58 protein-coding genes and 1 tRNA gene (2 of these 59 cut by a window edge) are annotated in these 56,076 nt (G+C 66.7%); 24 read left to right on the top strand and 35 right to left on the bottom strand.

Annotated elements, in window-relative coordinates:
- The 8 genes from ASF79_RS04350 to ASF79_RS04315 all read right to left on the bottom strand — a co-directional run.
- Positions 1-98, bottom strand: partial view of an aspartate aminotransferase family protein gene (locus ASF79_RS04350; protein WP_442853850.1) — the 5' end (the start) only. 1,231 nt of this gene lie to the left of the window's left edge; only the first 98 of its 1,329 coding nucleotides appear in the window; the start codon lies at positions 96-98; its stop codon lies beyond the left edge, outside the window.
- 113 nt (positions 99-211) lie between these two features.
- Positions 212-1,360 carry an ABC transporter substrate-binding protein gene (locus tag ASF79_RS04345; RefSeq protein WP_055852258.1) on the bottom strand — a complete coding sequence of 383 codons (1,149 nt, stop codon included), beginning with the start codon at positions 1,358-1,360 and terminating at the stop codon, positions 212-214.
- A 58-nt stretch (positions 1,361-1,418) separates the two neighbouring features.
- On the bottom strand, positions 1,419-2,198 hold the full coding sequence (locus tag ASF79_RS04340) for an ABC transporter permease (RefSeq protein WP_055852254.1): 780 nt from the start codon (positions 2,196-2,198) through the stop codon (positions 1,419-1,421).
- On the bottom strand, positions 2,195-3,052 hold the full coding sequence (locus tag ASF79_RS04335) for an ABC transporter ATP-binding protein (RefSeq protein WP_055852251.1): 858 nt from the start codon (positions 3,050-3,052) through the stop codon (positions 2,195-2,197). Before ASF79_RS04335 ends, ASF79_RS04340 begins: the two co-directional genes overlap by 4 nt.
- The gene (locus ASF79_RS04330; protein ID WP_055774999.1) at positions 3,049-3,933 is read right to left on the bottom strand and encodes an ABC transporter permease; all 885 of its coding nucleotides are present in this window, start codon (positions 3,931-3,933) and stop codon (positions 3,049-3,051) included. The genes ASF79_RS04335 and ASF79_RS04330 overlap by 4 nt, the downstream gene beginning before the upstream one ends.
- On the bottom strand, positions 3,930-4,946 hold the full coding sequence (locus tag ASF79_RS04325) for a TIGR03842 family LLM class F420-dependent oxidoreductase (protein WP_055852249.1): 1,017 nt from the start codon (positions 4,944-4,946) through the stop codon (positions 3,930-3,932). Before ASF79_RS04325 ends, ASF79_RS04330 begins: the two co-directional genes overlap by 4 nt.
- Positions 4,947-4,954: 8 nt before the next feature.
- Positions 4,955-6,376, bottom strand: a complete 1,422-nt coding sequence (gene hydA / locus ASF79_RS04320) for a dihydropyrimidinase (protein WP_055852247.1) — start codon at positions 6,374-6,376, stop codon at positions 4,955-4,957.
- A gap of 17 nt (positions 6,377-6,393) precedes the next feature.
- Positions 6,394-7,242 carry a nitrilase-related carbon-nitrogen hydrolase gene (locus ASF79_RS04315; protein WP_055775009.1) on the bottom strand — a complete coding sequence of 283 codons (849 nt, stop codon included), beginning with the start codon at positions 7,240-7,242 and terminating at the stop codon, positions 6,394-6,396.
- Positions 7,243-7,381: 139 nt separating this feature from the next.
- On the opposite strand from ASF79_RS04315, the gene ASF79_RS04310 reads away from it, so the two are divergent.
- Entirely contained in the window at positions 7,382-8,719 is a 1,338-nt protein-coding gene (locus ASF79_RS04310) for an aminotransferase-like domain-containing protein (protein WP_055852243.1), read from the top strand.
- Positions 8,720-8,731: 12 nt separating this feature from the next.
- Here ASF79_RS04310 and ASF79_RS04305 read toward each other — a convergent pair whose 3' ends face one another.
- A complete protein-coding gene (locus ASF79_RS04305; protein ID WP_055852240.1) occupies positions 8,732-9,376 on the bottom strand; it encodes an MOSC domain-containing protein in 645 nt (214 codons plus the stop codon).
- Positions 9,377-9,455: 79 nt separating this feature from the next.
- On the opposite strand from ASF79_RS04305, the gene cofD reads away from it, so the two are divergent.
- Positions 9,456-10,457: a 2-phospho-L-lactate transferase gene (cofD, locus tag ASF79_RS04300; protein WP_055852236.1), complete on the top strand. Its 1,002-nt coding sequence runs from the start codon at positions 9,456-9,458 to the stop codon at positions 10,455-10,457.
- Between the two features lie 33 nt (positions 10,458-10,490).
- Here cofD and ASF79_RS04295 read toward each other — a convergent pair whose 3' ends face one another.
- The 8 genes from ASF79_RS04295 to ASF79_RS04260 form a co-directional block, all read right to left on the bottom strand.
- Complete coding sequence (locus ASF79_RS04295; RefSeq protein WP_055852233.1) at positions 10,491-10,934, bottom strand: hypothetical protein; 444 nt, start codon at positions 10,932-10,934, stop codon at positions 10,491-10,493.
- Entirely contained in the window at positions 10,931-11,245 is a 315-nt protein-coding gene (locus ASF79_RS04290) for a hypothetical protein (protein ID WP_156366157.1), read from the bottom strand. The genes ASF79_RS04295 and ASF79_RS04290 overlap by 4 nt, the downstream gene beginning before the upstream one ends.
- A 44-nt stretch (positions 11,246-11,289) precedes the next feature.
- Complete coding sequence (gene cofC / locus ASF79_RS04285) at positions 11,290-11,931, bottom strand: 2-phospho-L-lactate guanylyltransferase (protein ID WP_055852228.1); 642 nt, start codon at positions 11,929-11,931, stop codon at positions 11,290-11,292.
- Positions 11,928-12,794, bottom strand: a complete 867-nt coding sequence (locus ASF79_RS04280) for a coenzyme F420-0:L-glutamate ligase (RefSeq protein WP_156366156.1) — start codon at positions 12,792-12,794, stop codon at positions 11,928-11,930. The genes cofC and ASF79_RS04280 overlap by 4 nt, the downstream gene beginning before the upstream one ends.
- A complete protein-coding gene (locus ASF79_RS04275; protein ID WP_044442178.1) occupies positions 12,794-13,795 on the bottom strand; it encodes a TIGR03557 family F420-dependent LLM class oxidoreductase in 1,002 nt (333 codons plus the stop codon). Before ASF79_RS04275 ends, ASF79_RS04280 begins: the two co-directional genes overlap by 1 nt.
- Positions 13,796-13,877: 82 nt before the next feature.
- Positions 13,878-14,360, bottom strand: a complete 483-nt coding sequence (gene coaD, locus ASF79_RS04270) for a pantetheine-phosphate adenylyltransferase (protein WP_055775033.1) — start codon at positions 14,358-14,360, stop codon at positions 13,878-13,880.
- A 9-nt stretch (positions 14,361-14,369) separates the two neighbouring features.
- The gene (locus tag ASF79_RS04265; protein WP_055852225.1) at positions 14,370-16,025 is read right to left on the bottom strand and encodes an ABC-F family ATP-binding cassette domain-containing protein; all 1,656 of its coding nucleotides are present in this window, start codon (positions 16,023-16,025) and stop codon (positions 14,370-14,372) included.
- Positions 16,026-16,125: 100 nt separating this feature from the next.
- Positions 16,126-16,689 (bottom strand): TetR/AcrR family transcriptional regulator, encoded by a 564-nt coding sequence (locus tag ASF79_RS04260; RefSeq protein ID WP_055852223.1) that lies wholly within the window; start codon positions 16,687-16,689, stop codon positions 16,126-16,128.
- A gap of 88 nt (positions 16,690-16,777) precedes the next feature.
- Between ASF79_RS04260 and ASF79_RS04255 the strand changes: the two genes are divergently transcribed.
- The 4 genes from ASF79_RS04255 (at position 16,778) to ASF79_RS04245 (ending at position 19,557) form a co-directional block, all read left to right on the top strand.
- Positions 16,778-18,013 (top strand): MFS transporter, encoded by a 1,236-nt coding sequence (locus ASF79_RS04255; protein ID WP_055852220.1) that lies wholly within the window; start codon positions 16,778-16,780, stop codon positions 18,011-18,013.
- Between the two features lie 38 nt (positions 18,014-18,051).
- Positions 18,052-18,189, top strand: a complete 138-nt coding sequence (locus tag ASF79_RS17290; RefSeq protein ID WP_156366155.1) for a hypothetical protein — start codon at positions 18,052-18,054, stop codon at positions 18,187-18,189.
- A 285-nt stretch (positions 18,190-18,474) separates the two neighbouring features.
- Positions 18,475-18,765, top strand: coding sequence for a hypothetical protein (locus ASF79_RS04250; RefSeq protein ID WP_162239063.1), 291 nt, complete (start codon positions 18,475-18,477; stop codon positions 18,763-18,765).
- A gap of 411 nt (positions 18,766-19,176) precedes the next feature.
- Positions 19,177-19,557: a nuclear transport factor 2 family protein gene (locus ASF79_RS04245; protein ID WP_055775054.1), complete on the top strand. Its 381-nt coding sequence runs from the start codon at positions 19,177-19,179 to the stop codon at positions 19,555-19,557.
- A 599-nt stretch (positions 19,558-20,156) separates the two neighbouring features.
- On the opposite strand, the gene ASF79_RS04235 is transcribed toward ASF79_RS04245, so the two are convergent.
- The gene (locus tag ASF79_RS04235) at positions 20,157-21,050 is read right to left on the bottom strand and encodes a helix-turn-helix domain-containing protein (protein WP_055853138.1); all 894 of its coding nucleotides are present in this window, start codon (positions 21,048-21,050) and stop codon (positions 20,157-20,159) included.
- 111 nt (positions 21,051-21,161) lie between these two features.
- A complete protein-coding gene (locus ASF79_RS04230; RefSeq protein ID WP_055852210.1) occupies positions 21,162-23,372 on the bottom strand; it encodes an ATP-dependent DNA helicase RecG in 2,211 nt (736 codons plus the stop codon).
- An 88-nt stretch (positions 23,373-23,460) separates the two neighbouring features.
- On the opposite strand from ASF79_RS04230, the gene rsmD reads away from it, so the two are divergent.
- Positions 23,461-24,030 (top strand): 16S rRNA (guanine(966)-N(2))-methyltransferase RsmD, encoded by a 570-nt coding sequence (gene rsmD, locus ASF79_RS04225; RefSeq protein ID WP_055852207.1) that lies wholly within the window; start codon positions 23,461-23,463, stop codon positions 24,028-24,030.
- Positions 24,031-24,034: 4 nt separating this feature from the next.
- On the opposite strand, the gene ASF79_RS04220 is transcribed toward rsmD, so the two are convergent.
- Positions 24,035-25,135, bottom strand: coding sequence for a thiamine-phosphate kinase (locus tag ASF79_RS04220; protein ID WP_442853848.1), 1,101 nt, complete (start codon positions 25,133-25,135; stop codon positions 24,035-24,037).
- A 23-nt stretch (positions 25,136-25,158) separates the two neighbouring features.
- On the opposite strand from ASF79_RS04220, the gene ASF79_RS04215 reads away from it, so the two are divergent.
- From ASF79_RS04215 to ASF79_RS04160, 12 genes are all read left to right on the top strand, one after another.
- Positions 25,159-25,707, top strand: a complete 549-nt coding sequence (locus ASF79_RS04215) for a DUF3515 family protein (protein WP_082495670.1) — start codon at positions 25,159-25,161, stop codon at positions 25,705-25,707.
- Between the two features lie 22 nt (positions 25,708-25,729).
- The gene (gene corA / locus ASF79_RS04210; protein WP_055852200.1) at positions 25,730-26,707 is read left to right on the top strand and encodes a magnesium/cobalt transporter CorA; all 978 of its coding nucleotides are present in this window, start codon (positions 25,730-25,732) and stop codon (positions 26,705-26,707) included.
- An 87-nt stretch (positions 26,708-26,794) separates the two neighbouring features.
- Positions 26,795-28,006, top strand: a complete 1,212-nt coding sequence (locus tag ASF79_RS04205; protein ID WP_055777276.1) for a toxic anion resistance protein — start codon at positions 26,795-26,797, stop codon at positions 28,004-28,006.
- Positions 28,007-28,031: 25 nt separating this feature from the next.
- On the top strand, positions 28,032-28,550 hold the full coding sequence (locus tag ASF79_RS04200; RefSeq protein ID WP_055852197.1) for a hypothetical protein: 519 nt from the start codon (positions 28,032-28,034) through the stop codon (positions 28,548-28,550).
- Between the two features lie 11 nt (positions 28,551-28,561).
- Complete coding sequence (locus ASF79_RS04195; RefSeq protein WP_055852194.1) at positions 28,562-30,202, top strand: AAA family ATPase; 1,641 nt, start codon at positions 28,562-28,564, stop codon at positions 30,200-30,202.
- Entirely contained in the window at positions 30,199-31,530 is a 1,332-nt protein-coding gene (locus ASF79_RS04190) for a hypothetical protein (RefSeq protein WP_055775087.1), read from the top strand. Before ASF79_RS04195 ends, ASF79_RS04190 begins: the two co-directional genes overlap by 4 nt.
- Positions 31,527-32,519: a glutamate ABC transporter substrate-binding protein gene (locus ASF79_RS04185; protein ID WP_055852191.1), complete on the top strand. Its 993-nt coding sequence runs from the start codon at positions 31,527-31,529 to the stop codon at positions 32,517-32,519. The genes ASF79_RS04190 and ASF79_RS04185 overlap by 4 nt, the downstream gene beginning before the upstream one ends.
- A 76-nt stretch (positions 32,520-32,595) precedes the next feature.
- Entirely contained in the window at positions 32,596-33,735 is a 1,140-nt protein-coding gene (locus ASF79_RS04180; RefSeq protein ID WP_055852188.1) for a hypothetical protein, read from the top strand.
- The gene (locus ASF79_RS04175; RefSeq protein WP_055852185.1) at positions 33,732-36,053 is read left to right on the top strand and encodes a serine/threonine-protein kinase; all 2,322 of its coding nucleotides are present in this window, start codon (positions 33,732-33,734) and stop codon (positions 36,051-36,053) included. The genes ASF79_RS04180 and ASF79_RS04175 overlap by 4 nt, the downstream gene beginning before the upstream one ends.
- On the top strand, positions 36,050-37,312 hold the full coding sequence (locus ASF79_RS04170) for a PP2C family serine/threonine-protein phosphatase (RefSeq protein ID WP_235500622.1): 1,263 nt from the start codon (positions 36,050-36,052) through the stop codon (positions 37,310-37,312). The genes ASF79_RS04175 and ASF79_RS04170 overlap by 4 nt, the downstream gene beginning before the upstream one ends.
- Positions 37,313-37,337: 25 nt before the next feature.
- On the top strand, positions 37,338-38,618 hold the full coding sequence (locus tag ASF79_RS04165; RefSeq protein WP_055775100.1) for a vWA domain-containing protein: 1,281 nt from the start codon (positions 37,338-37,340) through the stop codon (positions 38,616-38,618).
- Positions 38,615-39,544 carry an FHA domain-containing protein gene (locus ASF79_RS04160; protein WP_055852182.1) on the top strand — a complete coding sequence of 310 codons (930 nt, stop codon included), beginning with the start codon at positions 38,615-38,617 and terminating at the stop codon, positions 39,542-39,544. The genes ASF79_RS04165 and ASF79_RS04160 overlap by 4 nt, the downstream gene beginning before the upstream one ends.
- A 58-nt stretch (positions 39,545-39,602) precedes the next feature.
- Here ASF79_RS04160 and ASF79_RS04155 read toward each other — a convergent pair whose 3' ends face one another.
- The 7 genes from ASF79_RS04155 to ASF79_RS04125 form a co-directional block, all read right to left on the bottom strand.
- Positions 39,603-40,694, bottom strand: a complete 1,092-nt coding sequence (locus ASF79_RS04155) for a D-alanine--D-alanine ligase family protein (RefSeq protein ID WP_055852178.1) — start codon at positions 40,692-40,694, stop codon at positions 39,603-39,605.
- Positions 40,597-41,739 (bottom strand): NAD(P)H-dependent glycerol-3-phosphate dehydrogenase, encoded by a 1,143-nt coding sequence (locus ASF79_RS04150; protein ID WP_055852175.1) that lies wholly within the window; start codon positions 41,737-41,739, stop codon positions 40,597-40,599. The genes ASF79_RS04155 and ASF79_RS04150 overlap by 98 nt, the downstream gene beginning before the upstream one ends.
- On the bottom strand, positions 41,732-42,472 hold the full coding sequence (locus ASF79_RS04145) for a lysophospholipid acyltransferase family protein (protein WP_055852171.1): 741 nt from the start codon (positions 42,470-42,472) through the stop codon (positions 41,732-41,734). The genes ASF79_RS04150 and ASF79_RS04145 overlap by 8 nt, the downstream gene beginning before the upstream one ends.
- Before the next feature lie 2 nt (positions 42,473-42,474).
- The gene (gene murA, locus ASF79_RS04140; RefSeq protein WP_055775114.1) at positions 42,475-43,845 is read right to left on the bottom strand and encodes a UDP-N-acetylglucosamine 1-carboxyvinyltransferase; all 1,371 of its coding nucleotides are present in this window, start codon (positions 43,843-43,845) and stop codon (positions 42,475-42,477) included.
- A 24-nt stretch (positions 43,846-43,869) separates the two neighbouring features.
- On the bottom strand, positions 43,870-44,466 hold the full coding sequence (gene leuD, locus ASF79_RS04135; RefSeq protein WP_055775117.1) for a 3-isopropylmalate dehydratase small subunit: 597 nt from the start codon (positions 44,464-44,466) through the stop codon (positions 43,870-43,872).
- Positions 44,466-45,932 (bottom strand): 3-isopropylmalate dehydratase large subunit, encoded by a 1,467-nt coding sequence (leuC, locus tag ASF79_RS04130; RefSeq protein ID WP_055852168.1) that lies wholly within the window; start codon positions 45,930-45,932, stop codon positions 44,466-44,468. The genes leuD and leuC overlap by 1 nt, the downstream gene beginning before the upstream one ends.
- A gap of 196 nt (positions 45,933-46,128) precedes the next feature.
- On the bottom strand, positions 46,129-47,157 hold the full coding sequence (locus tag ASF79_RS04125; RefSeq protein WP_055775123.1) for a TerC/Alx family metal homeostasis membrane protein: 1,029 nt from the start codon (positions 47,155-47,157) through the stop codon (positions 46,129-46,131).
- A gap of 215 nt (positions 47,158-47,372) precedes the next feature.
- Between ASF79_RS04125 and ASF79_RS04120 the strand changes: the two genes are divergently transcribed.
- The gene (locus ASF79_RS04120) at positions 47,373-48,122 is read left to right on the top strand and encodes a TIGR00645 family protein (protein ID WP_082495669.1); all 750 of its coding nucleotides are present in this window, start codon (positions 47,373-47,375) and stop codon (positions 48,120-48,122) included.
- A 39-nt stretch (positions 48,123-48,161) separates the two neighbouring features.
- On the opposite strand, the gene ASF79_RS04115 is transcribed toward ASF79_RS04120, so the two are convergent.
- The 6 genes from ASF79_RS04115 to ASF79_RS04090 form a co-directional block, all read right to left on the bottom strand.
- Positions 48,162-48,881 carry a PadR family transcriptional regulator gene (locus ASF79_RS04115; RefSeq protein WP_055852167.1) on the bottom strand — a complete coding sequence of 240 codons (720 nt, stop codon included), beginning with the start codon at positions 48,879-48,881 and terminating at the stop codon, positions 48,162-48,164.
- Entirely contained in the window at positions 48,878-49,768 is an 891-nt protein-coding gene (locus tag ASF79_RS04110) for a DUF4097 family beta strand repeat-containing protein (protein ID WP_082495668.1), read from the bottom strand. The genes ASF79_RS04115 and ASF79_RS04110 overlap by 4 nt, the downstream gene beginning before the upstream one ends.
- Before the next feature lie 170 nt (positions 49,769-49,938).
- Complete coding sequence (locus ASF79_RS04105; protein WP_055775129.1) at positions 49,939-50,211, bottom strand: GlsB/YeaQ/YmgE family stress response membrane protein; 273 nt, start codon at positions 50,209-50,211, stop codon at positions 49,939-49,941.
- 118 nt (positions 50,212-50,329) lie between these two features.
- Positions 50,330-51,352, bottom strand: a complete 1,023-nt coding sequence (locus ASF79_RS04100; protein ID WP_055852164.1) for an LLM class flavin-dependent oxidoreductase — start codon at positions 51,350-51,352, stop codon at positions 50,330-50,332.
- 82 nt (positions 51,353-51,434) lie between these two features.
- Positions 51,435-51,507 (bottom strand) — tRNA-Glu (locus ASF79_RS04095).
- A 51-nt stretch (positions 51,508-51,558) separates the two neighbouring features.
- Positions 51,559-52,473 carry a diacylglycerol/lipid kinase family protein gene (locus tag ASF79_RS04090; RefSeq protein ID WP_055852161.1) on the bottom strand — a complete coding sequence of 305 codons (915 nt, stop codon included), beginning with the start codon at positions 52,471-52,473 and terminating at the stop codon, positions 51,559-51,561.
- A 67-nt stretch (positions 52,474-52,540) separates the two neighbouring features.
- Here ASF79_RS04090 and ASF79_RS04085 point away from each other — a divergent pair, with 67 nt between their 5' ends.
- A complete protein-coding gene (locus ASF79_RS04085) occupies positions 52,541-53,179 on the top strand; it encodes an MBL fold metallo-hydrolase (RefSeq protein WP_055852156.1) in 639 nt (212 codons plus the stop codon).
- An 11-nt stretch (positions 53,180-53,190) separates the two neighbouring features.
- Here the strand turns inward: ASF79_RS04085 and ASF79_RS04080 are convergent, their stop codons facing one another.
- Positions 53,191-53,514 carry a hypothetical protein gene (locus ASF79_RS04080; protein ID WP_055852153.1) on the bottom strand — a complete coding sequence of 108 codons (324 nt, stop codon included), beginning with the start codon at positions 53,512-53,514 and terminating at the stop codon, positions 53,191-53,193.
- A gap of 141 nt (positions 53,515-53,655) precedes the next feature.
- Here ASF79_RS04080 and ASF79_RS04075 point away from each other — a divergent pair, with 141 nt between their 5' ends.
- Positions 53,656-54,078 (top strand): DapH/DapD/GlmU-related protein, encoded by a 423-nt coding sequence (locus ASF79_RS04075; protein WP_181035759.1) that lies wholly within the window; start codon positions 53,656-53,658, stop codon positions 54,076-54,078.
- A 36-nt stretch (positions 54,079-54,114) separates the two neighbouring features.
- On the opposite strand, the gene ASF79_RS17015 is transcribed toward ASF79_RS04075, so the two are convergent.
- Entirely contained in the window at positions 54,115-54,726 is a 612-nt protein-coding gene (locus ASF79_RS17015) for an NAD(P)H-dependent oxidoreductase (protein ID WP_156366153.1), read from the bottom strand.
- 118 nt (positions 54,727-54,844) lie between these two features.
- Here ASF79_RS17015 and ASF79_RS04070 point away from each other — a divergent pair, with 118 nt between their 5' ends.
- Both ASF79_RS04070 and ASF79_RS04065 read left to right on the top strand, forming a co-directional pair.
- Positions 54,845-55,435, top strand: a complete 591-nt coding sequence (locus tag ASF79_RS04070) for a TetR/AcrR family transcriptional regulator (RefSeq protein WP_055853128.1) — start codon at positions 54,845-54,847, stop codon at positions 55,433-55,435.
- A gap of 10 nt (positions 55,436-55,445) precedes the next feature.
- On the top strand, positions 55,446-56,076 hold the 5' portion of the coding sequence (locus ASF79_RS04065) for an LLM class flavin-dependent oxidoreductase (RefSeq protein ID WP_200920076.1). The gene runs 320 nt beyond the window's last position; only the first 631 of its 951 coding nucleotides appear in the window; the start codon lies at positions 55,446-55,448; its stop codon lies off the right edge, out of view.

Here is a 56,076-nt window from a genome sequence, read left to right as displayed (position 1 = left end):
ATGACCATGGGGTCGAGGGCGGCCTGCGCCGACCAGGAGTGGAAGACGTAGGCCCGGTCGAGGTCGTACGCGCGCTTGCCGTCGTCAGAGGTGGGGATCACGGTGGTGCCTGTTCTTTCTGTGTTGTGTTCCCTGAGCCTGTCGAAGGGAAGCTCTTCGACAGGCCCCCTTCGACAGGCTCAGGGAACGATGGTGATGGTGAAACTGCGTGTTACTCGCCGCCGGCCTTCAGTGTGACGTCGATGGGTATGAAGTCGGCACCTTCGGTGTCGACTCCTTCGTCTTTCAACTCGGCCAGCGCCTTCTCGACGTACTCATTGGTGTGAGCGGATGCCGGTGGCTCGGCCGAGATCACGGTCGCGCCAGTCTCGTTCTTGGTTCCCATGGCGATGTCGACCGTCTGCTTCCAGGCGTCCTCGTCGATCATGCCGATACCGCCGGAGGTCGACGGCCAGATCAGCTTGTTGACCTCATTGGTCATCCACAGCTGGTGGCTCTCACCGAGTGTCGAGCCCGCGGCGGTCACGATGGCCGCGGCCTCCTCGGGGTTGTCCTTCGCGTAGATCCATCCCTTGATCGAGGCCTTGATGAATTTGACGGTCTGGTCGGCGTAGGCGTCATCGTCGGCGAGCTTGGCCGAATCGGCCCAGATCGCGTCCTGAAGCATGGCCGTGCCCTCCTTGTTCCAGTCGATCACGTTGAGGTCGTCGGGGGTGAACAACTCGCCCGTCGCCGGGTTCACCGACTCGAGTACCTGTGCGTATTCGTTGTAGGTCATGGCCTGGGCCGCATCGATGTCGCCGGCGAGGAAGCCGTTCATATCGAAAGCCTGCTGCACCAGGTCGATCTTCGAGGCGTCGACTCCGGCCTTCTGCATACCGGCGAAGAGTTCCCACTCGTTGCCGTAGCCCCAGCTGCCGACCTTCTTGCCCTCGAGATCGGCGGCGGTCGTGATGTTCTTGTCTTTCATCGAGATCTGCGTGGTGGCGCTGCGTTCGAAGATCTGCGCCACGTCGGTGATCTCGGCGCCCTGCTCGATCGAGCCGAGCACCTTGGGAACCCAGGAGATCGCATAGTCGGCGTCTCCGCCAGACAGCACGTCCTGCGGAACGATGTCGGCGCCGCCCTCGAGGATCGTCACGTCGAGGCCCTCGTCTTCGTAGTACCCCTGATCGAGCGCTGCGTAGTAGCCCGCGAACTGCGCCTGTGCGAACCATTGCAACTGAAGAGTCACGGGGGTGAGCTCGCCGCTCGCGGAATCCGTGGAATCGTCGGAGCCGCTCGTACTGCAGCCCGCGAGCGCGAGAGCCGAGACAGCCGCGATGGCGCCGGTGACAATGAGGCGTTTGCTGTGTTTCATTGTTCCTCCTGTGATGGTGCGGTGAATGGTGCAGGGCCGCCAGAAAGAGGCGGACGTTCTAGGGGGTCGAGACAGAGGCGCGGTGCGGGGAGACGAGCTTCTCGAGACCCAGCGTCACGACGTAGAAGACGAGTCCGAGAAGAATGGCGCCGAGCACGTAGGCATAGGCGAGCGAGTAGTTGCTCGATGCAGCGGCTGAGGTGATCGACTTGCCGAGTCCACCAATCGGGCCTCCGAAGTACTCTCCGATGAGAGCGGAGATCACGGCCAGGCTCGACGCGATGCGCAGCCCGATGAACAGGAACGGAACCGCACCGGGCAGCGTCACGGCACGCGTCGACTGCCATGCCGACGCACCGTAGGCCTTCATGAGATCGCGGTGCACGGGCCTGGCCTGGCGCAGGCCGCGCAGAGTGTTGAGGTAGACCGGAATGAAGACGGCGAGCGCCGCGACGAGTTGCCTCGCCGTCTCTTTGTCGGCACCGAACATCGTGTAGAACACCGGGGCCAGGGCGACGATCGGAATCACCGACGCGGCTGCCACCAGGGGCGCGCTCAGCTCGTCGGTGAGAGGCAGCACGGTGGCGATGATCGCCGCGATGATGCCGACGATCGCGCCGATCAGGAGACCGATGAGAGCGTTCGCGCCGGTCACCAGGCTCGCCGTCCACACGCTCGAGACGCTCGACGAGAACTCCGTCGCGATCGACACGGGCGAGGGCAGAACGAACGGCTTGATCTCGAGCACCACCACGGCGAGCTGCCAGAGCGCGACCGCGAGCACGCCGAGAAGGATCGGCGCGAGGATCGTGCGCGGCATCGACGCGGACTGTTTCATCGTTGGTCGACCCCTCGCACCGCGGACGCCCCGGCCGATTCTCCGTGCAGGCTCTCGCGCACGGCCACCACGGCCTCGAAGAAGCTGTCGGCCTCGCGCAGACCCTCGTCGCGCCCTTCCGCGCGCCCGAGGTCGACGGCGATCACGTCTCGGATGCGACCCGGGCGCGGTGACATCACGACGACCCTGTTCGAGAGAAAGACCGCCTCGGGGATCGAGTGTGTGACGAAGACCACCGCTGCCCCTGTCTCAGCGCAGATGCGCACGAGTTCGGTCTGCATGCGCTCGCGCGTCATCTCGTCGAGGGCGCCGAACGGTTCGTCCATCAGCAGAAGACCGGGGCTCTCGGCGAGCGAGCGGGCGATCGCGACGCGCTGCTGCATTCCACCGGAGAGCTGGTCGGGGTATTTCTCGGCGAAGTCGGAGAGCCCGACGAGCGCGAGCAGCTCGAAGGAGCGCGCGGCCCGATCGGCCTTGCCGACCTTGTGCAGCTCGAGCGGAAGCTCGATGTTCGCGCGCACCGTTCGCCAGGGCAGCAGGCCCGCCTGTTGAAACGCGATGCCGTAGGCCTGATCGATACGAGCCTGCCTGGCCGTCTTGCCGAAGACCTCGATCGATCCGCTCGTGGGCGAGTCGAGGTCGGCGATGAGTCGCAGCAGCGTCGACTTCCCGCATCCCGACGGCCCGATGAGCGAGACGAACTCGCCCGGCGCGATCGTGAGGTCGACGGCCTCGAGCGCCGTCACATCCGCGCCCTTGCGAGCGGCGAACACCTTGCTCACGCCGGCCACAGAGACGGCCGCGGGGTGGGTGGATGCGATGGGCTGGCCCTGTGCAGACGTTTCGGTGCTCATGCGGGGGTCTCTCCTCGACGGTAACGGGTGAGGGCGAGGCCGATCAGGGCGACGACGCCCGCGGCCAGGAGGCCGACGACGACGGCTCCGAAAATCGGTGCCCACGGTTTGGCGGGGTCTCCCCCGGCTGCGGCGGCGTACTCCACGATCATGCGCCCGATGCCGCCGCGCAGTCCGATCGAGACTTCGGCCACCACGGTGCCGATCACGGCGTTGGCTGCGGCGAGGCGCAGGGCGGGAAGGAGATAGGGCACACTCGCCGGCAGACGGAGCCTGATGAGGGTCGCCCACCATCCGACCGAGTAGGTGCGCATCAATTCGACGTGGTTCACATCGGGAGACTCGAGTCCGCGAAGCGCTCCGATCGAGACGGGGAAGAACGCGAGGTACGACGCGATCAGGGCCACCGACATCCAGTTTTCCCAGCTGAACGAACCGATCTCGATCTGCGATCCCCATCGCTTGACCAGCGGAGCGATGGCGATGAGCGGCACGGTCTGGCTGAGCACGATCCAGGGAAGCAGCGCAGACTCCGCCGTGCGGAACCGCTGCATGACGACGGCGAGGAGCATGCCCACCACGACGCCCACGAGCCAGCCCACCGCGGCCACACCGAGGCTGAAGAACGACGCCTGCAGCACGGCCTGCCACATCATCTCGTCGTCACCGGCCGAGCGAACAGGGCGGAACAGCCGGGCGACCATGTCCCACACGTGGGGCATCGCCAAGTCGCTCGTGCGCGGAAGCACGGTCAGGTCGCCGAGCACCACGCCGGTGGCAGGGCCGAGCGCCTTGTACAGCTCCCACACGGCGGCCAGCACCACGACTCCGAGCACTCCGAGGAGTACGCGGCGCACGAGCGGGGAGCCGGTTCGGGTCATGCCTTGGCCGTGATGTGCTCTTTGAGCGCGGGGATGACCGTCTCGCCGTAAACGCGCAGGGTCTCCTCTTTGTTGTCGTGCTGGAGGTAACCCGCGAACTGGGTCACGCCGATGTCCTTCAACTTCTTGAGCTTCTCGATGTGCTCGTCTGCGGTTCCGAGCAGACAGAAGCGGTCGACGATCTCATCGGGCACGAATGCCGTGTGGCTGTTGCCCGCACGGCCGTGCTCGTTGTAGTCGTAGCCCTCCCGATCTTTGATGTAGTCGGTCAGAGCCGTGGGAACAGAGGAGTCGGCGCCGTACTTCGAGACGATGTCGGCCACGTGATTGCCGACCATGCCGCCGAACCAGCGGCACTGGTCGCGCATGTGCTGCCAGTCATCGCCGATGTACATCGGAGCCGCGACGCAGAAGGCGATCTCGTCGGGATCGCGGCCGACGTTCTCCGCGGCCGCACGAACCGTCTTGATCATCCACTCGGCGATGTCGAGGTCGGCCAGCTGCAGGATGAAGCCGTCGCCGACCTCGCCCGTGAGCTTCAAGGCGAGCGGACCGTAGGCGGCGACCCAGACATCCAGCTCGCTGCCGACGCTCCACGGAAAGCGCAGCTCGGCGCCGTTGTACTCGACCGGTCGGGAGTTGGCCAGTTCACGGATGACGTGAATGGACTCGCGCAACGCCTTCAGAGTGGTCGGAGCGCCGTTGGTGACGCGCACCGCCGAGTCACCCCGGCCGATGCCCATGATGGTGCGGTTGCCGTACATCTCGTTGAGCGTGGCGTAGAGCGATGCCGTGACGGTCCAGTCGCGCGTGGCCGGATTCGTGACCATCGGACCGACCTTCACGCGGTGGGTCTCGTTCAAGATCTGGCTGTAGATCACGTAGGGCTCCTGCCAGAGCAGGTGCGAGTCGAACGTCCACACGTACTCGAAGCCGTGCTGCTCCGCGAGCTTGGCGAGATGCACCGTGCGGGAGGCGGGCGGATTGGTCTGAAGTACTGCGCCGAATTCCATGGGGTCCCTTAGATGAGGTACTGCGAGAGGCCGCGCTTGATGAACCTGCCGTCGCCCTTGGCGCCCAGGTAGGTGTTGTCGTCGACCACGACCTTTCCGCGCGAGAGGACGGTATCGACGTGACCGTCGATCTCGTAGCCCTCGTAGGCGGAGTAGTCGAGGTTCATGTGGTGCGTCTTCTCGTAGCCGATCGACGTGTGGCCGTTCGGGTCGTAGACGAGGATGTCGGCATCGGCACCGGGCTGGATGACGCCCTTCTTTCCGTACATGCCGAACATGCGAGCCGGAGTCGTCGAGGTGATCTCGACCCAACGCTCGAGCGAGATGTGACCGTTGACGACACCCTGGTAGAGCAGATCCATGCGATGCTCGACAGAGCCGATGCCATTGGGGATCTTGGTGAAATTGCCCACACCGAGCTCCTTCTGGCCCTTCATGCAGAAGGGGCAGTGGTCGGTCGAGACCATCTGGATGTCATTGGTGCGCAGCGCCTGCCAGAGCTGATCCTGGTGGTGCTCGTGCTTCGAGCGCAGCGGCGTGGAGCACACCCACTTGGCACCTTCGAATCCATCAGCACCCAGGTTGTCCTCGAGCGAGAGATAGAGGTACTGCGGGCAGGTCTCGCCGTAGACGTTCTGGCCGTTGTCGCGTGCCGTGGCGATCTGGCCCACCGCCTGCTTCGCCGAGACGTGCACGACGTAGAGCGGCGCACCCGTGAGATTCGCCAGCATGATCGCGCGGTGAGTGGCCTCCTCCTCCATCTGCCACGGACGCGAGACGCCGTGATAGTAGGGCTCGGTGTAGCCATCTTTCACCAGCTGCTGGGCGAAGACGTCGATGGCCGAACCGTTCTCGGCGTGCATCATGGTCATCAGGCCCGTGGCGGCCGACTTCTGCATGGCCTGCAGGATCTGACCGTCGTTGCTCAGGAACACTCCGGGGTAGGCCATGAAGAGCTTGAAGCTCGAGACGCCCTCGTCGAGGAGTCCGTCCATGGCGCGCAGCGACTCCTCGTTCACGTCGCCGATGATCTGGTGGAATCCGTAGTCGATGGCGCAGTTTCCCGCCGCCTTCTCGTGCCACGCCGCCAGGCCATCCTGCACTTTCTCGCCGTACGACTGGATCGCGAAGTCGACGATCGTGGTCGTGCCGCCCCAGGCCGCTGCCCGGGTTCCGGTCTCGAACGTGTCGGATGCCTCGGTTCCGCCGAACGGCATCTGCATATGGGTGTGCGCATCGATTCCGCCCGGAATCACGTACTTGCCGGTCGCGTCGATGACCGTGTCGACGGCCGAGGTGAGGTCGGTGCCGAGAAGCACGGAGCCGGGCTCGAGAACCGCGGCGATCGTCTCGCCGTCGATGAGCACATCTGCTCGGGCGCGACCGGTCGAAGACACGACCGTCCCCCCGGTGATCAGCGTCGTTGCCATGTCAGTCGCCCTCCCCGTTACGGCGCGACCGTGGCCACGTAGGAGTCGGGGCGGCGATCGCGGTAGAACTGCCACGAGTTGCGCACCTCGCGCAGAACCTCGAGGTCGAGGTCGCGCACGACGATCTCCTCGGTGTCCGTCGAGGCGACGTCTCCGACGTAGTTGCCACGCGGATCGACGAAGTAGGAGCTGCCGTAGAAGGTGACGGCGTCGTCGCCGAACTCCTCGGTCTCTGTGCCGATGCGGTTGTTCGCGCCGATGTAGTACTGGTTCGCCGCCGCGGCCGCGGGCTGCTCGAGCTCCCAGAGGCGGTTCGACAGGCCGGGCTTCGTGGCCGACGGGTTGAAGACGATCTGTGCGCCGTTCAGGCCGAGCTCGCGCCATCCCTCGGGGAAGTGGCGGTCGTAGCAGATGTAGACGCCGACCTTGCCGACGGCGGTGTCGAAGACCGGGTAGCCCAGGTTGCCGGGGCGGAAGTAGAACTTCTCCCAGAACTGCTGCAGGTTGGGGATGTGGTGCTTGCGGTACTTACCGAGCACGGTGCCGTCGGCATCGACGACCACCGCGGTGTTGTAGAGAACGCCCGGCTGCTCCTCTTCATAGATCGGCAGCACGATGACCATGGAGAGTTCTTTGGCCAGCGCCTGGAAGCGCTGCACCGTGGGACCGTCCGCGGCCTCGGCGTAGTCGTAGTACTTCGCGTCTTGGATGATGCCGAAGTACGGCCCGTAGAACAGTTCCTGAAAACAGATGATCTGCACGCCCTGAGCCGCCGCGTCGCGGGCGAACTGCTCGTGCTTGGCGATCATGGACTCTTTGTCGCCCGTCCATGTCGCCTGGGTGAGTGCTGCGCGTACTACCGTCATTGCATCGTCCTCTCGCTGAGCATTTCCGCTCGAACCCCGTTTTGTTATTGTCGGGGTTGAACATTTCTCTTAGATTTCAGATTGTGACGTCGGCGTAAATAAGTCAAGAGTCGCTAGCCCCCACGAAAGGACGGCAGGAGTGCTCGACACCATCACCGGCGCCGTCGAGAGCAAGACGCCCGAGGGCATCGCCGCCGCCATCTCCCGCCTGATTCGAGGAGGCGCGCTGCGATCGGGAGAACGGCTGCCGACGGTGCGCAACGTCGCATCGGCCCTGGGCGTGAGCCCGGCAACGGTGAGCAACGCGTGGCAGGCGCTTTCGAAAGTGGGGCTCATCACCTCGCGGGGCCGGGCCGGCAGTTACGTGCTCGAGGCCTCGACGGCCTGGATGCCGCCGCACTTCGGCGAGCTGGCCGGCTCGCACGTGGTGGCCCGGCTCGATCTGTCGACGGGAACGCCCGACCCTCTGCTGCTGCCCGACCTCGCCCTCGCGCTCGCGCACGTTCCGACCCGAGCCGACACGGCGAGTTATCTCGACATGCGCGTGCTGCCCGATCTCGAGCGGCAACTGCGCGCATCCTGGCCCTTCGTGCCGGCGAGCCTCACGATTCTCGACGGGGCCCTGGATGCGATCAGCCGGTCACTCGAGGCGATCGTGCGTTACGGAGACAGGGTCGTCGTCGAGAGCCCTGGATTCCCCCCATTCTTCGATCTGCTCGAACAGCTCGGGGTCGAGGCGATCCCCGTGGCCATCGACTCCGAGGGCATGAGGCCCGAGCTGCTCTCCGCAGCACTCGATCTCAATCCGGCCGCCATCATCATCCAGCCCCGGGCACAGAACCCGACCGGAGTGTCTCTCACCGCCGAACGCACGCGCGAACTGGCGCGCGTCATCCGGGCCAAGTCGCACGTCTCCGACCCCGTGATCATCGAGGACGATCACTCCGGGGAGATCACGACGGGCACGGCGTTCAGTCTCGGCCAGTGGTTTCCGCACCGCACGCTGCACGTGCGCAGCTTCGCGAAGTCGCACGGCCCCGATCTGCGCATCGGAGCCCTGGGCGGTCCGACCGTGATCATCGACCGGGTGATCGCCCGGCGTATGGTCGGCCCCGGTTGGACGTCGCGAATGCTCCAGACGATCCTCTACCAGCTGCTCACCGCGTCGCCGAGCGTCACCCAGATCTCCGAGGCCCGGAGGGTCTACCACGCCCGACAGCGGGCGCTCTCCGAGGCCCTTGTTCGCTCCGGCGTCGAGCACTCCCCCTCCGACGGCATCAACACGTGGCTCCGCGTGCACGACGAGAAGGCCGCGATCCTGTCGCTCGCCGCTTCGGGCATCAAGGTGGCCGCCGGAAGCTCGTTCTATGCGGCACCCCTCGAGAGCGAGCAGTTCATCCGCATCACGGCGGGCCGCATCCGCGACGACTTCGACCAGATCGGCGCGCTGCTCGCGGCAGCGGCACTCGCGCGATAGCGCGCCGCGCACCTACCTGTTCGACGCGAGAGCGACCGCGAGCGAGTCGAGCATCTCTGGCACGAGCGGATGCCGCCCGCTCTCGTGGGCGGCGAGCAGGGCGGCGGCGTCGGCTGAGCGCCGAAGTGCGAACCACGACGCGACGCTGACCCCATGGTCGGGGCGATCGATGACGCGCACAGCGTCTCCGGCGCTGACTTCTCCGGCTGTCACGACGCGGAGATAAGCACCGGGTCGCCCCTCCGCGGCAAATCTCCTGACCCACCCGCGCTCGCCCATGCGGCGGCCGAATGTGGCGCAGGGGGTGCGGGGGCACGTCACTTCGAGCACGACCTGCGCGCCGAGCATCCACCGCTCCCCGATGACCGCGCCCGAGACATCCACTCCACGCGTGCGAACATTCTCGCCGAAGAGGCCGTAGCCGATCTCTCGGCCGAGAAGGCCCGCCCAGTGCTCGGCATCCTCCGAGGCGTAGGCGTAGACGGCTTTCGACAGTCCGCCGTGATACTTGCGGTCGGCCTGCACATCGGCGTAGAGCCCGTACTCGCCGAACCTCACCGGGCCCTCGACCGGCCGCTTGTCTATGCCCGTCACGCCCACCGACCCGGGGTCGGGAAGCAGGCTGTGTACGCGGCAAAGTGATTCGACCAGAGACATGCCGACGATTATGGCACCGCGGGCACTGGCATTCCGGCCCCCGGCGAGGTCGGACCGAGAGCCGGGATAAACTCGGCTCGTGAAGATCGCCGTACTCGCGGGAGGTGTCGGCGGGGCCAAGTTCCTGCGGGGACTCCGCCACCACCTGTCCATCGTCCATCCCGACGGCGACGGCGGCCACACCGACGAGGTGAGCGCCATCGTCAACACCGGTGACGACGTCTGGCTCACGGGCCTCAAGGTGTGCCCCGACCTCGACTCGATCATGTACTCGCTCGCCGGCGCGAACGACGAGGTGCGCGGCTGGGGACGGGCGGGCGAGTCGGAGCGAGTGAGCGCCGAACTCACCGCGTTCGGTGTGGGCTGGCCCTGGTTCACCCTGGGCGATCTCGACCTGGGCACGCACATCGCCCGGTCGCACTTGCTGCGCGAGGGGCTTCGGCTGACCGAGGCGACCGAACGCATCCAGGCCCGCTGGCCGTCGATCGGGGTGCGTCTGCTGCCCGTGACCGACTCCGATGTGCCCACCTTCGTCTCTGTCACCGACGACGGCGTCGATACTCAGATCCACTTCGAGGAGTGGTGGGTGAAGCACCGTGCCAACCTGCCCACGCGGGGCTTCGTGCAGCGGGGTATCGAGGACTCTCACATCACGCCCGAGGCGCGCGACGCCATCCTCGAGGCCGATGTCGTGCTGATCGCACCCTCGAACCCGGTCGTCTCGATCGGCACGACGCTCGACATCCCCGGGGTTCGCGAGGCTCTCGCCGAGACTCGGGCGCCCGTCGTCGGTGTCTCGCCCATCATCGACGGTGCGGCGGTGCGGGGCATGGCCGCCGCCTGCCTGACAGCGATCGGCGTCGGAGTCACCGCCGAGGCCGTGGGGCTGCACTACGGATCCCGCGCCAGCGGCGGCATCCTCGACGCGTGGCTCGTCGACTCCACCGACGCGGCGGCCGTTCCCGCCCTGCACGGAGCGGGAATCCGCTCGCGGCCGGTTCCGCTCTGGATGAACGACGACGAGGTCAGTGGAGTGCTCGCGGCCGCGACTCTGAAGACGGCTCGAGAGCTCGGGGTCTAGTCGAGTCCGAGCCGCCGGTATCGGGCAAGCCGGCTAGTCGCCGGCCGGCCTCTTGAAAGCCGAATGGTCGACCGCCCGCTGGCGCTGCCGGAACCTCTGCGGTTCGAAGGGCAGCGGGTCGGGCTGCTGCGCACCGCTCGCGGGCGACGGGATCTCAGACACCTCTGAGCTGGTGGGCGCCTCGGAAGCCGCAGCCCGGCGAGCCTCGGTGGCGAGCGAAGCAACGTGCCGGGCGGCGAGGACTGTCGCCGCGCGAAGGGCCAGTGCCACGGCAGCGGCGATCAGGCCCGCGGTCACGACGGCCGGTCCGAGCGTATAGATCACTTGAACGGCGACGAAGCCCTCGCTCGACGGCCCTCCCCCGAGACCGAGGCGGCTGACGGACCAGACCTGAGCAGCCACTCCGCCGATGGTCAGCACGGCGGCTACCGCCCAGAGCGCGATCTCGAACGGATTGATACGGGTTCCGCGGTTCATGCACTCACTCTCCCATGTTCCGGGCGCGCGACCAGCCACGCCCGCAGAGCAAGGGCCACGATGATCGCGATGAAGCCCGACGTCAGCACAGATGGCGCCAGGGCGAGAACGGTGTGAACGAGCGCGTAGTCGTAGAGCTCCTTGCAGTTGCCCGCATCGTCGCAGTAGTAGCCTCCGTTGGCGATCGAGAGGGTGCCGTTCGCCCACTGGGTACTCCACACCGCGGCGGCGACGGCGACCAGACCGACGATCCACAATGCGACCTCGAACGGGTTTATCCGGCTGCCTGGTGCATCTTCGGAAGGCTCCATTCCCCGACCATGCCAGCTGCGCGCGTCAGCGGGAAGCCATTGCGCTACTGGCCGAGCACGGCTCTGGCTCGCAGACCGAGGCCGAGGGCTCGCGCGGTCGCCAGATCGTCGGCCGTGTCGATGTCGAGGCGCATCCGGTCGCCCCGGGCGATCTCGAGTTCGAGGTGGCCCGCCTCACGGTGTCGCCGTGCCGAACCCAGGCCGAATCTCGGCACGAGGTCGCGCGGCGACAGCGCGGTCAGCAGCGTGGTTCCTGTTCCGTCTTTGTCGGTGAGCATGCCGAGTGGCGTCTCTGAAGCGAGGTCGAGAGCGGCGGTCACATCGCGCGGCCTGATCGAGGCGAGGTCGCTCATCAGCGCTGCGACGGGCCGGCCCGGGTTGAGTTCCATGGCCGATCGGATGCCCCGGGTGAAGGCGGCGTTGAGGCCGGTTCCCGGATCGCGCCGCACAAGCGCGCCGAGCGCTTCGAAGCGCTCGGAGACCTCGGCGCTCGTGACCACGATGACCCGCACGACGGGCAGCGCAGTGCGCACAGCATCGACGGCGTCGAGCGCGAGAGCCAGCGCGAACTCGGCGCGACGATCCTCGGGGATCTCGGAATCGGCGAGGCCGCCGAGCAGGCGGCTCTTCGCGCCCGCCGTGCCCTTGACGGGCATCACGACGACCCAGTCGCCGGTGGCACTCATCGGGCGTTCCACCGCGAGCGAGCACGCAGCCGAACCCTCGACGGACGAGCGCCCGCAGGATGGCCGCGTCGCGCGTCGGCCAGCCCTTGGCCGTAGCCCTCGGCGAAGCCCTGCGCGTGCGCCTCGTCTGTGCCGAGCCGGAACATGTCGCCCTCGGGCCGTCGCACGAGCGCGCGAGCGGGAGTATCGAGCGAGTCGACCACGAGGCGGGGCAGGCCGCGCACAAGAGCGACCGGCATGCCCGTGGCCTTGCCCTTTACCAGATCTGTGGCCGACGCCAGCTCGTCGCCCGTTGCGGCCTGGGTCACCGACAGCGTCTGCCCGAAGGTGTCGGTGCTGCCGCGCAGGTCGTCGATGACGATCACACCGGCCGCGCCGATAGCCGCATCGATCTGGCCCTCGCGCCACGCCCTGCCGAGCGTGTCGGAGATGACGATGCCGATACGAGCACCGGATGCCTGACGCAGGCCCGCGCAGAGAGCCCGCGCCGACGCATCCGGGTCTTCGGGCAGCAGGAGGACGGTGCCGTCGGGCGTGTTGCTGGCGTCGACCCCCGCCGCAGCCTGAACGATGCCCTGGCGGTTCTCGACGATGCGGGTGACGCCGCCGGGGTACGCGCGCGACGCCACGAGGCGAACCGTCTCGCGGGTGATCGCCTCCTCGCGGTCGGTCGCCGCGATGACCCGGCCCTCTGCCTTCGAGACGATCTTCGACGTGACCACGAGAATATCGCCGTCTTCGAGCGACAACTCCTGAGCATCGAGCGCCGACGCGATCACCGCCACAAGGTCGTCGCCCGGAGAGATCTCGGGAATGCCCTCGACTCCGATCAGCCGGATCTCCGCGGCGTGGGATCGGGCCACTAGCGGTGCAGCTTAGGCAGCACGTCGCGACCGAAGACCTCGATCCACTCCTTCTGATTGCGACCGACGTTGTGCAGGTAGACGCGGTCGAAGCCCAGGTCGATGAAGCTCTGGATGTAGGCGCGGTGCACGTCGGGGTCGCTCGAGATCACGAGGCGGCCCTCGAAGTCTTCGGGGCGCACGAGCTTGGCCATCTGCTCAAGTTCGAACGGCGAGCGGATGTCGCCCTTCGGGAACTTCATGCCACCGTTCGGCCACTCGGTCATGGCGTTGACGAGGGCGATCTCGTCGGTCTCGGCCCACGACATGTGCAGCTGCAGCACACGCGGCATCGTCGATGGGTCTTTGCCTGCCTCGCGCGCGCCCTCCTCGAACTTGGCGAAGAGGCCCTCGATCTTGGCCAGAGGAGCTCCGACGGTGATGAGGCCGTCGACGTGGCGGCCCGCCCGCTTCGCGGTCACCGGGCCTGCCGTGGCGACGAGAATCTCGGGAGCCACGGGCGGCATCGTCCACAGGCGCGTCGACTCGAGCTTGTAGAACTGGCCCGAGTGCTTCACGTCTTTTCCGGCGATCGATGCCGTGAAGAGCTTGTTGATGATCTCGATGGCCTCGAACATGCGGTTGATGCGCTCGGGCGCCTCGGGCCAGTAGCCGCCCACGATGTGCTCGTTCAGGGCCTCACCCGAGCCCAGTCCGAGCCAGTGCCGGCCCGGGTACATGGCACCGAGGGTTGCGGATGCCTGGGCCACCATCGCGGGATGCCAGCGGAACGTCGGGGCGGTGACACCCGGACCGAAGTCGCCGGTGGTTCGCTCGCCGAGGGCCGCGAGGACCTCCCAGACGAAGGCGCTCTGACCCTGCTGCGGAACCCAGGGTTGGAAGTGGTCCGCCGCCATCACGCCTGTGAAGCCGTGCTGTTCGGCGAGCGCCGACAGAGCGACGGCCTCGGTGGGGTGGAACTGCTCGAGCATGGCGGCATAGCCGATGGAGAGATCAGACATGCTTCCATCCTCCCACTCGCGTGTGAAGAACAGGTTTCGAAGATGGCCCTATTGCGTGTTCACGCCTTCTGACTGTTGAGCGCTATTGACTGTTCAGGAAGTCGGCGACGGCGGCCGGCACATATGGCGCGACGTCGCCGCCCAGCGACGACACCTGGCGCACCAGCGAACTCGAGACGTGCGCGTGAGCGGGATCGGGAAGCAGGAAGACCGTTTCGACGCCGGCCAGATTGCGATTCACGATGGCCATCGGCGTCTCGTAGGCCACGTCGACCTGCGAGCGGATTCCCTTGACGAGTGCCCGCGCTCCGACATCGGTGCAGTAGTCGACAAGCAGGCCGACGCTCCACGAGTTGACGACGATGTTCGACGGCAGACCCTCATCGAGAATGGCCTGCTCGATCAGGCGCACCCGCTGCGAGATGGGCAGAAGGGCGGTCTTGGCGGGATTGTGCACCACGAGAACGTGCACCTCGTCGAAGAGGCCCGCGGCTCGCGAGATGACATCGAGATGCCCGAGGGTGACGGGGTCGAAAGACCCGGGAACGACGGCGACACTGCTCATTGTTCGACCCTATCGTTCGATCACTGTGCCGTCAGTGACCTGCCACTGACGGTTGAGACGCACTGTCTCGAGCATGCGGCGGTCGTGGGTGACCAGCAGGAGCGTGCCGTCGTACGACTCGATGGCCTGCTCGAGCTGCTCGATCGCCACGAGATCGAGGTGGTTCGTGGGTTCATCGAGAACGAGAAGGTTGACGCCCGTGGCCTGCAGCAGCGCGAGGCCCGCCCGGGTGCGCTCGCCCGGTGACAGCTCGTCGACCGGGCGCGAGACGTGGTCGGCCTTCAAGCCGAACTTCGCCAGCAGCGTGCGAATCTCGGCGACCGGCCACTCGGGCACCTGCGCTTCGAAACTCGACGCCAGGGTAGCCGAGCCCGCGAGCACGGCCCTGGCCTGGTCGATCTCGCCGATCGCCACGCTCGCGCCGAGACTGGCCATGCCCTCACTCGGTTCTGTGCGACCGAGAAGCAGCCTGAGCAGAGTCGATTTGCCGGCTCCATTCGGGCCCGTGATTCCGATGCGATCACCGGCGTCGACCTGCAGAGAGACGGGTCCGAGCGTGAAGTCTCCCTGGCGCACGACGGCCGCCGAGAGCGTCGACACCACGGAGCTCGACCGGGGTGCCGACCCGATGGTGAACTGCAGCTGCCATTCCTTGCGCGGCTCCTCGACCTCGTCGAGACGGGCGATGCGGCTCTCCATCTGGCGAACCTTCTGGGCCTGCTTCTCGCTCGATTCCACCGAGGCCTTGCGGCGGATCTTGTCGTTGTCGGGCGACTTCTTCATGGCGTTGCGCACGCCCTGACTCGACCATTCGCGTTGGGTGCGGGCTCGTCCGACGAGGTCGGCCTTCTTCTCGGCGAACTCGTCGTATTCTTCGCGGGCGTGCCGCTTCGCCGTCTCGCGCTCGTCGAGGAACGAGTCGTATCCACCGCCGTACACGCGGTTCGTGCCCTGCGCGAGGTCGAGCTCGACGACCCGGGTGACGCTCGACGCCAGAAAAGCCCGGTCGTGGCTCACGAGAACGACTCCCCCGCGCAACCCGCGGATGAAGCCCTCAAGGCGCTCGAGGCCGTCGAGGTCGAGGTCGTTGGTGGGCTCGTCGAGCAGCACGATGTCGAAGCGCGAGAGCAGCAGCGCGGCGAGACCCACCCGAGCGGCCTGCCCTCCCGACAGAGAGGTCATCAGCGCATCGGAGGACAGGGCCAGCCCGAGCTCGGCCAGAACGACGGGCAGGCGGTCGTCGAGGTCGGCGGCTCCGCTGGCCAGCCAGCGTTCCAGCGCGGCTGAGTACACGTCGGCCGGATCGGGTTCGCCCGGCGCGACGCCCGCGGCGTCTCCGAGAGCTGCGGCCGCGGCATCCATCTCGCTCGTCGCAACGGTCGTGCCGGTGCGCCGCCCGACGTACTCGGCGACCGTCTCGCCGGCGACCCGCTCGTGCTCCTGCGGCAGCCAACCGACGAAGGCGTCGCCGGGCGCCAGCGTGACCGTGCCCTCGAGCGGCGCGTCGAGCCCCGCGAGGATGCGCAGCAGCGTGGACTTGCCGGCGCCGTTGGCGCCCACGACACCCACGATGTCGCCAGGCGCGACCGTGAGGTCGAGAGAAGAGAAGAGTGTGCGGTGGCCGTGGCCGCCGGCCAGGCCCTTGGCCACGAGTGTTGCGGTCATAAGTCCATGGTGTCAGGAGCGCGGGCCGCAGGCGAGTTGGGCGGTCAGGGCGGCGTGGTGGCCATGGCTCCGCGCCGCTGGGTGCGGCTTCGACTCGGACTCAGCGCACCATCAAGAGCACATCGCGAACGAGTAGCCGCGCATAATCCTCGTCGACAGGAAGGGCGAAGACGACATGGTGATAGAGCGGTGCGACGATGTGGTCAAGGATCTGCTCGACGGTCGGCGCTTCTTGTCCGCGCCCTGATGCCCGACGCACCATCTCCGCCGCCTGGTCGCGCCGCCGCTCCATCACAGAGCAACTCGAGACGATCTCATCGCGCGCTGCCACCATCGCTCGCAGATACCGTGTGCGGTGTGGCCGCGCGATGTCCTGGGTGATGATGAGTGCCCACTCCGTGAGATCCGTCTCGAGGGCGCCTGTGTCGGGAATCGTGTCGCCCTCTCGCGTCAGCGCCGCGACGGCGACCTCTTCGAGCAGAGCGTCGACGTCGTCCCATCGGCGATAAAGCGTGGTCGGGTTGACTCCTGCGCGCTCGGCGATGAGCGAAAAGGTGACCCTCTCTGTTCCTTCACCGACGAGCTCGCCGACGGCGGTGTAGATCGCATTCAGAACTCTTGCACTCCGACCACCGGGCCGAGTCGACGCTGCAACAGATGACATGATCAAATTATCGCAACAAAATTTGCTTTAACCAATACCGACGCTTATGTTTCTAAAGCAAAGATATTTGCTTTACGACGGAGGTATCGTGCTCTCTCGCCCCATTTCATTCGCGCTCACTGGCCTCGCCGGTGCAGCGACGCTGATCGCCGCATCCGCTCCGTCTCCGCTCTACCCCGTCTACCAACGGCTCTGGGGCTTCTCATCGTTCACATTGACGGTCATCTTCGCGGCCTACGTCGTCGCGTTGCTCGTCGCTTTGCTCACGGTCGGTTCGCTGAGCGACCGGATCGGGCGCCGCCCCGTGGCGTCGGCCTCTCTTGTACTACTGACCCTCGGCATGGTTCTCTTCGCAACGGCCGACAGTACGGGCGCTCTGATAGCGGCGCGACTCGTGCAGGGCTTCGCGGTCGGCGCCGCCACCGGCACCTTCACGGCGATGATCATCGACAAAGCGCCGAGCGCCCGCTCCGGTTCGCTTGTCAGCAGCGCGGTCCCGTCATTGGGAATCGCGTTCGGAGCCGTGCTTGCGGGCGCGCTGGTCGAGTTCGCGCCCTTCCCTCGGCAGCTGGTGTTCTGGATCCTGGCTGTCAGCTATCTGGTCATCGCCGCTCTCATCTGGCTGGTTCCAGAACGCGTCCGGCCAGACAGCCCCACAGCCCGCGCGATCTGGCGGTCTCTCCTGCCGAGCATCGGGCTTCCTCCCGCCACAAGAAGTATCTTCTTCGCCCTTGTCCCGTCGATCGCCGCGACATGGGCCCTAGGCGGCCTATACCTGTCGCTCGGGTCGTCGATCCTCGGCACCGTACTCGGCGTGCAGAGCCACTTCACCATCGGCCTCGTGCTCGGGGTCTTCTTCATCGCCGGTACGGTCGGCACAGCTATCTCGGCATTCCTTCCCCCGCGCCTGGGCACGCTGTTCGGCTACGGAACGCTGATTCTCGGGGTGCTCATCACGATCGCGGCACTCGTCATTGCCGGTACGCCGCTGTATATCGTCGGTTCAGCGATCGCGGGTCTCGGTTTCGGCGCGACCTTCCGCCTCGCCGTCGGCGCGCTGGGTGAGGCAGCTCCGGATGCCGAGCGTGGACAAGTCTTCGCGACGATGTACATTGTCAGCTATATCGCTTTCAGCGTCCCGGCGCTGGTGGCGGGCCTCGCCGTCGAGCGCTTCGGTCTAGAACCCACCGCGGTCGTGTACGGGGCGCTGGATGTCGCTCTGGTTGTGATCGCGATCGTGGCTGGTCTCGTCAGGGCCCGTCGTCAGACTGCGGGGGTTCCGGATGGCGCCAGCGCCTCCTCGCCACAGCCCGTTTCGCGCTAACCGATCAGTGGTTCACCAAACCACGCCACACGACGCACATGCCCGCAAGACGCTCGGACAAGAACGCCTCGACCGCTGCCGCGTCGCAGCGCCTGCACAGTTATTGGGATGCCCGCCAGGTGCCTCTCTGCGACACGACCAAGCGTCTCGTATCCCATGTGTTCCGAGACGGTTAGGTTACGAGACACCGGAACGCTCAGCCAGTAGCCCGTAGGTGCCCGTTAGACGATCGTCTAACGTGCACCTTGGACGGGCGACGCACGTTCGTACCTGAGGGGCCTAAATGGTGTGACTAGAGCAACTTGGCACTCTCGAAAGCATGGACGGCGTGCAAGCACACTTTGGGTGCGGGAGCAATGCTTCGATCGGTATCTCGGAGTCGTCTCACACTGAAGGAGGGGAACGGCGGTCGTCTAGATTTCGCCGATCGCGCAGGACGAACCGGGGGCCAGAAAATGCACGTGGACGTCGAAAGTACAGAAGCTAATTTGCGGGTCGCTTTCAAGCACGTGGCCGCCGGTGACACGCAAGCATTCAGCCGTCTCTACGACCAGCTGGCGAACGCCAGCTACTCCGTGTGCACGGAAATAGACGCCGCGGGCAGAGACAGAATCATGCTTGCGACCTGGATGTTCGTCTGGGTGAACGCCGCATCTCTCTACGCCATGAACAAGCCCGTTGAGGCTCTCGTTCTTTCCGTCGCGCGCGACGTCGGCGCGGCCGGATTGAACAGCCGAGACCGGAATCTCTAGCAGTCAAACTAGGCCCCATGGGGTGACGCAAAACGTGTCAGCAGGACGGCGGTTCTACGGGCAATAGTGGATGTCTCGGAGATTAGATGCCCGTTGAGGGGTGATCTTACGGGCACTCACTCGTCGGCGCGGAGTGAAGGGCGCGCTGAGGGATCCCTCAGCGAGCACCTGGGCTGGTAGCACGGATTGATGGTTGAAGGCCGGCTGCCTTTCCGTGCTTGGCCTTCGAATCGTGTGCGAGCTCGACGAGCTTTCACGATAGTTACTACGCCAGCTGCGGCAATGAATGTCGAACACAGAAAAGCGAGCCAGGCCAACACGTTCGCTGGGTCTGAAACACTCAAGCCAGGGCGTAGTGCCCGCTGCGGGATCGGCTAACGGGCGCCTTGCCTTCAACGGTACGGTCGTGAAATGACTTCTCCCGATGATGCTAGCCAGACTCTAGATGCTGCCGAAGACGAGCTGTTGGCTGCCATGCGTTCGAGCGACCTTGTCGCGTTGGACAAGTTGATCTCTGATGACCTGATTTTTGTTGGGCCTCAAGGGCACGCCATCACCAAAGAGGCCGACCTGGAGTCACATCGCACGGGAACGACCAACTTTGAACGGATCGATGAACTGGAACGGCGCTCTGTCACGACGGGTGGACGCGGCACTACTGATACGGAAGCCACCGCAGTGCTACGTGTAGATGGTGCACCGATTCAGATGCGCTTGCTCTGGCACCGCGAATGGCAAACCGTCGATGGGCAATGGAAAGTTGTCGGAGGTTCCGTTGTGGGGATTGAATAGCGCCCTGACATCCATCTATCCGTTGATATGCCGTTGCCCGTTAACGGATCCCTCAGCGGGCGCAACTCTGCCATTCGAAGCTCACCTTCGCGGCAGGCGTCAGCTCAGCAGCAAGCGCAACGCTGAGGTCCCTTCCCTGAGCTGTCCATCGCTCTTCATCGGCCGAGCTGCTCCAGCCTCGCTCGGGCGAGAACCTTGTCCGCCAAAGCTCCATCCACGTCTTTAAGTCGGAGGTGAGTGAACTGGAGAGATTCAGGTCAGTTGGCGTGAGTGCGTAATTTTGGCCGCCGTCTTCCCACAAGGGCCAGTTATGGCCCCAGTCGGGAAACATTCGGATCAATCTGATCGGCATTGATCGAGTTTACGTCTGCACGAATTAACGTCATAGTGCCCGTAAGACGGTCCCTCAACGGGCACTTCACATTCAATCGCGATGCCGCGCCCGCGTGGTTGTTGGGATGCCCGTTTACCCCGCCCGACTTAGTTGCCCGGAAGGGTGCCCTATCTGCAACACGATTTAGCATCTCGAAACCCTTGGGATAGGAGACGTGACCTTCTCTGGTGTGCAGCGATGACGACCCATATCCGTTCAGTGCAGCCTATGTCGCCGACGCCTCCGAGGCGCCGAGTTGCACCGCCAGCTCCATGGAGCGCAGACGTGCCGGAGAGAAGTCATAGGGCATGCTCCGGATGATCTCCGCCGCGTTCTTCGCACGAGAGCCTCCTGTCACGTCGGACGCCGGCTCGGCGTTCTCAATCGGGTGCAGTTCGTCCCAGGTGTCGAAGAGAGCATCGTCCTCCTCCGCCTGGCCGGACTCCTCGATGACGCGCATCAGCGAGGTCTCGAACGCGTGCCGCTCGGCTGCCGCCTCTGCCACCTGGGGACTGTCGACGGCGACCGTGTCGTCCAAGGCTTCCTCGGTTGCATCGACGCGGTCGGACTCCGCTCGCAGTGCCGGATCGCGGGCGAGGGCGAGGAAGCGGCCGGCCTGAACGGCAGCGCCGAGTGGACCGAAGATCCGCTCTGTGACCAGCAGCGCGTCAAGGTCGTCTTGGCGCAGCGAGTCCTCAGGTGCGTCCTCGAGGCGGCCGGAAACGAGATCGTCGAGCAACCCAAGGCGACTACCTAGTGCTCGCATCCGTTGTACCGAAGCGCGCTTGCGCTGCAGCTCGGCTTCCTGCTCGGCGAGAGCGTCCTCCAATCGCTCAAGGACGCCCGCGACCTCGTCCTCGTCGTCAGCAGCCCTCGGCGCGGCGCCGTCGAAGGCGTCGCGGATGTCGTCGAGCGCGATCCCGGCGTCGGCCATGCGGCGGATCCAGAGCAGGCGGATGATCTCCTCGTATCCGTAGCGACGGCGGCCATCGCCGCCCCGCTCCCGCTCGGGCAACAGCCCGACCTGGTGGTAGTGGCGGATCGTGCGCGGAGTGACGCCGACGAACGCCGCGGCGTCGCCGATGAGAACCTGTAGAGGTGGGGTCGGGAAAGCGTGCATGGAGGACCTCTCGGAGTGGGACGGGGACATGCTTCCAGCAGATCACATGACGCTGCGGCAGGTGCAAGCTGGCGGCGCCCGGGCATCCCGGCTTTGCTCTCCGGCGCGCACTCAGCTCTTGACGAGGAACTCCGCCTCGACCTCGCGCAGCCGCCTGTCGAGCGCCTCGCGAATGGCCGGGTGCTGCACGAATCCGGGATCGTCGTCGATGATCAGCGACGCCGCCATGCGCGCGTCGACAATGAGGTCGCCGTCGGTGGTGACTCGAAGCAGGCGCAGGCTGGACTTGCCGCCCGACTGGTTGCGGCCCAGCACATTGCCCTCGCGGCGCAGCTCGAGGTCGACCTGGGCGAGCTCGAAGCCGTCGAGCGTGGATGCGACGGCGTCGACCCGTTGTCGGGCGACGCTCTCGAGCTCGGCGTTCGTGACCAGCAGGCACAGGCCGGGCACTCCCCCGCGCCCGACGCGGCCCCGCAGCTGATGCAGTTGCGAGACGCCGAACCGCTCGGCATCCATCACGACCATCGTCGAGGCGTTCGGCACGTCGACGCCGACCTCGATAACCGTGGTCGCGACAATGATGTCGAGCGAGCCATCGGCGAAGGCGCGCATCACCGCCTCTTTCTCGTCGCTCGGCATGCGGCCGTGCAGCGGCGCCACTCGAGCGCCGGCGAGCGCCGGGTTCGCCTTGACGAGTGCCGTGATGGCCTCGACGGATGCGACGGGCCGGGCCGGGCCCGTCGCCTCGGCCGGTTCGTCGACCGGCTCATCGCCTGCCGGATCTTCGCTCGCTGCCGCGTCGATGGCCGGACACACGACGAACGCCTGACGCCCGAGTGCGAGCTCTTCGGCCATGCGGGTCCAGATGCGGGCGCTCCATGTGGGCTTCTCGGCGAGAGGAACGACGAACGTCTCGATGCCCTGGCGCCCGGCGGGGAGCTCGGCGATGGTCGAGACGTCGAGGTCGCCGAAGACGGTCATGGCCACGGTGCGGGGAATGGGCGTGGCCGTCAACACCAGCACATGTGGCGGGGTTGCGCCCTTGCGGCGCAGGTCGTCGCGTTGGTCGACGCCGAAGCGGTGCTGCTCGTCGACGACGACCAGTCCGAGGTCGTAGAACGTGACCTTGTCGCCGAGCAGCGCGTGCGTGCCCACGACGATGCGCGCCTGACCCGAGACCATGCGCAGCAGCGCCTTTCGCCGATCGGCGGTGGGCATCTGACCGGTGTGCAGCGTGGGAATGAGCTCTGCGGCGAGGTCGGGGCCGAGAGCACGCACGATGGAGCGCAGGTGCTGCGACGCAAGGACCTCGGTCGGCGCGAGCAGGGCCGACTGCCCGCCCGAGTCGGCGGTGGCCAGCATGGCCCTGAGCGCCACGATGGTCTTACCCGAGCCGACCTCGCCCTGCACCAGCCTGTTCATAGGCTCGTTGCGTGCCATGTCGTCGGCGATCTCGCGGCCCACCAGCTGCTGGTCGCCCGTGAGGGTGAAGGCCAGCTGCTTGTCGAAGCGTTCGAGGAAGCCGCCCGGCTTCGGCACGCGGGGCACAGCCTCGTGCTGGTGGGCGAGGCGGCGCTGCTCGAGCAGGGCCGCCTGAAGAACGAAGGCCTCGTGAAAGCGCAGGGCGTCGCGCGCCCGCTGCCAGTCGGAGGTCTTGGTGGGCCGATGGACGAGCTCGAGCGCCTGCCGGTAAGAGAGGAGGCCGCGTTCGTCGGCGACGTCGGCCGGAACGGGGTCGGGAACATCGCCGAGCCCGTCGAGGATGAGCGCCACCGTGCTGGCGATCTGCCAACTGGCGATGCTGCCACTCGCGGGGTAGATGGGAATGGGCTGCTCGAGCCACTTCGAGGTGGCGGCCGCGCCGTCTTTGAGTTGGATGTCGTCGAACATCTCGTAGTCGGGGTGCGCGAGCTGCAGGGCGCCCCGATAGTCGGACACCTTGCCGGTGAAGATGCCGCGAGCGCCGACGGGCAGCTGAGCCTCGCGCCATGCCTGGTTGAAGAAGGTGAGGGTCAAGAAGCCCTGGCCGTCGGAGATGCTCACCTCGAGGATCGAGCCGTGGCGCGACTTCATCGTGCGCTTCTTGACGGTGCGCACCTCGGCCACGATCGTGACGTTCTCGCCGAGCGGCAACTGGTCGAGCGCAGTGAGCTCTCCGCGCTTCACGTAACGGCGGGGGTAGTGGCTCAGCAGATCGCCGACGGTGACGATGCCGAGCGTCTTGGCGAGTGGAGTAGCCGTCTTGCCGCCCAGGCTGCCGGAGGTGAGCTTGGCATCGAGGATGCTGCCGCCGTGCGGCGAGACAGTATCCGGCGCGGTCATACGGCGATTCTAGGTGCGACCGCCGACACGGATAACATGCAGGCATGATCCGTTCGTGCGTCTCCGCTCGCTGTCAGGGAGTGTTCGCATGACCCGCATCATCGCCGGATACGCCGGGTCGAGGCGCATCGCCGTTCCCCGCTCGGGCACCCGACCGACCAGCGACCGCGTGCGCGAGGCCGTCTTCTCCGCGCTCGAGGCCCGCGATGTTCTCCCCGGCTCGACAGTGCTCGACCTCTACGCCGGGTCAGGCGCGCTGGGGCTCGAGGCGGCCAGTCGCGGCGCCGCCACGGTCATTCTCGTGGAGAAGAACCCGGCAGCGGCCAAGGTCTGCCGCGAGAACGCTCGCCTTCTTCAGCAGGGAGCGCCGAGGCCGGCTCCTCGCATCGACGTGCAGGCGAGCTCGGTGTCGAGCTACCTCGGGGCGTCGGCCGACCGCGGCATCGTCGACATCGTCTTCATCGACCCGCCCTACGAGCTGGGCGACGACGAGCTCGCCCAGAATCTCGACGCCCTCGTCGGCCACCTCTCCCCCGATGCGGTGGTGGTCGTCGAGCGCAGCGCACGCTCGCCACAGCCGACGCTGCCCGAGGGCCTCGAACTCGACCGCCGCAAGCACTACGGCGAGACGACCCTGTGGTGGATCTCTCCCGTCTGAGTCACTAGCCCGCCGCGCCGTCCCAGTCGGCGTAGGGGTCCCATCCGCCGGGGCGTTCGTAAGCCGCCCCTCCGACCGTCACGGCACGCGCGCCCCGCTGCCGAACCGTTCCTATGACCCGGAATCCCTCCGGGGCGCGGCCTGCGGGGAACGTCGCCAAGAGCGAATGGTCCTCTCCCCCGGTCAGCACGAAGTCCGCGGCGCGACGCCCGACGACAGGGTCGATCGCGACGAGCCCGGCCGCTTCCGCGTCGATCGCGTGGGCGTACAACTCGATCGTCACCTCGCTCGCGTCCGCGATGCGTGACGCGTCGAGCACCAGCCCGTCCGACACATCCAACATCGCCGTGGCCCCGGCGTCGGATGCGGCGACACCCAGCCCGATCGGCGATCGAGGCGCGACCTGTTCGCTCACAAGCTCCGGATGCTCGTGGCGCACGACGCGCGCCCGTCGCGCGTCGGGCTCCCGCCCGCCCTCGGCATCCGCGTCTGTGGAGCCGTCTCGATACAGGAGCCAGACCCCGGCGCCCGCGAGGCCGAGCGACCCGGCGATCGCGAGGTCGTCGCCGACCGCGGCGCCGGAGCGCACGACGGGGTCGCGGCCCTCGAGATCGCCGATCGCCGTCACGGTGATGGTCAGCGCCCCGGCCGTCGACAGGTCGCCGCCGACGACGCCGCACCCCGGGGCGAGGTCGGCGCACGCGTCGCGCATGCCGTCGGCGAACTGCTCGAGCACGGCGACGGGGGTGTCGGCTGGGGCGGCGAGGGCGACGAGCAGCGCGGTCGGGACGGCGCCCATGGCGGCAACGTCGGCGAGGTTCGAGACGGCGGCCTTCCAGCCGAGCTCATAGGGCGTCGACCAGGCGAGCCTGAAGTCGGGGCCCTGCACCATCATGTCGGTGGTCAGAACGGTCCGCCCGTCGGGGGCGGCCACCACCGCCGCGTCATCTCCGGGCCCGAGAAGCTCCCCCCGGGTTCGAGGCAGGCGGCGCACGATGCGGCGCAGCGTCTCGCGCTCGCCGAGTGAGGTCACGGTCTCGCCGGGGGCGGAGACGGGCAGGGCGGAGGACGGCCGACCGTCGGGCTGCGCGGAGGTTTCTGTCACCTGCAAACGGTAGCCTGTGGGGGATGTCTCGACCACCTCTCGCGCGGCCAAATGCGGTCCGAACAGCCGCCCGCCGCACAGCCGCCTTTCTCGCGATGGGGTTCATCGTCGTCGGCCTCAGCGCCTGCGCCCAGACCGTTTCGCTCGAGCCTGCAGAATCAGCGGCCGACCCGGCGTGCGCCGACATCATCGTGAGCCTGCCCCTCGTGCTGCCGAGCGACGCCGAGAACCAAGACATCCGCCAGACCGACGCCCAGGCGACGGCGGCGTGGGGCTCGCCCGCGAGCATCCTGCTGCGCTGCGGCATACCGCCGCAGGGGCCGACGACGCTGCCGTGCATCAACATCAATGGCATCGACTGGGTTGAAGACGACTCGAACAAGCCGAACTACCGCTTCGTGACCTACGGTCGGGTTCCCACGACCGAGGTCATCGTCAACTACGACGTGGTCTCGGGCACCTCGACCCTGGTCGACCTCGGTCCCTCCATCTCGAAGATCCCGCAGACCAACAAGTGCCTCGGGGCCGAAGACACGCTCGACCTGCCTACCGACGCTCCGTCGGCCGGCTGACCTCCACAGACAAGAGCACCCCATGACCGTGATCGACAACGCCATCTACGTCGACGGGGTGCGCACCGACAACCCCGAGACCCTCGACGAGACGTTCGAGCTGCTCACCGAGCGTCGCGGCTTCGCCTGGATCGATCTCGACCGGCCGAGCCCCGAAGAGCTGCAGGCTGTCGCCGACGAGTTCGAGCTGCACCCCCTGGCCATCGAAGACGCCCTGGCCGGCCACCAGCGGGCGAAGCTGGAGCGCTACGGAGACACCCAATTCGTCGTGCTGCGACCCGCTTTCTACCGCGACGACATCGAGAAGGTGGAGTTCGGCGAGGTGCATCTGTTCGTCGGCAGCACCTTCGTGGTGACGGTTCGCCGGGCCGCGCGGCCCGATCTCAACGTCGTTCGAGAACGTCTCGAGGCCGCGCCGGATCTGCTCGCGAGAGGTCCGCAAGCGGTGCTGTACGCCGTTCTCGACCGCGTCGTCGACGACTACGCGCCAGTGGCCCTCGGGCTCGAGAACGACATCGACGAGATCGAAGACGAACTCTTCGAAGGGGGCGCCACCGAGCTCTCGCGCCGCATCTACGAGCTCTCCCGCGAGGTCATGATGTTCCAGCGGGCGACCCATCCACTGCTCGATGTCGTCGGCGAACTCAAGCAACAAGTCGGCGACCACGCGGTCGATATCGAGGTGGCGCGCGGCTTTCGCGACGTGCTCGATCACACGCACCGCATCGTCGACCGGATCGACGCCTATCGCGCACTGCTCGAGAACGCCCTCACGACGCACCTCACCCTCGTGGGTCAAGACCAGAACGACCAAGTCAAAAAGATCTCGTCGTGGGCCGCCATCCTGTTCGCCCCGACCCTCGTCGGAACCATCTACGGCATGAACTTCGACAACATGCCCGAGCTGCACTGGACCTTCGGCTACCCGCTGGCCGTCGCGGCCATGGTCGCCATGGGCGGAGTGCTCTACAGCGTGTTCCGACGCAAGGGATGGCTCTGACAAGGGCCGGAGGGCACGGCGGGCTAGACGATATAGTGAAGCGATTCCGTTGAACTCTGAAGGCTCCGCCCCCGTTGTGAGGACATGATGACCGACGCCGCTCCCCTGCAGGCCCCTTCCGACAGCGTTCTCACGCTGACCGCACCCCAGCCCGTAGCCCCGGTCGCGGCCACCTCCGCGCCCGCGATGGCACCGAAGGTCGATCCCGCGGCGCTGCCCGGGCTCGATGCCAAGGTCGACACCTATCTCGACACTCTGGTCAGCACCGACACGCGCTCTCCCGCCTTCGCCGCCAAGGCGAACGACGTGCGCACCATGGGCGACGTCGACATCCGCCAGGCGGCGGACTCGTCGAACAGGCTTCTCGCGACGCCGGTGAAGGCCCTCCAGTCAGGTGGCCTCTCCGAGAGCTCGAAGATCGGTTCCACGCTTCTCGAACTGCGCCGCACCGTCGAAGACCTCGACCCCAGCGAGCAGAGCATCGAGCGCAAGATCCTCGGCTTCATTCCTTTCGGCCGCAAGATCGCCGACTACTTCCGCAAGTACGAGAGCGCGCAGTCTCACCTCAATGCCATCATCAAGGCGCTCTACGACGGCCAAGACGAACTGCGCAAAGACAACGCCGCGCTGAACCTCGAGAAGCAGCACCTCTGGGAGACGATGCAGCGGCTCAACGAGTACATCTACGTCGCCGAGCGCCTCGACGTGAAGCTCTCGGCCAAGATCGCCGAGTTCGACAGCACCGACCCCGATAAGGCGAAGGCGCTGCGCGAAGACGTGCTCTTCTACGTGCGCCAGAAGCACCAAGATCTGCTGACCCAGCTCGCCGTGTCGATCCAGGGCTACCTGGCCATCGACGTGATCATCAAGAACAACCTCGAGCTCATCAAGGGCGTCGACCGGGCGACCACCACCACCGTCTCGGCGCTTCGTACGGCCGTGATCGTGGCGCAGGCCCTGGCCAACCAGAAGCTCGTGCTCGATCAGATCACCGCGCTGAACACCACCACCTCGAACATGATCGAGGCCACCTCGAAGATGCTGGCCGATCAGTCCGCGTCGATCCAGTCGCAGGCTGCGTCGGCCACCGTGGGTCTGCCGCAGCTCCAGGCCGCCTTCGCCAACATCTACGCGACCATGGACTCGATCTCGGAGTTCAAGGTGCAGGCGCTCGACAGCATGGCTCAGACCATCGGAGTTCTCGAGACCGAGACAGAGAAGGCCAAGCCCTACATCGAGCGCGCGCGCCGCAGCGAGACGACCGAGGTCGCGAGCACGCTCGACCTCGACAAGCGCTGAGTCGACGGGTCGAGCACGTCACGCAATGGGCTTTTGGCAGAACCTCCGCGACTCGGTGACGGGGCGAACTGCTGAGCGCGAATACGAGTTCGAGCTGCCACCGGCTCCGACCAGCGCCGACATCCTGTCGTCGATCGCCGATGTGCAGGCAGACACGACCGGCAAGGTGCCACCCATCGTCACCGCGCGCATCAACCGCATCGCGAACACCGTGGCCGTGATGGTTCCGCGGCTCGATCAGCTCGGCGGCGGCAGTGCGCAAGCGCACACCGTCGTCTCGACCGCCACGAGCTATCTGCCCGAGGCCGTCGGCGGCTACCTCCGGCTCCCCCGCGATTTCGCCGACCGGCGGGCCGTCTACAAGGGCAAGACCTCGCTCATGCTCCTGTGCGACCAGCTCGACCTGCTGGGCGCGACGCTCGACAAGATCTCGGATGCAGTGTCTCGCGCCGACGCCGCGGCTCTCGTCGCGCACGGACAGTTCCTCGCGGAGAAGTTCCAGCCCTCATCGAGCCTGACCCTCCCGTCCGAACCCCTGAGCTGAGCGAAGACACCATGACACCCTCTGATCCGCACGAGCTGCGCCAGGCTCTCGACGCCCTCGTCGCGGCGGCGCAGAGTGCCGGCCTCGATTCCGCCGCCGCCCGAGACGAGGGCGTGCGCATCGCCGCCGCCGTCGCCGAGTCCGCCATCGGCGCATCCGTTCAATGGGTCGACCAGACCGGCGCGGGCAGCGCAGACGAGTTCTTCGAAGCCGCGTCGAGCGCGAGGCGCTGGCGTGCGTCGCCCACCGACCTGCTGAGCAGGCTGGCCGCCGACTCTCCGCAGCACGCCGGCGAGTATGCCAAGGCGCTCACTGGCGTCGTCGCGGCCGCAAGCGAATTGGGCGAGCCCTCGATCGGTGTTCTCGGTGCGGCGTCTGCCACCGCAGCCGCCCAACTCGCGGGGGCACGGCAGGCTCCTTCTCTTCCTCCGCTCTCGCGCACCGAGGCCACGCTGTTCCCCTCGACGACGCTGTCTGCGGTTCCCCCGGTCGGCCAGCAGCTCAGCGCTGACCCCTTCGATGTTCAGCAGCCCGACTTCGCACGGCCGGGCGATGCCACCATGGCCGAGCTCGCCCGCAAAGCCGGCCTCACCCCATCCGAACCGCAACCGGATGCTCCGACCGCCGCGCAGCCCGCTCCCGCCGACGCGCCGGTCGCGGCCCAAGACGAAGAGAAACCGAAGAAGAGCGTCGAAGAGCTGCTCGCCGAGCTCGACAGCCTTATCGGACTCGACAGGGTCAAGAGAGAGATCCACCGGCAGACGCAGCTGCTGCGCATCGACCAGCTGCGAACGGCCGCGGGGCTCACCACTCCGACGCTCACGAGGCACCTCGTCTTTCTCGGCAACCCGGGCACGGGCAAGACCACCGTGGCCCGTCTCGTCGCCGGCATCTACGCGGCCCTCGGCATCCTGTCCAAGGGCCATCTCGTCGAGGTCGACCGCTCCGAACTCGTGGGCGGCTATCTCGGGCAGACGGCGACCAAGACGAGCGAGGTCGTGGCCGGGGCCATCGGCGGCGTTCTCTTCATCGACGAGGCCTACGGGCTGGCGCTCGACCAGTACGGCGCCGAGGCCATCACGACCATCGTGAAAGACATGGAGGATCACCGCGACGACCTCGTGGTGATCGTGGCCGGCTATCCCGAGCCGATGCGCGGATTCATGGAGACGAACCCCGGGCTCGCCAGCCGGTTCTCGACCTCCATCACGTTCCAGGACTACACCGACACCGAGCTGCGCGACATCTTCGTGCGCCTGGCCGAATCGTCCGACTTCGAGCCGACGCCCGAGGCGCTCGAGCGGTTCGAACAGATCGTGTCGATCGAACCCCGAGACGAGGGTTTCGGCAACGGTCGCTACGCCCGCAATCTGCTCGACAAGGCGATCGCACGGCACGCCTGGCGCCTGCGCGACGTCACGGAGCCGACGCTCGACGACCTGCGCCTGCTGCTGGCCGACGATCTCAACGACTCGAACGACGGCGAGGTGCGGGGCACCGACGACGAGACGATCGACTCGCCGATCCTGGTCGACGTGCCGCAGACTGATCAGGCGAGCGCGCTCGAAGCCGAGTCGTCCGATGCCGCGCCCACCGCAGATCACCCCTCAGACGATCCCGCAGAACCGACAACGTCGAAGGACACCGAATGAGCACGACCGCAGCCGCGCCCCCGCCGCCGGTACCCCAGGCATCCCCGCGGCCGAACGCCGCGTCGACGACCGCCGTGCAGGCTCAGAGCGCACCGGCCCCCGCGCCCGCGAAGAAGACGCGCTCCACTCCCGCCACCCTCCGCCTGCTGCTCGCCGTCTCCGTGCTCGCCAGTCTGGCGTTCGGAGCCGCCGGCTTTCAGACGGGGTCGTCGCAGGCCAGGTCCACGGCCGACGCGAGTGCCGAGGCCGCCCAGCTGATCGGCATCCAGTCCGTGCGCAACGATCTGGTGCGTGCCGACGCGATCGCCGCCAACGCGTTCCTCGTCGGTGGCTTGGAGCCCGCCGATCAGCGAGCCGAGTACGACACCGCGATCGACGACGCCACCCGCGAGATCACCCTCCTCGCCGCCGACGACAAGGCCGGAGACACCGACTTCGCCAAGGTCAACGCCGAGGTCGCCATCTACACCGGCCTCATCGAGCAGGCGCGCGCGAACAACCGTCAGGGCTTTCCCGTCGGCGCCGCTTACCTGTCGCAGGCCTCCGCCCTGCTGAACGACAGCACCCTTCCGCAGCTCGAAGCCCTGGTTCTCGCGAGCGCCGACCGGGCGGCGGGCAGCTTCACCGCCTCGACCGTGTCGCTGGTCTGGCTGATCATCGCCCTCGCGGCCCTGATCGCTCTGATCTGGGTACACCTCTGGATCACGCGGCGCTCTCACCGCTACCTCAACTGGCCACTGCTGATCGCCGCCGTCGCCATGCTCATCGTCGGCGTCATCGGTGTGGTCACCTTCTCGAACACCACGGGGGCAGCCATCGAGGCCAGGCAGAACTCCTACGCCAAGACCCTCGCCCTCTCTCAGGCGTACACCTCGGCCACCGAGGCCAAGTCGCTCGAGAGCTTCACGCTCATCAAGCGCGGCTCAGGGCAGACTCTCGAGGCCGACGTGCAGACGGCCATCGCCGACGCTCAGACACGTCTCGACTCGAGCGGCAAGAACTACCTCATCAGCGACGATCTCAGCAACGGCTTCGACTCGTGGGTCGAGAAGCACGCAGAGATTCGCAAGCTCGACGACGCGGGTGACTGGGACGGCGCGGTCGCGCAGGCGATCAGCCAGGAGCCCGGCAGCGCCAACGCGGCCTTCACCGCGTTCAGCACCGCGGCACAAGACGACATCGCCTCGAGTGCCGCCACGACGAAGAACGCGCTCGACGCGGGCGGCACTCAGTCAGCGCTCCTCGGCTGGCTCTTCCTCGTGGCCGGCCTCGCCGCCGCCGTGCTCTCCTGGCGCGGCGTCTCCCTTCGACTCAAGGAGTACCGATGAGCGCCATCCGTTCACGTACGGGCCGCATCGCGATCATCGCGACGCTGATCGGCACCCTCGCGCTCACCGCCTGCGCGCCGCGATCGGGAAGCGACGACCTCGGTCTCACTCCCACCCCGACGCCCACCGAGAGTGCACCGAGCAACCCGGCGCCCGCGTCGACCTGCAAGAACGTCGAGGGCGAAGTGCAGCCGTCGTACTCCCCCATCTCGCCCGACTCGATTCCCGCGGGTGGCGCGGTCGACGCCATCCGCGCCCAGGGCGTGCTCCGGGTCGGCGTATCCGCCGACACGCTGCTCATGGGCTCCCGCAACCCGCTCACGGGCCAGATCGAGGGCTTCGACATCGACGTCCTGCATGAGATCTCTCGGGCGATCTTCGGCGATCCGAACAGGTTGCAGTTCAAGGTCATCACGTCGGCCCAGCGCCTCGACGTGCTGACCCCCGGCGCCGATGGCAAGACGCAGGTCGACATCGTGGCGCGCACCATGACCATCAACTGCGCCCGTTGGGAGACCATCGCATTCTCGACGGAGTACTACGACGCCGGCCAGAAGGTCCTCGTCGGAGCCGACTCCGACGCGACGTCGATAGACGCACTCAGCGGCAAGAAGGTCTGCGCCCCCGCCAGCACGACCACGCTCACTCGGCTCGAGGACAGGTTCCCCAACATCGAGGCCGTGTCGGCCGCAACACACACCGAGTGCCTCGTGCTGTTCCAGCAGGGCAAGGTGGATGCCATCACCGGCGACGACACGATCCTCGCCGGATTCGCCGCGCAAGACCCGTATGCCAAGGTCGTGGGCGAGCCGATCAGCGCCGAGCCCTACGGCCTGGGAATGCCGGCCGAGAAGGTCGAGCTCGTGCAGTTCGTGAACGGTGTGCTCGATCGCATGCGCAGCGACGGCACCTGGACGAGCCTCTACACGAAGTGGCTCAGCGTGCTGGGCCCGGCGCCGGCTCCGCCCGTGCCCGTCTACGGGCGTTGACGCTGACGCTGACGCGTAGCGCAGAGCATCTGAAGCACCTGACACCCCCAACTTCGATCCGCCGAGAGGAGCAGCGATGACGATGACCGCCAGCGGAAGCACGCCAGTCGCTCCCGGGCGCCTCGGAGAGGCGATCGACCCGGGCGAGCTGCTGAAATACCTCACCGGCCTCGGCGAATGGGTCGACCGGCAACGAAAAGAGCTCGACCGCCTGGGGGCCGCGGCCCTCGCATCGCAGGAGCCCGATTCCTACACCTCCGACATCGTCCTCGCCGAGACGCTGTGGGAGGCCACCCGAAAACGCCGCGAGAGCCTCGAAAGCGTCTGGGACTCGGGCCGTGTCGACACCGTCGCCAGGCAGAAGATGTCGCAGCTGATCTGGGGCCGGTTGGACTCCGGAGGCGGGGCAGAACTCGTCTCGCTCGTCGAGGCCGTCAGACTCGCCGATGCCCTCGTCTCGCAGCTGACCACTCGACTCAGCCTCGACCCGCGTGCGGCCGGCACCACCGCGCGCATCGTCGGCTTGCGCGCTGAACTCGAGCGGTCGCGCGACCTGGCGACATCCGACCCCGACAGCGCACAGCGGGTCTCTACCCTGCGCAACCGACTCGAGACCCTCGCCGAGAAGGCTGGCCGAGGCGCCGACGTCACCGGCCCGCTCGGGCAGCTGGTGCAGGATTCGGCGCATCTCGAACGCGACCTCATCGTCGCCAGTTCTCAGAAGCGCGACCTGGCCAGGGATGCGCGCAAGGCCGCCGACGACGCCGCGGCCGCAGAGCGACGCGAGCCGGTGCTGCGGGCCCTGGCCGACCGATGCCGCCGCGAGATCGTCGACCCGCCTCGCCTGGCGATCCCCGACGTGTCGAAACTCGGACCTGTGCCGCAGACGCGTGCCGCCCTCGACGCCTGGACCGCGCGCCTCGCCCTGGTGAACCGCGCCTTCGAGGCGGTCGAAGACGCGTACGCCGGTCAACTCCGCGAGCGCGCCGAGTTGCGGTACCGCCTGTCGGGCTACCACGCGAAGGCCGAGAGCTCGGGCCGTTCCGCGTCGCCCACGGTCGCCGCCGGTTACATCGAGGCCAAAGAGGCCGTCGACACCACTCCGTGCGACCTGCGCCTCGCCCGCTTCTACGTCGAGCAATACCAATTTCTCACCCGTGACCTGCCGCCGGCATCCTCGCCGCGTCAAGGTCAGGAAGGACGCTACACGTCATGACCGATGTCCAGCACTGCCAGCAGCCCGGCTGCACGGGTGTGATCGAAGACGGCTACTGCAACGTCTGCGGTTCTCCCGCCGCGCCCAGCCCACTTCCCCCCGCTTCGGGCACCGGCACGGCCGCCGCGGCATCGCCCTCGGCCAAGCTCGGCACCGGGTTCTCGGCCGGACCGCAGACCGGCGCCGGGGCAGACCCCGACTTCGCGCAGGCCGGATCGACCCGCACCGGCCGCACCTCGTCGGCGCGACTCGCCACGGCGGCTCTGGGATCGGCGCGCACCGCGGCGACCGGCTCGAAGGCCACCCGCCGATTCGGAACCACCTCCACGCGCCTCCGCGGCCCGCGCCTCGGCGCCGGGCTCACGACGGTTCCCACCGAGCCGCCCGCAGATCCGCTGAAGGCGGTCATGGCCGTCGCCGAGCTGCCGGAGGCGAAGCGATTCTGCTCGAACTGCGGCAAGCCGGTGGGCCGCGGTCGCGACGACAAGCCCGGTCGCACCGAGGGATTCTGCCCGAACTGCCGCACGCCCTTCTCCTTCACCCCGCAGCTCAAGCCGGGCGATGTCGTGGGCAGCCAGTACGAGGTCGTCGGATGCCTCGCGTTCGGTGGCCTCGGATGGATCTACCTCGCCCGTGACCAGAACGTCTCGGGCCGCTGGGTGGTTCTGAAGGGTCTGCTCAATTCGGGCGATCCGGATGCGTATGCCGCGGCGATCACGGAACGCCAGTTCCTCGCCGAGGTCGAGCATCCGCTGATCGTCGAGATCTACAACTTCGTGATGTTCAACGGCGCCGGCTACATCGTGATGGAGTACGTGGGCGGTCCGTCGCTCAAGGTGATCCTCAAAGAGCGCATGAAGGCGAACAACGGCGTCGTCGACCCGCTGCCGGTCGACCAGGCCCTCGCCTACGTGCTCGAGATCCTGCCCGCCTTCCAGTACCTGCACGACATCAATCTGCTGTTCTGCGACTTCAAGCCCGACAATATGATCCAGGTCGGCGACACGGTGAAGCTGATCGACCTGGGTGGCGTGCGCCGCATCGACGACCAGACTTCGGCCATCTTCGGAACGGTCGGATTCCAGGCACCAGAGGTCCCCGATGTGGGGCCGTCGGTCGCCGCCGACATCTACACGATCGGCCGCACCCTCGCCACGCTCGTCCTCGACTTCCGCGGCAATCAGACGACCTTCGTGTCGTCGCTGCCCGATGTGGCGGACACGCCCGTGTTCCAGACGTACGACTCGTTCTATCGGCTGCTCGCCAAGGCCTGCGCCTTCGACCCGTCAGACCGTTTCGCGTCGGTCGATGAGCTGCGCGCGCAGCTGCTGGGTGTGCTGCGCGAGGTCGTGGCCACCGACCGCGGGCCGGGTCACCCCGCGCTGCACTCCGCGGCATCCGTTCTCTTCGAGGCGCCCGTCGCCGATGTCGTCGACCGACCGCTGCCCTGGGATGCCCTGCCCGGTCTCAAGGTCGATGAGTCCGACCCCGCGCGCAGCTGGCTCGCCGGCGTGAATATGGAAGACCCGGCCGCGCGCCTGATCGCCCTCGAGTCCGCCCCGAACGTCACGGTCGAGATCCGTCTCGCGCGTGCCCGTGCGGCCATCGAGTCGGGCAATTTCCAGACCGTCGACGCCGTGATGAGCGAGATCCTCACCGACGATCCATGGGAGTGGCGTGCCGTCTGGGTCGCCGGTCTCGCCGAACTCGCTAAGGGAGATGCCCGCAGCGCCCGCGCGTCGTTCAACACCGTCTACGGCCAGGTGCCGGGCGAGCTCGCGCCGAAGCTCGCCCTTGCCGCGGCCTGCGAGGCGAGCGGCGAGCCCGAGATCGCCGAGAGCCTCTACATCATCTGCGCACGTTCCGACGCGAACTACACCGCTGCGGCCGCCTTCGGCCTGGCCCGCATCCGCGAGCAGCGAGGCGACCTCGACGGCGCGCTGTCAGCGCTCGACCTCGTCACCCCCACCCGCAGCTCGTACGTCGACGCCCGTCGTCGACGCGCGGAGCTGCTGGCGACCTCGAAGCGTGGACTCGCCTCGCTGGCCGCCGCGCTCGACAGCGTCGCCACGGTGTCGATCGACTCGAGGTCGCGAGTCGAGCTCACCGCCAGCGTCCTGGCGTCTGCCCTGGCCCTGGTGCGTGATTCCGGGCCATCCACCGATGCGGTGGTCGGCGGCATCCCCGCCCAGGAGGGACCGCTCCGCGATGGTCTCGAGCGCGCGTATCGCGAGTTGGCGGGCCTCACGGAGAATGAGGCGGAGCGCGTGCACCTGGTCGACGAGGCCAACCGCGTTCGACGGTGGACCCTGTCGTGAGCGACGCACAGATGCACGGCGACGCCGTGCCCCCCGTGGACCCCGCGGCAGAGCCCGTCGTCGAAGCCGTCGTAGAGCCTGACCTCGAACCTGACGCGGTGCCTGCCGCGGCGCCTGACGCGGCGCCTGCTGCGGAACCCGTGGTCGAGGCCGCTCCGGCGGTGCCGATCCTGTGCCCCGCGTGCGGCACGGTGAACGATCCCGACGCGAAGTTCTGCGAGGAGTGCGGCACCCAGCTCGGCGAACTCGTCGAGGTGAGCTCCGGCCCCGATGCCGGCGAGGCTGAAGCCGGGGTCGAACCAGACCAAGTCACCTCATCGACGTCGGCACCACGGCGCGCCTGCGTTTATTGCGGAGGCAGCATCGCCGACGACGGCTATTGCGAACTCTGCGGCAAGCCCGCTCAGAGCGAACGCGACCACTGGCAGGAAGCGCCCGCGGCCTGGGTCGGCGGAGTGTGCGACCGCGGCATCCGGCACGAGATCAACGAAGACGCTATGGCCCTGGCCGCAGACCCGCAGGCCGGCGAGTTCGCCGTCTTGGTCGTGTGCGACGGGGTCTCGTCGACTCCGGGCTCCGACAAGGCGAGCCTCGCCGCTGCTCGCGCCGCAACCGCCCATCTCGCGGCCGGGCGCTCGACCGACCTGACAGAAGGCACCAGCGACGAACTGGCGCAAGCCCGATGGTCTGCCCGGATGCTCGAGGCCGGCGAACACGCGAGCGCCGCGATCTACGAGGCGATCGGCGAACTCGCGGCGAGAACGAATCCGCCGTCGTGCACCTTCGCCGCAGCGGTCATCGACGGCCCCCTCGTCGTGGTCGGAGGCGTCGGAGACAGCCGGGTCTATTGGATCGCGGACAGCGGCAAGTCCCGACAGCTGACCACCGACGACTCGTGGTCACAAGAGATGATGTCGCACGGCATGTCACGCCAGCAGGCCGAGAGCGCCCCGCAGGCGCACTCCATCACGCGATGGCTCGGCGCGGACTCTCCCGACGAGGCCCCCCACGTCGTGCCGACCTATCCCACGGGAGCCGGATGGATTCTGGTCTGCTCGGATGGGCTCTGGAACTACTGCTCCGACGCCGACGACCTCGCCGAGCTCGTGCACCGGGTCGTGGGAATGGTGGGAAGCAACCCTGTTCAGGTCTCGTCGTCTCTCGTCGACTGGGCCAATGAGCAGGGCGGCCAAGACAACATCACCGCCGCGCTCGCTCGATTCGATAGCGTTGTACCTACACCGGCCCAGCCGGCCTGATCTATGACAGATAGAGGAGTCCCCCATGGCAGAGTTCACGGCCAGCGTTTTTCAGAATGAATTCCTCTCAGACGGGGCCACAGACGTTCACGCCATCGTCACGGTCACGGTCTCGGGCGCGGGCCAGGCGGGGCAGGGGCAGGGCATGGCTGCCGGCGAGATCATCATCGTCGACACCTCGGGGTCGATGACCGGCGAGAATCTCGGCGCTGCCAAGCACGCGGCCGCGGTGGCGATCGACCAGATCCTCGACGGCACCTGGTTCGCCGTGATCTCCGGAACCGATACAGCGGCTCGAGCGTTCCCGTATCCGAACGCCCGACTTCCCATGGTGCAGATGGAGCCGGGCGCGCGCGCCGCGGCCAAGCAGGCCGTCGCCTCGTTCCAGCCCTCAGGCGGCACGGCCATGGGCACGTGGCTCACGCTCGCTCGTGAACTCTTCCAGGCCACACCGCAGGCCACCCAGCGTCACGCGATCCTTCTCACCGACGGCAAGAACGAGCACGAGTCGGCACAGGCGCTGAGCCAGGCCATCTACAACGCCACCGGCGTCTTCCAGTGCGACGCCCGCGGCGTCGGTTCACGCTGGCAGGTCGACGAGCTGCGCCAGATCGCCACCGCGCTGCTCGGCACCGTCGATCTCATCGCTAAGCCCGCCGACATGGCCGCCGACTTCGAGAGCATCATCAAGCAGTCGATGGGACGAGGCGTGGCGTCGGCCGAGCTGCGCGTCTGGGCTCCGCAGGGTTCCGAGGTGTTGTTCGTGCGACAGGTCGCCCCTACCGTCGAAGACCTCACCACCCGCAAGACCATGGTCAACCCGCTCACGGGCTCGTACCCCACGGGATCGTGGGGTGATGAGTCGCGCGACTACCACGTCGCCGTTCGGGTCGCCTCGAAGCCCGTGGGCTCCGAGCAGCTCGCGGCCCGCGTGCAGCTGACCGTGCGCGACGAGGTCGTCGCATCCGGTCTCGTGAAGGCGCGCTGGTCGAACGACGACGCCCTCACGGCGCGGATCGACCCGGCCGTGGCGCACTACACGGGCCAGACCGAGCTCGCCTCGGCCATCCAAGACGGCCTTGCGGCCAAGGCCGCCGGCGATGCCGCGACCGCCACCGTGAAGCTGGGTCGCGCGGTTCAGCTCGCCGCCGAGACGGGCAACGACGAGGCGACCGCGAAGCTCCGCAAGGTCGTCGAGATCGACGACGCGAACGAAGGCACCGTGCGGCTTCGTCGTGACGTGGCGAAGCTCGACGAGATGGCGCTCGACACCGCATCGACGAAGACGACGCGGGTGCGCAAATGACCTTGTGCCCCAACGGACACTCGTCGGCCTCGACCGACTACTGCGACGTGTGCGGAACACCGATGGTGGCCGCCGCGCCTGTCGCACCGACCCCGACGATGGCGATGCCCACCGTCTCGGGTTCGAGTGAGCCGATCACGTGCCCGAACTGCTCGTTCCCCAACCTGCCGGATGCGCTGTTCTGCGAGAACTGCGGCTACGACTTCACGACGGGGTCGCTTCCCGAGCCCGACCCCGACGGCCTGGGATTCGGCGCCCCGCTGACCGCGCCGGCCCCCGTGCCGAACGCTCCCGCCGTCGTGCCGGTCGTCGCACCGGTGTCGAGTCTCGACATCGAGGAGGGCGATCTCGGCAAGCACGAGGCCGCCGGCGACCCCGGTTACGTCGAGGCGCCCGCCATCGAGGGCCAACCGACGGTCGAGCCTGCAGGAGCGGCTGAGGCCTCTGAACCGGCGGCAGCGGAACCGGAGGCAGAAACGGGCCCCGTCGCATCCTCGCCCGCCGTCTCGACGATCGAGGGCGACAGCGCATGGGTCGCCGAGGTCTGGGTCGATCCCGAGTGGTACGCCGCCCAGAAGTCCGACGACCCGCTCCCCTCCGGGGGACTGCCCGAGATCGTCGTGCTCAAGCAGAGCAGCCTGCTGGTGGGCCGCACCTCGGTGTCTCGCGATATCCACCCGCAGATCGAGTGCGGCACCGACAGCGGCGTCTCGAGACGGCACTGCCAGCTCAACACCGATGGACAGCGCTGGTGGGTCGAAGACCTCCAGTCGTCGAATGGCACCTTCGTGGGTGCCGCGGGCGAGGAGCTGCCGAGCGTTCCGATCCAGCCGGGGCAACGCCGTGAGGTACACGACGGCGACCGCATCTTCGTGGGCGCGTGGACGCGACTCGTCATTCGAAAGGCGCTGCCCGGCGAAGCGTAGGTACGCGTTCCCTGAGCCTGTCGAAGGGTGCCTTCGACAGGCTCAGGGAACGAATGGCTCAGCGTTCCTGCAGTGCCAGGTCGATCAGTTCGTCGATGAGCTGCGGGTAGCTCAGCCCCGACGCGATCCAGCAGGCCGGGAACATCGAGATCGGCGTGAAGCCGGGCATCGTGTTGAGCTCGTTCACGACGAACCCGTTATCGGTGAGAAAGAAATCGACGCGGGCGAGCCCGGCTCCGCCGATGGACTCGAATGCGGTGGCCGCGATGCTCTGCATGGTGGCGAGCTGATCGTCGCTCATCGGCGCGGGGCACACCAGCTCGATGCCGGGGGCGTCGAGGTACTTCGCGTCGAAGTCGTAGAACGCTCTGTCGGTCATGACGACCTCGCCCGCCACCGATACCCGGGTGGGTGCGCCGTCGCGGCCCTCGAGAACGCCGCACTCGACCTCGCGGCCCACGATTCCCTCTTCGATGAGGACTTTGTCGTCCTCGGCGAGGGCGACCTCCATAGCCTCGGCCAGTTGCGACCAATCGGTGATGCGACTCACTCCGACAGACGAGCCGGCGCGAGCGGGCTTCACGAACGCCGGCAGTCCGAGCGAGGAAGCGCGTTCGGCGACGAGGGTGGGCGACTGAGCCCACTGCCGGGCCGTGACCGTGTTCCACGGAGCGACCTCGATGCCGGCCTGCAGCAGAACCGTCTTGGTGAAGTGCTTGTCCATGCCGAGCGCCGAGGCGAGAACGCCGGACCCCACGAAGGGCAGTCCGAGGAGCTCGAGCATGCCCTGCACCGTGCCGTCTTCACCGAAACGTCCGTGCAGAATCGGGAAGACGACATCCACCTCGCCCAGGCTACGCGTGGTGCCGTCGGCGAGTTCGACTGTCAGCGTGCGGTCGCCCGCCTTGTCTGGCCAGCGGATGCGCGTGCCGTTGTCGAGCACACGGGGCATGGCGTCGGCGTCGATCGCGAACTTGGCCGGGTCGTCGTCTTCGAGAACGAACGATCCCTCGCTGGTGATGCCGATCGGAATGACGTCGAACCGCTCGCGGTCAATCGCGTGAAGAACTCCGCCCGCCGTCGCGCAGCTGATCGAGTGCTCGCTTGAACGGCCTCCAAAAAGCAGAGCCACCAGTGTTTTTCCGGCCATCGATTGTCCTTTCGCCCTGCGGCTCGTCGGAGTCCGTCGTCAGGTGGGGAGCTATGTCCCGAGGATTCAGCGTACCGGCCAGCACCTCGCTGACCTGCTTGACGATGGGCATGTCCACGCCTTTGGCAGAGGCCAGTTCGAGGATCGGTGCGACAGAGGCGAGGCCCTCGGCCGTCTGCTGCATGCTCTTCACGACGTCGGCGAAGCTGTAGCCCTGGCCCAGCAATCGACCCGCGGTGTTGTTGCGAGACAGCGACGAGCTGCTCGTGGCGATGAGGTCGCCCAGACCCGCGAGGCCCGCGAGCGTATCGGCCTGCGCCCCGTACGCCACAGCGAAGTCGGTCATTTCGGCCAGGCCCCGTGTGATGATCGACGCCTTCGTGTTCTCTCCGTAGCCCACACCGTCGACGATGCCGATGGCCACGGCGATGAGGTTCTTGAGCACGCCGCCGAACTCCGTGCCGATGACGTCGACGTTCACGAAGGAACGGAAGTATCGGTTGCTCGCCACCATCGCGACACGCTGGGCGGTCTCGAGGCTCTGCGACGAGATGACGGCGGCCGTGGGCTGCTCTTTCGCGATCTCGAGCGCCAGGTTCGGGCCGGATGCGACGGCGATACGATCGCGGTCGATCTCGAGCCCCAGCTCGATCACCTCGCTCATGCGCAGGCCGGACTTCTTCTCGACACCCTTCATGAGGCTGATCACGAGGGCGTCGGGCGGGAGCAGGGGCTTGATCGCGGCGAGGTTGTCTCGCAGGCTCTGGCTCGGAATCGAGACGAAGACCATCTCTGCGCCCGCGAGGGCCTCGGCGAGGCTCGAGGTCGCCGTGACGGAAAGCGGAAGGTTGATGCCGGGCAGGTAGTCGCTGTTGCGCTTGGCCTCGCTGATCTCCCGGGCCAGTTCGGGGCGTCGCGCCCACAGAGTGACGTCGCTTCCACCGTCTGCGAGGATCTTCGCGAAGGTCGTTCCCCAGCTTCCTGCCCCGAGCACGGTGACGCGACGGCGGGGCGGAACGACTGCGACGGGCCTGGTCCTACTCAAAACGACCGGTCTCCTTCTGATTGTGCGCTGCGGGATTCCACCGTTCGACCGGCGCCGTCTCGCCTCGTAGCCGTTCGAGAAGGGCGGTGATGTCGGCCATGACCAGCTCGGTCGCCGCGGTCAGCAGTGCCGAGTTGATCGGCTTGCCCCGGAACTCGGTGAGGTCGACGGGGTCTCCGAATGCCACCTTGATGGTCTTGCGCGGAAAGAGGCTGATCTTGTTCGAGTACCGGGCCATGACGGCCTGGGTGCCCCAGTGCGCCGCCGGTATCAGCGGCAGGTTCTGCTCGAGCGCCATCCGAACCGCTCCGGTCTTACCTCTCATCGGCCAGATCTGCGGGTCACGGGTGAGCGTGCCCTCCGGGTAGATGATCACGGCGTTGCCCTTGTCGACCAGCTCGTTGGCGGCCTTCAACGGCTCGCTGCCTCGAATCGAACCGGCACGCTCCACGGGAATCTGGCCCGTGCCGCGAAGCACCGCCCCCACGACAGGCACCCTGAACAGCGAGGCCTTGGCCAAGAAGCGCGGCGCTCTGCCGAGCTTCCAGATCGACCAGCCCATGACCACCGGATCGATGTTGCTGTAGTGATTCGGCGACAGCACGAACGCGCCCTTTGGGGGAAGCTTCTGCGGGTCTGTGAACTCGATTTTCGCGATGCTCGACAAGAAGGGCACCAGCACGGCCGCGAGAACGCGGAATCCGACGGTCTTCTCGGCCGCCTGGTTCGCCACCGCTAAACCTCGAAGGAGAAGTCAGCTCCGAGCTTCTCGAGCTTGGCCACGAAGTCCCCATAGCCTCGGCCGATGAGCCCGACGTTGCTCACGGTCGACCGGCCGTTCGCCGTCAACGCGGCGATGAGGTGGCTGAAGCCGCCGCGCAGGTCGGGAACGACGATCTCGCTTCCGTGCAGCTTGGTGGGTCCGGTGATCACCGCGGCCTGCTCGAGCGGGCGACGCGGAACGCGCCGTTCCCCGCCCTCGAGCCCGTTCTTGTGCACCTGGATGTTCGCGCCCATCTCGACCAGCGCATCCGTGAACCCGAAGCGGTCTTCGTAGACGGTCTCGTGAACGACCGAGGTGCCGATCGCCTGCGTCAGCGCGATGATGAGCGGCTGCTGCCAGTCGGTCATGAAGCCGGGGTGCACATCGGTCTCGATGGTCACGGGCTTGAGGTCGCCGCCGGGGTGGTAGAAGCGGATGCCGTCTTCCTCGATGTCGAACGCGCCACCGATCTTGCGGAAGACGTTGAGGAACGTCATCATGTCCTGCTGCTTGGCGCCCTTGCAGGTGATGTCGCCGCCCGTGGCCAGCGCGGCCGAGGCCCAGCTGGCTGCCTCGTTGCGATCGAACAGCGCCCGGTGGTCGTAGCCCTTGAGGCTGTCGACGCCCTCGATGAGGATGACGCGGTTGGGCTCGACCGAGATGATCGCGCCCATCTTCTGCAGCACGGCGATGAGATCCATGATCTCGGGCTCGATCGCCGCGTTCTTGAGCTCCGTGGTGCCCTTCACCCGAACGGCCGTCAACAGCACCTGTTCGGTGGCGCCGACGCTCGGGTAGGCGAACTCGATGTTCGCTCCGTGCAGGCCGTTGGGCGCCGAGATGTCGATTCCGCTGGGCAGCTTGTCGACGATCGCGCCGAACTGACGCAGCGCGTCGAGGTGGAAGTCGATGGGACGGTCGCCGATGCGGCATCCGCCGAGGTCGGGGATGAAGGCGTGGCCCAGACGGTGCAGCAGCGGGCCGCAGAACAGGATCGGGATGCGGCTCGACCCGGAGAGGGCGTCGATCTCGGCGCTGTTCGCGCTGGCGACGTTCGACGGGTCGAAGATCAGGATGCCGGTCTCGGCGCTTCCCGAGATCGTCACACCGTGGGCCTCGAGCAGGCTGGCGACGACGCTGACGTCGGAGATGTCGGGCACATCGCGCAGGATGCTCTTGGTGTCGCCGAGCAGAGAGGCGACCATGGCCTTGGTGACCAGATTCTTGGCCCCACGCACGTCGATCGTGCCTCGAAGCGGACGACCGCCGTTGATGATGATCGTGTCGCTGGGTAGACCCACTCTGCGTGCCGCCTTCTGCGCATCCTGAACGAGGGAATTCACTAGATATAACCGCCTGTACTGCTCTTATTTAACGGGAAGAGTCTTCGGGCGCCAGCTCTCGCGGCGGCCCTCGAACTCCGTGATTCGCGCTTCGTCGCGCAGGGTGAGCCCGATGTCGTCGAGGCCTTCGAGAAGCCTCCACCGAGTGTAGTCATCGATCTCGAAGGGCACGGTGAGCGCCCCCGCGGTCACCGTCTTGGCTGGAAGATCGACCGTGACCTCGAGCCCTGGCTGCGCGTCGATCAGCGCCCAGATCTTCTCGATGTCTGCTTCAGCGAGCTGGGCCGCAAGCAGCCCCTGCTTGCCCGAGTTGCCTCGGAAGATGTCGCCGAACCGAGCGCTGAGCACGGCCTTGAACCCGTAGTCGCGCAGCGCCCAGACGGCGTGCTCGCGCGAGGAGCCGGTTCCGAAGTCGGGCCCGGCGACGAGAACGGAGCCCGACCTGAAGGGCTCTCTGTTGAGCACGAACTCGGGGTCTTGACGCCAGCCGTAGAACAGCGCGTCTTCGAAGCCGGTCTTGGTGACGCGCTTGAGGAACACGGCGGGGATGATCTGGTCGGTGTCGATGTTCGATCGCTCGAGCGGCACGGCGACGCCGGTGATGACAGAAACCTTTTCCATTACTTGCCTCCTGCGTTCACGAGCCGGGCGTCGTCGACGGCGAGATCCCATGGACTCGACAGGGTTCCACGCACCGCCGTGGCAGCAGCGACGAGGGGGGAGACGAGGTGCGTGCGACCGCCCTTGCCCTGGCGACCTTCGAAGTTGCGATTCGAGGTCGACGCGCAACGCTCTCCGGGTTCGAGCTGGTCGGGGTTCATTCCGAGACACATCGAGCAGCCGGCGAAGCGCCAGTCGGCGCCGAAGTCCTTGAACACCTTGTCGAGCCCCTCGGCCTCGGCTTCGATGCGAACGCGAGCGGACCCAGGCACGACCATGACGCGCACGTTCTCGGCCTTGGTGCGGCCCCGGATGATGTCGGCGGCTGCGCGGAGATCTTCGATGCGCGAGTTGGTGCACGAGCCGATGAAGACGGTGTCGACCGCGATGTCCTTCATCGGGGTTCCCGCTTCGAGAGCCATGTACTCGAGCGCACGCTCTGCCGCGGCGCGCTCGTTGGGGTCGATGATCACCGAGGGGTCGGGCACGGGCTGCGAGAGGGAGACACCCTGGCCGGGGTTGGTTCCCCAGGTGACGAACGGCTCGAGCTCGTTCGCATCGAGGAACACCTCGGCATCGAAGACGGCGTCGTCGTCGGAGCGCAGCGTCTTCCAGTATTCGACGGCAGCATCCCAGTCGTCGCCCTCGGGCGCGTGCGGCCTTCCCTTGAGGTACTCGAAGGTGGTCTCGTCGGGGGCGACCATGCCGGCGCGAGCACCGGCCTCGATCGACATGTTGCAGATCGTCATGCGGCCCTCCATCGAGAGCGAGCGAATAGCGGAGCCGCGGTACTCGAGCACGTAGCCCTGGCCGCCTCCCGTCGAGATCTTGGCGATGACGGCGAGGATGATGTCTTTGGCGGTCACACCCGGGCGCAGTTCGCCCTCGACGGTGATGGCCATGGTCTTGAAAGCCTTGAGCGGGAGCGTCTGCGTGGCCATGACGTGCTCGACCTCGCTGGTGCCGATGCCGAACGCCATCGCACCGAATGCGCCGTGCGTGCTCGTGTGCGAATCGCCGCACACCACCGTGATGCCCGGCATGGTGAGGCCGAGCTGCGGGCCTACCACATGCACGATCCCCTGCTCGACGTCGCCGAGCGAGTGCAGCCGGATGCCGAATTCCTTGGCGTTGCGACGCAGCGTCTCGATCTGCGTGCGGCTGGTGAGGTCGGCGATGGGCTTGTCGATCGCCGCCGTCGGGGTGTTGTGGTCTTCGGTCGCGATCGTGAGATCAGGACGTCGGACGGGCCGGCCCGCGACCCGGAGGCCGTCGAAGGCCTGAGGACTCGTTACCTCGTGCACCAGGTGGAGGTCGATGTAGATGAGGTCGGGGGTGCCGTTCTCTCCCTCGACAACGAGGTGGTCTTCCCAGACCTTTTCGGCGAGGGTCTTGCCGCGACGCACCGGGGAATCTGTAATCGTCATTAGTGATGCCTTCTCTTATGAATCTGCTTGCGAGAGCCCATGACACACGCCGCGACGAGGTGAGGCCTTAGAACGAGGACTCGTCGCGGCAACCAAGAAGGAGTCGACCAGACAGCATCCGTCAAGGGTAACACCCGCGGTCCTCCCGGGCATTCCCGACCGGTCTAGGCGGCCCGGTGCGCCGCCTATAAGCGGGCTAGCGCTTGTCGGCGTCGGTCGGAGCGTCCTCGAGCTTGGTCGACGACACGCTCTCGCGTCGCATCGCGATGAGGCTCGCGATCGTGGCTACGGCCATTGACCCGATGATGACGATCAGAGAGGTCCAGGTCGAGATGTCGGGCGCCCACTCGATGTGCTGACCGCCGTTGATGAACGGCAGCTCGTTCTCGTGCAGCGCATGCGACACGAGCTTGAACCCGATGAACGCCAGGATGAACGCGATTCCATAGTGCAGGTAGACCAGCTTCTCGAGCAGACCGCCCAGCAGGAAGAACAGCTGACGCAGGCCCATCAGCGCGAAGACGTTAGCGGTGAAGACGATGAACGGGCTCGTCGTGATGCCGAAGATGGCCGGGATCGAATCGAGGGCGAACAGCAGATCGGTGGAGCCGAGCGCGATGAAGACGATGAGCATCGGGGTGAAGATCTTCTTGCCGTCGACGCGGGTGCGCACCTTCGCCCCGTCGAAGTCGTTCGAGATGCTGATGTGGCGACGAAGGAAGCGGATCAGTCGGCTCTCGCCGGCATCGGCGTCGTCGTGCTTCGAGAACGCCTGCTGCCAGGCCGTGTAGAGAAGGAAGGCGCCGAAGAGGTAGAAGATCCAGCTGAAGTTCTCGATGAGCTGGGCGCCGAGCAGAATGAAGATGCCGCGCAGAACGAGGGCGATGAGGATGCCCACCATCAGCGCTTCCTGCTGCAGGTGCTTGGGCACCTTGAACCGCGCCATGATGATGATGAAGACGAAGAGGTTGTCGATCGAGAGGCTGTACTCCGTGAGCCACCCGGCGAGGAACTGCCCGGCATGCTCACCGTCGGCGAAGATCAGCATCAGCAGCGCGAACACCAGCGCGAGACCGATGTAGAACACGACCCATAGCGTCGATTCCTTGGCCGAGGGAATGTGCGGACGCTTGAGCACCAGCAGCAGGTCGACGACGAGGATCAGCGTCAGGATGACGAGCGACGAGATTTCGAACCAGATGGGCAGGTTCAGAGCTTCGGGCATGTGAGGGATGAGACCTTTCGGGATGGCGGGTACGCCGAGCGACCGAAAGTCTCTCCCGCGCGAACTCGAACCTGTCGGTCACGCCACCGCAACGGACCCGCGGCGATGGGGATCGTACTGACGACTGCGATGAAGGTGGGATACTCCCCTTCTGCAGGCGATGTTACAGGATCCTGACGCTATGATTCCGCCGAGACCGACTTTCAGGAGACCCCTTGGCCAGCAGACCGCAGACCACCGCCGTACCGTCCCAGCGCCAGTACCGACCGCAGACAGCGTGGGTCAAATCGGTGGGGTACCTGATCTTCTTCAGCCGCTGGCTGCAGGCCCCGCTGTATCTCGGACTGATCATCGCGCAGCTCGTCTACGTCGTGGTCTTCGTCATCGAACTCGTGCACCTCATCGAGACCGTACTGAAAGACCCTCTGCACATCGAGGAGTCGGTCATCATGCTCTCGGTTCTCGGGCTGATCGACGTGGTCATGATCGCCAACCTGCTGATCATGGTGATCATCGGCGGCTACGAGACATTCGTCTCGAAGATCGATATTGAGGGGCATCCCGACCAGCCCGAGTGGCTCTCGCACGTCAACGCGAACGTGCTCAAGGTCAAACTCGCCATGGCCATCATCGGCATCTCGTCGATCCACCTGCTGAAGACGTTCATCGAGGTGGGCGACCTCGGAGCCCCGGGCAGCAACAACGAAGAGGAGAGCCTCACCGGCGACGTCTACACGGGCGACGGCGTGTTCTGGCAGGTCATCATCCACACCGTCTTCATCCTGTCGGCGATCGCCCTGGCCCTGATCGACCGCATGTCGCAGAACCACGGCGCGTCGGCTCGGAGCCTCACGCACAAGCCGTCCGACCAGGTCGTTGATCCCATCGATCCTTCCCCGGTTCCCCAGGGAGCTGTCGCGGTGTCGGGCTACATCATCGACGGCAAGTTCGTCGAGCAGCGCTAGCTACCCGACGAACCTGCCCTCGACGGCCGTTTCAGACGGCTACTTGCCCAGATCGGCGAGCAGGGATGCGCGCACCTCGTCGAGACGTCGAGCGAAGGCGGCCGCGGTTCCGGTCGGCACGGGGCCGCGGGCACCGCTCGCCCGGAGCGCGGTGCGCACGGACTGGCGGAACTCGGCCAGCGCGATGTCGACGTCGCGGATCTCGTCTCGACTCGCATCCCGTGACGCCTCGGCGCTCGCCGGCGTCTCATCCGTCGCACGAGTCCCGTCACCATCGAGGGTGTCGCTCTTCGCGTTCCGGGTGGGCGCATCCTGCGTGGGATCGAACGCGAACCACGACGAGTACGACTGACTCGTGGCGTCGGTCGCCTCGCGCGCCTGTCGAGCTGCGGATGCCAGGTCGGCACGCAGGCTCTTCATGGCCTCGCCCACTCCGGAGCGCACCTCATCGGCGAGCCGACGCACACTGTCGGTGAGGTCGTTCTCGATCGACGTGAGTTCGCTCTCGCGTGCGTCGAGCTCGGCGCGCCCCGCCTCGGTGATCTCGTAGACGGTCTTGCGACCGTCGGCGGTCTTCGTGACGAGACCCTCGTCTTCGAGCTTCGCGAGTCGCGGGTAGATCGTGCCCGCGCTGGGCGCGTAGGTGCCGCCGAAGCGTTCGCTGAGCGCCTGGATCAATTCGTAGCCGTGCTTGGGCGACTCGTCGAGCAGCTTGAGCAGGTAGAGGCGAAGGTGGCCGTGGCCGAAGATGGGGGTCACAGGGATTCCCCCTCCGGTGCATCGAACGGAGCGGCGTCGGAGACGGGGGCGTCGTAGACACCGGTGCTCGGAGCCGTGGAGGCTCCCACCGTCGCGCGTCGCACCGAGGTGATGTCGCCCGACACCGAGTTGGCGCGAACCTCGACCCACTTGCCGTCGAGTGTTCCCGCGGTGTGATTGAACCCGCGGCCGCGCGTGCCCCGCGTCGTGGTCGAGTCGACCTGCAGCGTGCCGCTGACGCTGTTGAGCGTGAAGCGTGCCGCTGTCTCTTGATCGAGTCGAATGGTGAGGTCTCCGCTCACGGTGTTGTTGCTGATCTCCTCGGGAACGCCCGTGAGATCGAGGAATACGGCGCCCGAGACTCCGTCTGCCGAGAACTTGCGCAGCGCCCCGGTGACGGTGATGTCACCCGTGACGGTGTGCGCGTTCAGCACACCCTGCTGGTCACTGACCGAGATCTCTCCATTGACGGTGTTGATGTCGAGGTCGCCGACGATGTCATCGATCACGATGTCACCCGAGACCGAGTTGATGCGAGCGTCGGTGCGCAGACCGGAGATGAGCGCACCGGCGTTGACGACGCCGAACTTCAGCTTCGAGTCGCGCGGAATCATGATGCCGATGTCGGCCTTAGCGGTGCCCTTGAACGACTTGAAGACGTCGATGAAGTTGTCCCAGCGCAGCTGCGGGTGGTCGATCTCGAGCACATCGCCGTCGATCGAGACCTTCAGGTCTTTGCCCGAGACCGAATGCACCTCGACTCGAGCGCCGGGCTCGTCGTGGGCGATGACATCGATCTTGCCGCCGATGAGGCTGATCTTGACGGAGCGAACGAGTTCGAGGTCGATGACCTTGGGGCCGGTGACGACCCACTTCTCGATGGCCATGAATATCTCCTTGGTGTCTGTAACGCGATATATCGTGTTGAGTGACATCAAGATATATCGCGATACAAGATCAAGTCAAGTTATATCTCGACTTGGATGCCTCCGGCCGCGTTAACGACGAAGCGCCCCGACCACAAGGGGTCGGGGCGCTTCGAACGTTGTGTGGCGCGTTATGCGCGGCTGCGGCTTCCGCGACCCACGATGAGGCCGTAGATCAGAAGAACGACGATCGAGCCGACGATGGCGATGAGCCACGACTCGATGCTGAAGAATCCGTCGTAGCCGACGCCGAAGACCGCTCCACCGATCCAGCCGCCGACAAGGGCACCCACAACACCGAGGATGAGGGTTACAACCCATCCGCCGCCCTGCTTGCCCGGGAGGATCGCCTTGGCGATGGCTCCGGCGATGAGACCGAGAAGAAGAAAACCGAGAAAGCTCATGACTGTCTCTCCAATGCGCTGTGTATTGCAATAGACGGATTTCGACTACTGCAGCCAAGACACTAGCGGTCGTGCCTACTTTGGGGCACAGGGGTTGACATTAGGCACTTTCGTCCGGCTACTTCTCAGCCTTCCACCCCAGGAGGGGTGCGAGAATGCCCGCGATGTCCGTGAGGATCTGAACGTAGTCCTCGTGCTCGAGCGTGAAGGGCAAGGCGAAGACCACCTCGTCGACCGCCTGGAAGCCGGCGTGAGCGCGCAGCGCGTCGGCGATCTCCGCCGACGATCCCACGAGATCCGGTGCGAAGAGCATGCGCTGCGGCCCTTGCGGCGCCGTCGTGCGAGCAAATCGACGCTCGGCGAATGCCCGGTACTTCGCGGCCTGCTCGGGCGTGGCGGAGTCAGTGGGGATGACGACGAGCCCCTGCGACGCTCGAGCCGCCTGCCCCAGCGGGTGGCGATCGCGGAAGAGATCGATCTGCGCACGCTGGATGCGGGCGAAGTCGTCGTCCTCCTCCGCCCGGACGACGCTGCTGCTCAGCAGGTTGAGTCCGCGCTCCCCCGCCCATGCGGCAGACGACAGACCGGCCGCGCCGTACCAGACCCTGTCGGCTAGCCCGGGCGAGTGCGGCTGAATGCGCGTCGAGTACGCCTCGATGCCCTCGGTTCCCTCGAAGGTGCTCACGGCACCTCCGCGCAGGTTGTGCAGCAGACGGTCGACCCGCTCGGTCGTGAAGTTCTCTGTCTGCCACGAGTCCGGGTAGAGGTGCTCTTTGATGTCGTCGAAGTGCGTGGGGACCCCGACACTGACTCCCGGGTTGAGTCGACCGCGGCTCAGAACGTCGACCGTCGCGAGGTCCTCGGCGAGACGAAAAGGATTCTCGAGTCCGAGTGGGATGACCGCTGTTCCCAGCTCGATGCGGCTCGTTCGCTGGCTGGCCGCGGCGAGCACCGCGACGGGCGACGAGATCCCGTGCTGCAGATGCCGGTCGCGAAGCCAGGCGCTGTCGAAGCCCAACCGCTCCCCCAGCTCGATGATCTGCAGAGTGCTCTCGTGCCCTCCGAACGGGTCGGCCTCGTCGAAGAAGCCGATCGTCAGAAATCCGAGGCTCTTGAGATCGCGCGGGCTGTCTGTGCTCATGCCTTCACAGTACCGAGCGCAGCCCGCGCGTCCGCAACGAAAAAGCCCGGCGCCCTTCGTGAGAAGGGAACCGGGCTGTCTGTGACCCCAACCGGATTCGAACCGGTGCTGCCGCCGTGAGAGGGCGGTGTCCTAGGCCGCTAAACGATGGGGCCGTCTGCAACTCAACGAGTATGCCATACGACCCGCCCTCAATGCCAATCGGCTCAGGCGAGCACGCGGAGCGCCCCGGGGACGACCTCGACGTCGACCGGCAGAGCCCCCACCCGCTCTCCGTCTGCGTAGGCGATCACGCCGTCGGCGTCGATGCGCACGCGCGACACCCTCGAGATGTCGACGATGTCGAGCCCGGTGTGGCTGCCGGAGAAGACCTTGGGGAACAGCCGCAGAAAACGCACCCGCGACAGGGCCCCCACCCGGAACAGATCGAGCAATCCGTCGTCGAGCACGGCGTCGGGCGTGACCGTCATGCCGCCGCCGAGCGAGCGATTGTTCGCCACGGCGATCAGAGAGGCGCTCACGGTCGACGATGCACCGTCGACGGTGAGCTCGTAGCTGCGGGCGCGCAGGGTCGCGAGCTCGGCCAGCAATGCGATCACGTAGCGGCTGGCCCCGCGCGGTCGGTTCATGCGATTGGCCCGTTCGTTCACGAGGGCGTCGAAACCTGCCGACAGCACTCCCCCGAACCAGGTCGAGCCGCCCTCGTGATGAACGCGGCCGGCATCGATGGTGCGCGGTCCCGAGACCAGAGCGGTGCGCAGAACAGCCATGGCGTCGTCGAGCGAATCCAGCGGGATGCCGAGGCCCCGGGCCATGTCATTGCCCGTGCCGGACGGGATGATTCCGAAAGGAATCCCGGTTTGCGCCGTCGCGTTGACCGCCAGGCTCACCATGCCGTCGCCGCCGACCACGACGAGCGCGTCTGCGGGGGCCGGGCCACCGGCATCCAGAGCCTGCAGAACGGCCGCGGCGAGAGAGCCGAAATCGGGCTGGGTCAGGGCGGTCACATGGTGGCCGTCTGCGACGAGCGCGTCGACGACGCGTGGGCCGGTCGCGCTGCGCGAACCGAAGGAAGCTGAGGGGTTGATCGCGACGATGATCCGCTTCGGCGAGGTGCGCATGATGTGTTGATTATGGCCTACAGGCAATGCCCAATGCCGATCACGCCATGAGTTCTACTCTGATGAAATGAGACTCACCAAACTCGAGCACGCCGCGTTGATCATCGAGCAGTCGGGAAAGAAACTGTTCGTCGATCCGGGTTCGTTCACCACCGCGATCACCGAAGCCGCGGGCGCTGTCGCGGTCGTCATCACCCACGAGCACCCCGACCACTGGACCCCCGAGCAGCTGACGCGCCTCGTCGACCGCGCACCGGACATCAAGATCTTCGGCCCGCAGGGCGTTGCGGATGCCGCCGGCGGGTTTCCGGTCACCGTCGTGAAGGCGGGCGACGAGATCTCGGAAGCCCCATTCACTCTGCGGTTCTTCGGCGAGAAGCACGCGGTGATCCACGAGTCGATTCCGGTGATCGACAACGTCGGGGTGCTCATCAACGGATCGGTGTACTACGGCGGCGACTCGTACACGGTGCCCGAGGGCGTCGAGGTCGACGTTCTGGCGGCGCCCATCGGAGCCCCGTGGCTGAAGATCAGCGAGTCGATGGACTACGTGCTCACTATCAAGCCGAAGCGCAGCTTCCCCACCCACGAGATGACTCTCTCGAAGGCGGGAAAGGCCATGACGGGCGACCGCATCAAGTGGGCCACCGAGCAGAACGGCGGAGAGTACTTCGCGCTGGAGCCCGGTGACTCACTCGACGTGTAGCGGCCGGCCGCTCAGTCGAAGCGGGGCTTGCGTCGCTCGTCGTCGCCGAAGACCTCTTCGGCGATCAACTCGGTGTTGACCAGCGGACGACGGTCGTCGGGGGCCTCTCGACCCGGCTCGTCTTCTTCGCGCGTCGCGTCGAGGTGTGAGTCGACATCGGGATCGGCGTCGAGCTGCTCGTCGTTGTTGTGCGTCTCGCCGTGACGGCGGTCGACGTCTTCGACGATGCCGTTGGTCTGATCGAACGGATGCGCGACCTCGTCGAGCGCGCTGCGATTCGGTTCCTGACGCGCGTCGTCGGCGGCGTGACTGTTGGTGTGGTCTGTCGTATTCATGGCGGCGACGATACGCCCGCCCGAACCGGCTCGATAGGGCTTGAAAAACACCGAGATACGGGAGTGCGCAGATGGGAATCCTCACGGGCCCTTGTGTGTTATCTCTAGCGAGTCGTGAGAACGGCTGTAGATGGAGGCACAGTGACCAGACCAATAGAAGAGATTGAAGATGAGACCGGCGTCGTCACGAAGTACCGGCGGCACCTGAACGGACGCGGGCGCGTGGCGTCCAAAGCCAAGGTCCACCCGAGCGCATTCATCGAGTCGTCGGCCTATGTCGAGTCGGATGCCCAGGTCGGCCAGAACACCTGGATCGGCGCGGGCAGCTGGGTCGACCGGGGCGCGGTGCTGAGCGACGGCGTGTTCGTCGGAGCCAATGTGCACATCGGTCGCGGTGTGCTCGTCGGTCGAGGAGCCAGGCTCGGCAGCAACTCCCGCATCGAAGCCGACGTTCGCATCGGAGACGAGACGCGCGTCGAGCGCGACACCCGCGTGGTCGAAGACCTCGGCTGGAGCGAACGCCGCCGCACGTCACCCGCAGATGGGTTCGCCAAGGCCGCCTGACGGCCCTCGACCCTGTCGCGACGACGCCGCCGAACCTCAACCGGTCGCAGCCACCTCAATGGGTGGGTGCGGCCGGTTTGTGCGTGAAGCCGCCGCGTCGGCACGAGCTATCCGCTCGATCTTCGACAGCCAGCCGGCCCTCAGCTCTTCTGTAGATCCTTTGACCGGTCCGATCCGGGTGGCTTTCACACGAGAGATGCCACAGAAGCGCAGTGTCGTCTGCCGCACGTGCCGCATCGTGGTGTCACCCGCGAGCCGCAAGTACCACCACGGCGAGTCCATCGTCACGATGACGCGCCCGGTCCTGCCCGAGAGCAGCCCCTCGGGCAGGCCGTTCGCCTTCACTCGATAGGCCCGCTTCGGCAGCAGCAGTCGATCGAAGAACCCCTTCAACAGCGCGGGCACCGACCCCCACCAGACCGGCGTCACCACCACGACGTGCCGCGCCTCGAGGAGTCGCTGCCACGCGAGCTGCAGGTCGGGTTCCAGCTCCTGCCTCTTCGTGTAGCCGAAGCGCATGTTCTGATCGAACTCGAGGTCGCGCAACGCGAGCACGAGCGCGTCGCCGTGCGCGTCGGCGTAGCGGATGGCGATGGCGGCGCAGAGAGAGTGGGGATTCGGATGTCCGTCGATGACGAGGGCGTTCATGGGTGTCCTTTTCTGACGTCTTCTGGGGTGGGGGGCAGAACTGACCAATCTGGCCAGTGCCCACAATCTGGACACTGCCAACATTTGTCGATCTCGACCGTAGGATAGGATCTTGCTCGTGTCAAGATCTGCCGATGCCTACCACCACGGAAGCCTCAAGCCGGCCCTGGAGGACGCAGCGCTCGACCTCCTGCGCACGACCGCCCACACCGATCTGAGTCTGCGCGAAGTCGCCCGCACCGCCGGCGTCAGCCACAACGCGCCCTACCATCACTTCGGAGATCGATCGGCGCTGCTGAAACGCCTGAGCGAGCGGAGCATGTCGGAGTTGCTCGATGCACTCGTCGCCGCGTCGCCGACCGGAGCCGCGCCGCATACTGCGCGCGCCCAACTCGTGGCCGTCGGCGCGGCATATGTCGGCTACGCCGCCGCGTACCCGGAGCGGTTCCGGATCATCTACGACCCCTCCGTGTGCGTACCGGGGGCGCCTTCGGCCGAGATGGCCCCTCTCATCTCCGCAGTCGAGACCATCCTCATGGAGGCAACGAGGGCGATCTCTCCTGGCGCATCCGATGCAACTCTCAGGGCACTGACAACGGGAGTGTGGGGTACTGTGCATGGCCTCGCGGAACTCGTGATCGCCGGCCACATCACCGCCGAGGAGGCCGAGCCCGCACTGGTCGCCCTGTTCGATGCATCTCGCCTCTAGGCTTGTGCCCGTGACCACTGCCACCGTCGGCATCATGCTGCCTCGCGACCTCCCCGCCCACCAGATCGTGCCCTTCGTGCAGAAGGCCGAAGAACTCGGCTTCGACGAACTCTGGGTGGTCGAAGACTGCTTCTTCCGCGGCGGATTCACCCAGGCCGCCGTCGCACTCGCCTCGACCCAGCGCATCCGGGTGGGAATCGGCATCCTGCCCGCGCCCGTGCGCAACGCGGCATTCACGGCGCTCGAAGCCAACACCCTCGCCGAGATCTACCCCGACCGTCTCATCGTGGGCATCGGGCACGGCATGCCCGACTGGATGCGCCAGGTCGGCGACAAACCGGCGAGCATCCTGACCATGCTCGACGAGCAGCTCTCGGCACTCCGCACACTCCTGGCCGGCGAGCCGCTCGAGGTCGACGGCCGGTATGTGCAGATCCATGGCGCCCAGCTCGCGACTCCCGCTTCGATCGCTCCCCCGGTGCTCGCCGGGGTGCGCGGACCCAAGTCGCTCGCGGTGTCCGGCAGATCCGCCGATGGCACCATTCTGGCCGAGCCGGTCACCCCCGAGTACGTGGTGGCGGCTCTCGCGAATATCGCTGCGGCGGGGCCGCACGCTGTCGTGGCCTACAACGTGGCCGCCG

The organism is Agreia sp. Leaf335 (genome assembly GCF_001423605.1).
Lineage (GTDB): Bacteria > Actinomycetota > Actinomycetes > Actinomycetales > Microbacteriaceae > Agreia.
Note: the sequence above shows the minus strand (reverse complement) of the source record. Positions and strands in the feature narration are given on the sequence as shown.

Bases quoted from the DNA above. Each gene is read 5' to 3' on its own strand.
- ASF79_RS04215 (WP_082495670.1), top strand. From the start codon at position 25,159: ATGTCTCGACCACCTCTCGCGCGGCCAAATGCGGTCCGAACAGCCGCC.
- leuD (WP_055775117.1), bottom strand. From the start codon at position 44,466: ATGGAAAAGGTTTCTGTCATCACCGGCGTCGCCGTGCCGCTCGAGCGA.
- ASF79_RS04340 (WP_055852254.1), bottom strand. From the start codon at position 2,198: ATGAAACAGTCCGCGTCGATGCCGCGCACGATCCTCGCGCCGATCCTT.
- ASF79_RS04315 (WP_055775009.1), bottom strand. From the start codon at position 7,242: ATGACGGTAGTACGCGCAGCACTCACCCAGGCGACATGGACGGGCGAC.
- ASF79_RS04305 (WP_055852240.1), bottom strand. From the start codon at position 9,376: ATGTCTCTGGTCGAATCACTTTGCCGCGTACACAGCCTGCTTCCCGAC.
- ASF79_RS04195 (WP_055852194.1), top strand. From the start codon at position 28,562: ATGACACCCTCTGATCCGCACGAGCTGCGCCAGGCTCTCGACGCCCTC.
- ASF79_RS04335 (WP_055852251.1), bottom strand. From the start codon at position 3,052: ATGAGCACCGAAACGTCTGCACAGGGCCAGCCCATCGCATCCACCCAC.
- hydA (WP_055852247.1), bottom strand. From the start codon at position 6,376: ATGGCAACGACGCTGATCACCGGGGGGACGGTCGTGTCTTCGACCGGT.
- ASF79_RS04125 (WP_055775123.1), bottom strand. From the start codon at position 47,157: ATGCCCGAAGCTCTGAACCTGCCCATCTGGTTCGAAATCTCGTCGCTC.
- cofC (WP_055852228.1), bottom strand. From the start codon at position 11,931: ATGAGTGCCACCGGCGACTGGGTCGTCGTGATGCCCGTCAAGGGCACG.
- ASF79_RS04185 (WP_055852191.1), top strand. From the start codon at position 31,527: ATGAGCGCCATCCGTTCACGTACGGGCCGCATCGCGATCATCGCGACG.
- ASF79_RS04190 (WP_055775087.1), top strand. From the start codon at position 30,199: ATGAGCACGACCGCAGCCGCGCCCCCGCCGCCGGTACCCCAGGCATCC.
- ASF79_RS04290 (WP_156366157.1), bottom strand. From the start codon at position 11,245: ATGGAGCCTTCCGAAGATGCACCAGGCAGCCGGATAAACCCGTTCGAG.
- ASF79_RS04110 (WP_082495668.1), bottom strand. From the start codon at position 49,768: ATGGCCATCGAGAAGTGGGTCGTCACCGGCCCCAAGGTCATCGACCTC.
- ASF79_RS04265 (WP_055852225.1), bottom strand. From the start codon at position 16,025: ATGACCGCAACACTCGTGGCCAAGGGCCTGGCCGGCGGCCACGGCCAC.
- ASF79_RS17290 (WP_156366155.1), top strand. From the start codon at position 18,052: ATGCCCGCAAGACGCTCGGACAAGAACGCCTCGACCGCTGCCGCGTCG.
- ASF79_RS17015 (WP_156366153.1), bottom strand. From the start codon at position 54,726: ATGAACGCCCTCGTCATCGACGGACATCCGAATCCCCACTCTCTCTGC.
- ASF79_RS04180 (WP_055852188.1), top strand. From the start codon at position 32,596: ATGACGATGACCGCCAGCGGAAGCACGCCAGTCGCTCCCGGGCGCCTC.
- ASF79_RS04230 (WP_055852210.1), bottom strand. From the start codon at position 23,372: ATGACCGCGCCGGATACTGTCTCGCCGCACGGCGGCAGCATCCTCGAT.
- rsmD (WP_055852207.1), top strand. From the start codon at position 23,461: ATGACCCGCATCATCGCCGGATACGCCGGGTCGAGGCGCATCGCCGTT.
- ASF79_RS04345 (WP_055852258.1), bottom strand. From the start codon at position 1,360: ATGAAACACAGCAAACGCCTCATTGTCACCGGCGCCATCGCGGCTGTC.
- leuC (WP_055852168.1), bottom strand. From the start codon at position 45,932: ATGACGATTACAGATTCCCCGGTGCGTCGCGGCAAGACCCTCGCCGAA.
- ASF79_RS04200 (WP_055852197.1), top strand. From the start codon at position 28,032: ATGGGCTTTTGGCAGAACCTCCGCGACTCGGTGACGGGGCGAACTGCT.
- ASF79_RS04275 (WP_044442178.1), bottom strand. From the start codon at position 13,795: ATGTCTGATCTCTCCATCGGCTATGCCGCCATGCTCGAGCAGTTCCAC.
- ASF79_RS04085 (WP_055852156.1), top strand. From the start codon at position 52,541: ATGAGACTCACCAAACTCGAGCACGCCGCGTTGATCATCGAGCAGTCG.
- ASF79_RS04175 (WP_055852185.1), top strand. From the start codon at position 33,732: ATGACCGATGTCCAGCACTGCCAGCAGCCCGGCTGCACGGGTGTGATC.
- ASF79_RS04205 (WP_055777276.1), top strand. From the start codon at position 26,795: ATGACCGACGCCGCTCCCCTGCAGGCCCCTTCCGACAGCGTTCTCACG.
- ASF79_RS04325 (WP_055852249.1), bottom strand. From the start codon at position 4,946: ATGGAATTCGGCGCAGTACTTCAGACCAATCCGCCCGCCTCCCGCACG.
- ASF79_RS04155 (WP_055852178.1), bottom strand. From the start codon at position 40,694: ATGGCCGGAAAAACACTGGTGGCTCTGCTTTTTGGAGGCCGTTCAAGC.
- corA (WP_055852200.1), top strand. From the start codon at position 25,730: ATGACCGTGATCGACAACGCCATCTACGTCGACGGGGTGCGCACCGAC.
- ASF79_RS04330 (WP_055774999.1), bottom strand. From the start codon at position 3,933: ATGACCCGAACCGGCTCCCCGCTCGTGCGCCGCGTACTCCTCGGAGTG.
- ASF79_RS04260 (WP_055852223.1), bottom strand. From the start codon at position 16,689: ATGTCATCTGTTGCAGCGTCGACTCGGCCCGGTGGTCGGAGTGCAAGA.
- ASF79_RS04165 (WP_055775100.1), top strand. From the start codon at position 37,338: ATGGCAGAGTTCACGGCCAGCGTTTTTCAGAATGAATTCCTCTCAGAC.
- coaD (WP_055775033.1), bottom strand. From the start codon at position 14,360: ATGAGCAGTGTCGCCGTCGTTCCCGGGTCTTTCGACCCCGTCACCCTC.
- ASF79_RS04295 (WP_055852233.1), bottom strand. From the start codon at position 10,934: ATGAACCGCGGAACCCGTATCAATCCGTTCGAGATCGCGCTCTGGGCG.
- ASF79_RS04245 (WP_055775054.1), top strand. From the start codon at position 19,177: ATGACTTCTCCCGATGATGCTAGCCAGACTCTAGATGCTGCCGAAGAC.
- ASF79_RS04105 (WP_055775129.1), bottom strand. From the start codon at position 50,211: ATGAGCTTTCTCGGTTTTCTTCTTCTCGGTCTCATCGCCGGAGCCATC.
- ASF79_RS04090 (WP_055852161.1), bottom strand. From the start codon at position 52,473: ATGCGCACCTCGCCGAAGCGGATCATCGTCGCGATCAACCCCTCAGCT.
- ASF79_RS04160 (WP_055852182.1), top strand. From the start codon at position 38,615: ATGACCTTGTGCCCCAACGGACACTCGTCGGCCTCGACCGACTACTGC.
- ASF79_RS04100 (WP_055852164.1), bottom strand. From the start codon at position 51,352: ATGAGCACAGACAGCCCGCGCGATCTCAAGAGCCTCGGATTTCTGACG.
- ASF79_RS04080 (WP_055852153.1), bottom strand. From the start codon at position 53,514: ATGAATACGACAGACCACACCAACAGTCACGCCGCCGACGACGCGCGT.
- ASF79_RS04235 (WP_055853138.1), bottom strand. From the start codon at position 21,050: ATGCACGCTTTCCCGACCCCACCTCTACAGGTTCTCATCGGCGACGCC.